Below are 57,671 nucleotides of genomic sequence, written 5' to 3'. Positions count from 1 at the left end.
CCGGCGGATCATCTCAGCTCACAACTGCAAGCAGCAGCCTACGCCTTCATCGCCCCCTTCACGGCTTCCGCCGTGATCGGCAGCGCCCGGACGCGGGCGCCGGAGGCGTTGAAGATGGCGTTGCCGATGGCAGGCGCCACGACCGTCACCGCGGGCTCGCCGACACCAGTGGCCTTCTCGCCATTGGCGATCACGGCGACCGCGACCTCCGGCATCTGGCTCATGCGCAAGGGCCTGTAGCTATCGAAATTGGTCTGCTCGATGCCACCGTCCTTCAGCGTCGCCTTCTCGTGCATCGCAAGTGACAGGCCCCACAGTGCCGCGCCCTCGACCTGGGCGCGGATGTTGTCGGGATGCACCTGCGTGCCGACGTCGGTTGCGACCGTGAGCTTCTTCACGGTCACCTCACCCGAGGGGGCCACCGCAACATGCGCGACGCAAGCGGTCCAGCTTGCGGTCGCACGTTCCTGCGACGACACGCAGGCGACGCCCATGCCTTCACCCTTCGGCAGCTTCTTGGTGCCGTAGCCGGCGAGGCCCATCGCGGCGAGCAGCGTGTTGCGCAGCCGCTGCGCGCCGCCGTCGTTCTTGCCGGCGCCGTCGAGCAGCGAGATGCGGAATTGCGCCGGATCCTTGCCGGTCGCCGCCGCGATCTCGTCGATCATGCTTTCGACCGCCCAGAAGGTCCAACCCGGCGCCACCGAGCGGAGCTGGCCCGACGGGGTGGCGTTGTGCGCCATCTCGTTCTTGATCGCGCGCACGTTATGGTTCGGCACCGTGTAGAAGAAGTCCGAACCGTTCACCGTGAACGCGTCGAGCGGGCCCTTCTTGTCGACCGAGGGCGACAGGAAGTCGGGGATGCCCCAGCGCTGGGTCGGCCAAGCCGAGACCACGTCGTGGCTGAGCGCGACGAGCTTGCCGTCGCCGTCCACGCCGGCCTTTACTTTTTGGTAGGTGAGCGGACGCGAGAAATCCATCGTCATGTCGTTCTCGCGCGTGTAGATCACCTTCACCGGCTTGCCCACGGCCTTCGCCGCCTGCACCGCCGGCACCATCATGTCGGCGTCGAGCCTGCGGCCGAAGCCGCCGCCGAGCCACATCTGGTGCATCACCACGAACTTCGGATCGATCCCGGCAGCGCCCGCCGCAATCGCGCCGGAGCGCGTCGCGAACTGGTTTCCGGAATAGATGTGCAGGATGTCGCCCTTGAACTCCGCGGTGGCGTTCATCGGCTCCATCGGCGCGTGGATGTTGATGCTGGTGGTGTATTCCGCCTCCAGCACCTTGGCCGCCGAGCCCAGCGCGGCTGACACGTCGCCGTCCTTGACGAAGAACTGACCGGAATCGTCGAGCCCCTGAAGCCGCTTGGCTTCGTCAAGCAACGACTGGCTCGACAGCTTCGCATTCGGCCCGCCGTCGTAGGCGATCTTCAGCGCCGCCGCGGCCTTCTTGGCGTTGGCGTAGGTGCTCGCGACCGCGACCACCCAGCCCGTTGTCGTCTGGGTCTTGTCGTCGAGGGTGACGGCCTTGATGAAGCCCGGCACCTTCTTTGCGTCGCTGTCGTCGACCGATTTCACCGTGGCGCCGTAGCGCACCGGCGGGGTGACCACCGCGCCATAGGCCATACCCGGAATCATCACGTCGATGCCGTATTTGGCTGTGCCGTTGGTCTTGGAGGGGATGTCGATCTGCGGCACCGACACGCCGATCATGGTGTATTGATCAGGCGTCTTCAGCTTGATCGCCTTCAGCTCGTCGGGCGTGAAGGTCTTCGTTGCCTTGCCGCTCTTGACGATGTCGGCGAAGCTCATCGACTTCTTGGACTTCGGATGCGTGACCATGGAGTCGCGCACGACCAGCTCGTCCTTGAAGTAGGGCGGCAGGCCCATGGCGGCGGCAGCGCCTTCTGTCAGCGCCATGCGCCCGGCGGCACCCGCCCGGCTCATCGCTTCGAAGTTCATCATGGTCGACCAGCTGCCGCCGGTGATCTGCGCACCGAGGACCGGATCGTTGAACTTCGGATCGTTGGAGGCGAGGTTGACCCGCATGTCGCTCCATTTCGCGCCCAGCTCTTCGCAGACGATCTGCGCCATAGTGGAGGCGATGTGTTGGCCCATGTCGGCCTTGCCGCAGGTCACGGTGACGAGACCCTCCGGCGAGATCGAGTACCAGACGCTCGGCTCGAAATTGGCGGGCGCCGCAGCGAGCGCTTCACCGATGCCTGGCACGCCGGCATAGCCGAGCACGAGGCCGGTTGCGGCCGTGCCGACCAGGAAGGAGCGGCGGCTGAAATCAGTGGTCTCAGGTGTGACGTTCTTCACGTGCTTGTTCATGTGGGCCTCCGCTCGTTGCCGGCGGCGGATGCGGTGCGCATCTCGGTGGCGGCGCGCATGATCGCCTTCTGGATCCGCGAATAGGTCATGCAACGGCAGAGATTGCCGTCCATATGCGCCACGACCTCTTCCTTGGTCGGATTGGAATTCTTCGCCAGCAGCGAAGCCGCCTGCATGATCTGCCCCGACTGGCAGTAACCGCATTGCGGCACCTGCTCGGCGATCCATGCCTTCTGCAAGGGATGATCGCCCTTGGCGGAAAGACCTTCGATGGTGGTGATCTTCTTGCCGGCGACATCGCCGACCATGGTCTGGCACGAGCGTACGGCTTCGCCGTTGACGTGCACGGTGCAGGCACCGCACAGGCCGGCACCGCAGCCGAATTTCGTGCCGGTCATCTGCAATTGTTCGCGGATGGCCCAAAGGAGCGGCGTGTCGTTCGCCGCATCCACGGACATACTCCGCCCGTTGATCGTGAGCGTTGGCATAGGCGTCTTCCCCTGCCGGTGCATGAAGCCGCTTACGGCGGCGACTTGAGTGACGGACGCCCACCGGGCTGGCCTCCGCCTTGTGCGCAAGAATGATCGTGTTCGCGCACAGAGGCAAATGCAATTTGGAACCGATCGAGACAAACTCGGAAATCACGTGTTGTGCGTTGCGACAACGGCGCTGACGTTAGCGACTGGACACAACAAGATGGCGCGGCGAGGAATGCATCCATCGCAATCGCGACGGTTTCCTCCGAGTAACCGCACAGGCTAGGATGTGAGGTCAGCCAACGCTGACCTCGCGGCGACAGTTCTCGACAATAGAAAGAAGAGGCGGAAGCAATGCCAAGGATCGATCGGGACGGCGTCGGCATCTACTACGAGATTCATGGCGATGGGCCGCTGCTGTTGCTCACCCATGGCTATTCCTCGACCTCGGCGATGTGGAATGGGCAGATCGACGCGCTGGCGAAAGACCACAAGCTCGTGCTGTGGGACATGCGCGGTCACGGCCAGTCCGACTATCCCGATGATCCCAAAGCCTACAGCGAAGCGCTCACGGTCGGCGACATGGCGGCGATCCTCGATGCCGTCGGCGCCGAGCGCGCCATCATCGGCGGGCTGTCGCTCGGCGGCTACATGTCGCTCGCGTTCTATCGCGCCCATCCCGCACGTACGCGCGCACTGCTGATCATCGACACCGGGCCCGGCTTCAAAAAAGACGACGCACGCGAGGCCTGGAATGCGCGGGCGCTCGCCACTGCCGACAAGCTCGACCAGGAAGGTCTCGCTGTGCTGAAGGCGGCGACCCGCGAGCGCGCCACCGCCAGTCACCGCAACGCCAAGGGGCTGGCGCTCGCCGCGCGCGGTATGCTGACCCAGCGCGATGCCGCGGTGATGGAGCTGCTGCCTGATATAAAGGTGCCGTCGCTGATCGTGGTCGGCGCCGACGACACGCCGTTCCTGGCGGCGTCGGATTACATGGCGGCCAAGATCCCCGGCGCACAAAAGGTCGTGATCCCCGCGGCCGGACACGCCGTCAACATCGACCAGCCCAAGGCTTTTGTTGACGCCGTGGTGCCTTTCCTGAAGAACTTGCCGGCATAGGCGGCGAGACGAGGATTCACGACCATGAAGCGGGCAATCTTGGCTGCGGGCGCGGCGCTTCTCTCAATGGCGGCGTCGGCGCAGGCGGAGCCGTTCGGCACGGTGCCGTTGCGCCGTCCCTTCGTCGACACCTTGTCGAACAACATGCCCCTGGCGTTCGGGATGGACGCGGACCAAACCGCGCATGCGCTCGGCCAGCCCCTGCAATACGTCAAGGGACGGCCCGGCAACGAGATCTATCTCGCTCTTCGCGATCTCGGTGGCAGCGGACTGGTGCCGTCCCGTCACCGCCTGTTCCTGCAATTCCGTCATGGACGGCTGGCAGGATGGAAAGAGGACTACGGCGACAACTGGATGTGGGAGTGACTGATAACTGCGAACCCCGCATCAACGATCAACCAAAAAGGACAACCCGCGTGGGACAAGACATCAAACTGACGGCGTCGGACAATTTCCAGCTTGGCGCCTATCGCGCCGATCCGACCAGCGCGCCGAAGGGCGCGGTGGTGGTGATCCAGGAGATTTTTGGCGTCAATCATCACATCCGCTCGGTCTGCGACCGCCTCGCGGGCGAAGGCTATGTCGCGATCGCGCCGTCGATCTTCGACCGGACGTCGCCAGGCTTCCAGTCGGGCTATACGCCCGATGAGATCGCGGAGGCGCGCAAGTTCGTCGCCAATCCGGATTGGGCAGCGATGCTGCGAGACACGCAAGCCGCGATCGATGCGGTGAAGGGCGTCGGTCCGGTCGGCATCATCGGCTTTTGCCTCGGCGGCAGCGTTGCCTTTGTCGCGGCGACGCGACTGACGGGCCTGAAGGCCGCGATCGGCTATTACGGCGGCGCCGTCGTGCGCTTTGCCGACGAGACGCCGAAGGTGCCGACGCAATTGCATTTCGGCGAGAAGGATGCTGGCATTCCGCTCACCGACGTCGAGACCGTCAAGGCAAAGCGGCCTGACGTCGAGGTCTTCATCTATCCCGGCGCCCAGCACGGCTTCCATTGCGACGAGCGGCCGAGCTACGACAAGGCCAGCTCCGAGATCGCCTGGCCACGCAGCATGGCGTTTTTGGCGAAGCATCTGACAAAGTAGCGCGCGTAACTCTCTCCTCCGTCATTCCGGGATGCGCCGCGAAGCGGTGCAGGCCCGGAATGACGAGAGGAGAGAGCGGAAATCGGGTGGCTGCACCACGCCGCCCGGCGATAGAGCTGGCTGATCAAGCCAGGTCACGCCGGGAGAGCGTCATGCAACAGGCCAACACCAATATCGTCATTCGCAACCCGTTCGGCACCATGGATGTGCCTGCGCCCGGCGACGCTGAAGTCATGCACTACGCGATATCAGTTGCGCTTGCCGGCGATGCCGCGGACGTCAACGCGGCGCAATGGGCCTCCATTCCCGCACCTTCCGATCCACTCGAAGGCGCCTGGGCGAGCCGCTGGAACGGCGGTGCTGACCCAACCATATCGGGCGATACGCCGGAGCTTTGGAAACAGGGGCGCGCGGAGGTGCGCGTCGTGCGCGAGCGGATCTATCTGCGGTTCGATTGGGACAATGGCCGACGGCACGGGCTGATCGATGCTATCAGCGAGAGCGGCAATGGGCTGATCGGGAAATACATCAACCTGACCAATCCCGCGATCGTCAGGCCATGGATCGGGCTGGTGGTTGACACCAACAGGATCGACGGATGCTTTCCGAACGGGCGGCTTGATTTCAGGCGGTGAACGACGCGAGGCGCGCGACTAGAACCAGCGCTCGCCGACGAACACGGTGTCGCCGGGGCTGACGGGCGTGCCGAGCGGCACGACGGCGCGCATGGCGCCGCCGGCTTCGGTGTGGGTCACGGTGACCATGTCGCGCTTGGCGCGCGGCGAGAAGCCGCCGGCGATCGCGACCGCGCTCTCGACCGTCATGTTGGGCACGTAAGGATATTGGCCGGGGGCTGCGACTTCGCCGAGGATGAAGAACGGGCGGTAGGACTCGATCTCCACGGCGACAGACGGTTCGCGGATAAAGCCGTTGCGCAGGCGCGCAGCGATCTCTCCGGCAAGGCCCGCCGGGGTGCGGCCACGCGCCGGCACCGATCCGATCAGCGGCATGGTGATGGAGCCACCGGCATCGATGGCGTAACTGTTGGTGAGACCTTCCTGGCCGTAGACCACGACACGCAGCTTGTCGCCGGCATCGAGATGATACGAAGCGTCGTAGCGGACGGGGGCGGCCACCATCGGCGCGGCATAGGCGACCGGAACGGGCGCGGGACCCGAGGCAAAGGAATTGGTGAGCGCATCGATGGCGCCACCGCCATTGGCGACGACGACCGGCGGCGGCGCGCTGTAGGGCTGGCCATAGGCCATGGTGTCGAGATCGGGGCGGGGCTGCACATAAGCGACGGGACCTGTGGTCTGCATGCAGCCGCCCAGGGTCAGCGCGGCGGACGCTGCCATGATCGACCATCGAAACGCGCGCAGAACCCGCACCGGACCATCCCTACAACCGAGACAGCTCCAGTCTTGCACCCGTTATGGTTAACAAAGGGTTGAGGGGGGCCTCGGCGCCAGCCGCTTGGTGTCATTCCGGGGCGACGCGTCAGCGTCGAACCCGGAATCTCGCGCTGCAATTTCTGGATTCCGGGTTCGCGCTGGCGCGCGCCCCCGGAATGACGGGTGGATGCCTTACGCGCTCACACCAACACCGATCGGGCACGACACGCCGGTGCCGCCCAGGCCGCAATAGCCGGCGGGGTTCTTCGCCAGATATTGCTGATGATAGTCCTCGGCAAAATAGAACGCGCCGGCAGGCCCGATCTCGGTGGTGATGGCGCCGAGACCCTTGGCCTTGAGCGCCTTCTGATAGAGCGCCTTCGACTCGTCTGCGGCCTTCTTCTGCGCATCGGAGGAGGTATAGATCGCACTCCGATATTGTGTGCCGACATCGTTGCCCTGGCGCATGCCCTGCGTCGGGTTGTGGTTCTCCCAGAACGTCTTCAGCAGCTTCTCGTAGGAGATCTTCTCGGGATCGAACACGACCAGCACCACTTCGGTGTGGCCGGTGCGGCCAGAGCAGGTCTCTTCATAAGTCGGGTTCGGCGTGTGACCGCCTGCATAGCCGACGGCAGTGGTGTAGATGCCCTCGCCAAGCTCCCAGAATTTCCGCTCGGCGCCCCAGAAGCAGCCGAGCCCGAATACGGCTTGCTCGAGGCCCGCAGGATAGGGCGGCTTCAACTTGCTGCCGTTGACGAAATGGATGCTCGCGGTGGGGATCGGTTGCGCACGACCGGGCAGCGCGTCAGCTGCATCAGGCAATGCGGTGGACTTGCGCATGAACAGCATGATGGATCTCCGAGAAACGAGCTGGCGCGCGCCTGAGCTCGTTGCTCTGGCGGCGGGCTCGCGATCAGGTGGGAATATAGGTCTCTACGCAGGAAGCGGCAGTCTTGTTACGCCGCCGCTCGCTGCTCAGTCCCGGCGGGAATTGAAGCTCAATCCCGGGTATAGCCGATCAGCGGCTTGCGCGGGCGGAACAGGATCATCAGCAAAATGCCGAGCAGGCCGAGGACGGCGAAAACCGGCTGGTCCAGCACCAGGCGGATCACCGAGGTCCACAGCCAGGGCGCCTTGGCCTCGACCCAGGCCCGGAAGGCGGACTGGCTGGCCTGGTTGATGTCATTCCAGAACTGGCCGAACCGGGTGAAACGGAGGGTCTGGTCGGCCACCCAGCGGGCACCGTCATAGACCATGAAGAAGAATCCGCCGGCCAGCAGCAGCAAGCCAATCAGTCGGAAAAAGCCGCGGATCATGCCCCACCCAATATGGTCACCCGATCGGACGACCCCTATAAACGCCGTCAGCCAATAGCCAAGAGACGGCAGAAATTCAACCTCATCAGGGCGTTACGGCCCTACTTGGCGGCACCTCGGGCCCGCTTTTCCAGCCCCTAAAGCGTTGACGGTGCCAAAGACCCCCTCTATAAGGGCGCCAACTGGCGGCGGGCGCAATCCTGCCGCCGCTGTTCTTTGAGCAGTTGCAGGCTCTTTTGGGGCCTCAGAGATGGCCGCAAGGCTCATCGCTCATGTTCCGGGAACGGCCCAGCAACCGAACACCCTAAATCCGAGCGTCGATTCCGCGGTCAAGCTGCCGGCGCTACCCGACCAAGACGCGACCGGTACCCGCAAAGGACATTGAGACCATGGCCAACACTACCTCCGCCAAGAAAGCGACGCGCAAGATCGCCCGCCGCACCGCCGTCAACAAGTCGCGCCGCACCCAGATGCGCGGCGCCGTGCGTAACGTCGAAGAAGCCATCAAGACCGGCGACCGCGCCGCCGCCGCCAAGGCGCTGGCCGCTGCCGAGCCCGCGCTGATGCGCGCCGCCCAGCGCAACATCATTCACAAGAACAACGCCAGCCGCAAAGTCTCGCGCCTCACCGCGCAGATCGCCAAGCTCGCCAAGTAAGTTCGAGACGCTAGCTCGCGACGTCGGTTTGTCGCGCGAAGCCGATCGCTTCGTTCGATCTGTTGAAGCCAACATCGCAAGCCTCAATCAGCCCGGCTTTCACGCCGGGCTTTTTGTTGGCCGCCACAATTCACGCTTGCGGTCTCTTCACGCTTGCAGTCTTTGACGCGCGCCATCTTCCGTTGGAAGAGTCTCGTCGTCTTCGCTATGCTGTGTCCGTAGTTTTACCTGCCGTTGTTTTTGCAACAGCTGAAACCTTGGTTTGCGCTGCGGTGCGGTGCGAAAAACCACTGCGGCGCGGGCCTAAGTTGAATTCGCGCGAAGCAAAGTTCTGCACACCGTAGTTTCACCGGAACCTGTTTTCTGCTCGGGTTACCCTGTGAAACGAGACTCAAAAAACGGTGTCTCGCTAATCACTTATCGACATAGCGGCGACAAGCATTTGGAAAATTCGCTCGCACGTCGCGTGCGTGACGATTTTGTAAAAATTTTTTAGCGGTGGCGGAGTCGTTGTCACATGACACGCGCGATTTTCGAATCTGTGCACGAATCCAAAAACTTGGTCTCAAGGCTGTGAACAACTCGTGCGCGGCGTTAACGCTGGTCAAGTTTTTTGATGCCTCAAGTGTGAATCAATTTCGTTGCGAGTCTTTCCGCTTAGTGTATTCCTTAAGTCGTTCGCGGCGCCCACGATCTTGAGACCAGCGCGGTTTAAGAAACGGGGCGAGCGTGCAAATCGGCGGCGGTGTGCACGTAGGCGACGCTTCAACAAGCGATAGTCGGATCAAAACCCATAGCAATATGGGAACGGTAGCTCTTTGTCTTGACGTCTCCAAGCGAGATCTTCGCGATCACGCTCGCACCAAGCGCATGTGCAAGATACATGTGAGAGACATCTTGAGACTACCCCGATACGCATGATGGCGTGGCCGAGCGGACGACACGAGCAGACGGGCAGGACATCCGCGACTTGAGTACAGCGCGGAGGTTCTTTTACGCAGGACCTTGCCGTGAGCAATCACGGCAGGACGGGGAGGTATCATGTCCTACGGATTCAACGCGGTATTGACTTTAGCTTCATCCTCCAACGATGCCGTTTCCAATCCGTCCTGTGCGCAGCCCCCCTGTGACGGGGCGTCGAGTACGCGCTGACCTCGCGAACCCTCCATCTCCGACATCGCTGATCTGACCGCGGCGCTATCCGCCGAACGGTCGAGCTGTGCCCAAAAGATGGACTCGCTCGAGGTCGCGCCGTGCATGGCAGGAACTCTGCATGGCGCCCACCACGCAACCTTATCTCTCAAGAAAAGTTTTCAAATGATGACGACATCGGAACAGGATCGCTGGTCACGCGTGAAGAGCAGGTTGCGCTCGAACGTCGGCGAGGACATCTATACGAGCTGGTTTGCGCGCATGGATCTTGAAGGCGTGCAGGACGAGAGCGTGCGGCTCTCGGTCCCGACGCGCTTCCTGAAGAGCTGGATCCAGGCCCATTATGCCGAGCGCGTGCTGTCGTGCTGGCAGGCGGAGATGCCGGAAGTGCATCGCATCGATCTCACCGTCCGTTCCGCTGTGCGCCCCGTGGTGCAGCCGAAGGAAGCGCCTGCGCCGGTCGAAGCCCGCCGCACCCCTGCGCCGGAGCTGCGCTCGACCGCGACCGCGCCGGTTTCCGCCAACCATGACGCGCTCGGCGGCTCGCCGCTCGATCCGCGCCTGACCTTTGCGAGCTTCGTCGTCGGCCGCTCCAACACGCTGGCCCATGCCGCCGCGCGTCAGGTCGCAGAAGGCCGCCGCGGCGACCCTGTGATGTTCAACCCGCTCTACATCCATGCCGGCGTCGGCCTCGGCAAGACGCATCTGCTCCAGGCTGTGACCTGGGCGGGCAATTCGGGCAATGAGCGCAAGGTGCTCTATCTCACCGCCGAGAAATTCATGTACGGCTTCGTCGCCGCGCTGAAGACGCAGACGGCGCTGGCCTTCAAGGAAGCGCTGCGCGGCATCGACGTGCTCGTCATCGACGATCTCCAGTTCCTGCAGGGCAAGTCGACGCAGGCCGAGTTCTGTCACACGCTGAACGCGCTGATCGATGCCGGCCGTCAGGTCGTGATCGCGGCCGACCGTCCGCCGTCCGATCTGGAAAGCCTGGACGATCGCGTCCGCTCGCGCCTCGCCGGCGGTCTCGTGGTCGAAATGGGCTCGCTTGGTGAGGAGCTGCGGCACGGCATTCTCAAGTCGCGCGTCGCAGCTGCCCGCACCCATCATGCGACTTTCGATGTACCGGAAGAGGTGCTGCATTATCTGGCGCGCGCCATCACCCACAACGGCCGCGACCTCGAGGGCGCGATCAACCGGCTTCTTGCTCACTCGAAACTCAACAACCAGCCGGTGACGCTGGAGATGGCCGAGCGCGAGGTGCGCGACCTGATTCGCCCCTCGGAGCCGAAGCGGATCAAGATCGAGGACATCCAGCGCGTGGTGGCACGGCAGTATAATGTCAGCCGCTCCGACCTGCTGTCTTCGCGCCGGACCGCCAATGTGGTGCGTCCGCGCCAGGTGGCGATGTACCTCGCCAAGACGCTGACCCTGCGCTCCCTGCCCGAGATCGGACGCCGCTTCGGTGGCCGCGACCACACCACGGTGCTGCACGCCGTGCGCAAGATCGAGGCTCTGGTGTCCAAGGACAATGCGCTGTCCGAGGAGGTCGAGTCGCTCAAGCGCCAGCTGCAGGAATAAACGCCCAAGGAATAAACGCCTAAAGCTTTCCTCCCGCCACCTCCCGCCGACCCGGGCATGCCCGGGCGGCGGGTTTCGTTTGCCCGGACGGCCGCCTTCATTTCTGCCTGTAAATGTCGGGGAACTGCTCCCCAATCCCTTGAAACGGATGGCTTTCCGCGCCACCTTGCGCGACCCTGACGGCTTTGGTCATATCGGCTGAACGGTCCGGCTTTCAGGGATCTTCGGTGCCGTGGTGCGCGTCCTGCCGCCCGGCTTCTCCAACGCTTTAGTTTTCTCGGGGATCGGGCGAGTAGTGCAATGAAGGTTACGGTCGAACGCGCGCAACTCCTGAAATCGCTGGGCCATGTCCACCGCGTGGTCGAGCGCCGCAACACGATTCCGATCCTGGGCAACGTGCTGGTGCGCGCCGAGAACGCGAAATTGTCGCTGAAGGCGACCGACCTCGACCTCGAGGTGACCGAGACGCTGCCGGCGGAAACCGCGACCGCCGGCTCGACCACCGTGCCGGCGCACATGTTCTACGACATCGTGCGCAAGCTGCCCGACGGCTCGCAGATCGTGCTGGAGGCCGACGGCGACCGCGCGGTGCTGGCGATCCGCGCCGGCCGCTCGCGCTTCACGCTGCAAACCCTCCCCGAGAATGACTTCCCGGACCTTGCCGCCGGCGACCTCTCGCATTCGTTCAATCTCGCCGCCAAGGACGTCAAGCGGCTGATCGACCGCACACAGTTCGCGATCTCGACCGAGGAGACGCGCTATTATCTCAACGGCATCTATCTGCATGCCGCCGGCACCGCGAAGGCCGCCACCTTGCGCGGCGTTGCCACTGACGGCCACCGCCTCGCCCAGCTCGACTTGGTGCAGCCCAAGGGCGCCGAGGGCATGCCGGGCGTGATTGTGCCGCGCAAGACCGTCGGCGAGGTGCAGCGCCTGATCGAGGACACCGAGGCCGAGATGACGATCGAGCTGTCGCAGGCCAAGATCCGCTTCACCATCGGCAACGTCGTGCTGACCTCGAAACTGATCGACGGCACCTTCCCCGACTACGGCCGCGTCATCCCGCAGGGCAACGACAAGGAGCTCGTGGTCGACAAGAAGGACTTTGAGAACGCGGTCGACCGTGTCTCGACGATCTCCAGCGAGCGCGGCCGCGCGGTGAAATTGTCGCTATCGCCCGGCAAGCTGGTGCTGTCGGTGACCAATCCGGATTCGGGGAGCGCCACCGAAGAGCTCGAGGTCGAATACGCCTCCGACGCGCTCGATATCGGCTTCAACTCCCGCTACCTGCTCGACATCGCCGCCCAGATCGAAGGCGACGTCGCAGTGCTCCGCCTCGCCGACCCCGGCTCGCCGACGCTGGTGCAGGACAAGGACGACAAGAGCGCGCTGTACGTGCTGATGCCGATGCGGGTGTGAGGCCTACCTTCACGCCACACATTGACTACATTCGTCATGGCCGGGCCAAAGCGCGAAGCGCGTCTTCGCGAGATGTCCCGGCCATCCACGTCTTGAGAGCCTGAGAACGTGGGTGACGGCAATGACGAGCTAACATGACCCCCTCCCGCATCCATCGCCTGACGCTGACGCATTTTCGGAACTATCGGGCGGCGGGGCTCGAGACGGCGGCTGACATGGTGGCGCTGGTCGGGCCAAACGGGGCGGGCAAGACCAATTGCATCGAGGCGATCTCATTCCTGTCGCCCGGACGCGGCCTGCGACGCGCCACGCTGGAGGATGTCGCCGACAACCAGGGCGACGGCTCCTGGGCGGTGTCCGCGCAGGTCGAGGGCGCATTGGGGCTGGCTACGCTCGGCACCGGTATTGACCCGCCGCGTGCAGATGCCGCGGTGAACCGGCGCGTCCGCATCGACCGCGAGCCGGTGAATTCGGCGGCCGCCTTCGGCGATCATATCCGCATGGTCTGGCTGACGCCGGCGATGGACGGGCTGTTCATGGGCGCGGCGTCCGAGCGGCGGCGCTTCTTCGACCGCCTGGTGCTGGCGATCGACAGCGAGCATTCCAGCCGCATCAACGCGCTGGAACGCTCGCTGCGTTCGCGCAACCGCCTGCTCGAGACGCGCAATTACGACGACCATTGGTGTGACGCGATCGAGCGCGAGACCGCCGAGCTTGCGGTCGCGGTCGCCGCAACGCGCGGCCAGACCGCGGCACGCCTCACCGGCATGCTGAACACGCGCGCACAGCAATCGGCGTTTCCCTCCGCTCAAATCGCGCTCGACGGCTGGATGGAGAACGCGCTGCTGACCGAAACGGCGACCTCGGTCGAGGACCGCTACCGCCAGATCCTGCGCGACAACCGCCCGCGCGACGCCATCGCCGGCCGCACCACCGACGGCCCGCATTTGACCGATCTGCAGGTCATCTACGCACCGAAGAGCATGCCGGCGCGCGATGCCTCCACCGGCGAACAGAAGGCGCTGCTGATCGGCCTCGTGCTGGCGCATGCGACGCTGGTGGCCGAGATGACCGCCATCGTGCCGCTGCTGCTGCTCGACGAGGTCGTCGCCCATCTCGATCCCAACAGGCGCGCCGCACTGTTCGACGAGCTGCGCAAGCTCGGCGCGCAGGTCTGGCTGACCGGCGCGGACCCGGCCGCGTTTGCCGAGATCGGCGCGGGCGGCGAAGTCTTTGACGTCGAGAGCGGACGCGTTTCCGCCCGGCGCTAGCCCGTTTTGTTGAACCCGGCTTATTCGGATCGCGACTAGGACTGTGAGGCCGCGCAGGCGGTGTCGCAGCCGTTGCAATCGCGCGATCGACACGCGCGATATCCCTGGAGAGAAAGACCATGACGACGGTAAGGCGCGGGACGAAAGTCCCGGCACGATGGCGGCTGTTCGTGTGCGGCCTCGCTCTGCTCGCAAGCGGCGTGGCCGCGGCAAGCGCGAGCGGATGGACGCCGCATCTGCCGCTTCTGTTCTCGTCCGCGCTCACGCCGGATCCCGACGCCGTGCTGCCCGCGCCGACCCGGGCCAGCTATCGCGAGATCGGCACCACGAAAATGCTTGGCATCGACGCGCCGCTGCGGACCAGGCTCACGGCACGCATTCCCGCCGAGCTCGGCGACGTGCTCGCCTTCTACCGCACCGAGCTCGGCAAGCTGGGCTGGAAGGAGCAGCACGATGGCGCGGTCATCGCCAGCGATCACGTCCGGCTCACCTACAGGACGGCGCTGGGGCCGGCGGCGCTGGCGCTCGACCGCAAGGGCGCGAGCACCTCGGTCAACCTGGTGCAGCGAAACAAGGAGGCCGCGACCATGGCGCATGTGATGCCGAGGCCCGGCCGCGCGGCGCTGATGTTCACCAATCTCGGCGACAAGGAAGCCGTGGTGACGCTCGACAACCACATCGTCATGCTTCCTGCCCGCGCCGGCAAGGAACGTCCCGAGGCGCCGTTGTTCAACATGCCGCCGGGCAAATACGCCTACGCCTTGAAGATCGACGGCGGAGCGGACCGCGACACGACGATCGAGCTCGCGGCCGGCGATGCCTGGGAGGTCACGGTCGGCCCAGAAGGCGACCTGTGGTCGCCGCTCCAGCTCTATTGAGCTCGGCGCCGCCGGATACCGCTGTTGAACCTGTCAGGTTCCCGCCGCGACTAGCTGACTGGGCCGCGCCAATTCTCGCGAAATCCAGGAGCTTTGCCGATGTCGATGATCAAACGCGGGACGCGAGCCCCGGCACGTGGGCTGCTGCTGGCCTGCAGCCTTCTGCTGATGGCGAGCGCCGCACGCGCCGCGCAATTCGACGCCGGCTATATCGACCCTCACACGGTGCCGATGCTGCCCGGCGCAATCGAGGACACCTCGCGTCCCGACCCTTCCCGGGTGCAATATGTCGTGCCGACCGTGGTCGCGGTGACATCGGCTGCCGTGAAGAAGATGCTCATCACCGAGGGCTGGGTGCCCTATGTCCGCCCGCTCGACGAGACCAACACCAGCCTCGCTTTCAAGAAGGGAGGCCAGGGACTGTCCGTTTCCTTCACGCAGGGGCTCGGCCGACCCGACCAATCCGCAGTCACCTACTCCCCGAACCGCATCTATTCGAACGTCCCCTTCCCCGAGGGCGCTGTCGATCTCGTGTTCGACGAGACCCGACCCTATCTCGGCTGCATCGCGCCGGCCACGCTCGAGGCCGCACAGGCTTTCTACGCGAAGGAAATGGCTGCGATCGGCTGGCGCAAGCTGACGCCCGAGACGGCTGGAAGCTGGCCGAATGCGGACCTGAGCGCATCAGTCCCGAACGGCGTGCGCGCGTACTACGACCATCCCGATGGCGACTCGACGCAGTTCTACAAGCAGAAGCCGGTGATGCTGACCCTGACCCGCCGTGACGACGGACGCACCAATGTCGACATCAGGATCGCACCGTTCGCGCTGCCCACCGATCTCGAGGCCGGCGATACGGCCGGCCTACCGGAGCCGAAGCCATACAAATCGTCCTCGGGCCGAGGCAACGCCCGAACATCAACGCGCGAACTGATCGTTGCAGCCCTTGCCGACCTGCCCGCCGTAGAAGCCTTCTACCATCGCGAATTTGCAGCGCGGGGCTGGACGGAAGAGGGAAATGCACCTCTTGCGCCAGGCGACGAGGTCGCGCTGAAATTCTCCTCGCCGGAGGAAAACGGCGTGCTGCATCTCGGCCGCAAATACGATTTCACGATGGTTCATCTGACCGCGCAGGTGAAGGAGAGCGTGCTCGCCGCCCGCGCCAAGGCGAAGAAGGACGCAGACGACCAATTCATGAGGGATGCCGAGGCGATGACGAAGCAGGTCCTCGCCGACGACGCTATCAGGCGCAAGGCGCAGGCCGCCACGCTGTCGGATGCGCCGTTGCAGGCGCTCGCAGGCAGCAACACGCCGCTGCCGGTGCCCGAGAACGCGCAGGAGGTGGAGTTCGGCGACGGCCGGCTCGAATTCAACTCGACCTCGAGTGTGAAGGCGCTGGCCGCGTTCTACCGCGCCTCAATGAAGCCCGCTGGCTGGAAGGAGCAGCCCTCCGTCATCAACCAGCCCAACATGGCGGTGCTGGAATTTTCCAAGGCCGGCAAGTCGATCTCAATGACCTTGATGCAGATGGGCCCGAAGGTGAATGTCAGCGCCAACGGATCCGGCCTGAGAATGGCTGCCGCCAAGCCTGCCGCCACCAGCCAAGCGGCGAGCAACGATTCCGCAGGCGCGCCAGCCAAAGCCTCCGCCCCGCTGGAAGCAGATCCGGACTCTGCGCTGCCGGTGCCGAAGCAGCACACATCGACCTCGCTTGGCACGGCAAAACTGCCGGGCATCGAGGTGCCGTTCCGCCGCGAGCTCGAGGCCAGCGTTCCGGCAGAGCTCGGCGATGTGCTCGTCTTCTATCGCAGCGAGCTGAAAAAGCTCGGCTGGCAGGAGAAGCCGGAAGGCGCGATCACGACCGCCGATCGTGTCCAGCTCGCCTTCGCCTCGCCGCAGGGGCCGGCGACGTTGAAGCTCGGCCGCGCCAACGGCGAGACCTCGGTCAACCTCGTGCAGAAGAACCCGGATGCCGCGACCAAGGCGGACATCATGCCGAGGCCAGGTCAGGCCAAGCTGCTGCTTGGCAATATGGGTAACCAGGAAGCCGTGCTCACCATCAACAAGCAGACCGTCAAGGTCGCGGCCGGCGCCGGTGGCCCTCAATCGCCGAAAGGGCCGATGCTCGATCTGCCGCCGGGCAAGTATCAATACGCGCTGAAGGTCGCAGGGCAGCCCGGCTGGAACGCCACGATCGAACTCGTCGCCGGCGATGCCTGGGGCCTGATGGTGGGCCCGACCGGCGAGGTGCTGCCGCTGCAGATGTATTGATCCCGCCGCCTTCGCCTGTAACGGCCGGGTTGAACCCGTCAGGTTCGTGGGGCGACTAGTTGTCTGGAGACGGCGGCGACTATGTCGCAGCCGCGCCGGCGCGAAAATCACAACCGCAACGTCCCTGGAGAGTGGGCATGACGAGGTTGAGGCGCGGGACGAAGGTCCCGGCACCATGGCGGCTGTTGCTGTGCGGCCTTATTCTGCTTGCCAGCTGCTCGCGGGAGCCGCTGACCGCAGCAGATGCGCACGCCGACATGCCCGTGCCGACGCGAGCCAGTCACTCAAGTTTCAGCACCACGCACGCGTCCGGCATCGAAGTCCCGCTCCGGATCGAAGTGAAAGCCCAGGTGCCCGCGGAGCTCAGCGACGTGCTCGCCTTCTACCGCGCAGAGCTCGGAAAGCGCGGCTGGCAGGAAAAACCTGGTGGCACGATGGTCGCCGCCGATCGCGCCCTGCTCGTCTTCGCCTCCCCGAAGGGGCCGGGCATGCTGACGCTCGACCGCGCCAAGGGCGAAACCACGGTTGACCTGGTGCAGCGGAATACAGAGACCGCGGCCAAGGCCAACTTCCTGCCGATATCTGGACAAGCGCGGCTGATATTCGGCTATCTCAGGCCAAACGTGGCTTCGCTTGTCATCAACGATCAAACCATTGAGATCGCTGGTGGCGAAAATCATCCACAAGCGCTGGATCTGCTGCCGGGCACGTATCCCTACGAGCTGCGCGCGTTTGGCCTTCTGCTGCGCGCCGATACCGTCACCCTGGCGGCAGGCGAGACCTGGGACCTCAGCGACGACAAGAAGCCGTCCCAGATCTACTGAACCCCTGGCCTGTTCCAGGGCACCACGACACCGCGGAACGAGCGTCTGCATCCCCGCAAAATCCACGCCTTTGAGGCTCGAAAACAGCCCCTCGAATCGGGCTTTTCGAGCCCCCCGGAATCGGCCTTCGCACGCCTTGAAATCAGGCCCAAAAATCCTATCTGATCAAAGGGTTGCCGGGAGATACTTTGCGCTAGGCGCAAACCCTCTTTCATGGCACAAATAGCTCCTTAATCAGCGCCTTTTGCGCGGCTGATTCGGGCGACATCTCGAAGGCCTCTCATGACAGAACCTGCTCGGCAGCAAGCTGCCGAAAACGAGCCCTCCACCGCGAGCGAATACGGCGCGGAATCGATCCGCGTGCTCAAGGGGCTCGATGCCGTTCGCAAGCGCCCCGGCATGTATATCGGCGACACCGATGACGGCTCGGGCCTGCACCACATGGTCTACGAAGTCGTCGACAACGCGATCGACGAAGCGCTGGCGGGCCACGCCACGCGCGTCGACGTCGTGCTCAATGCCGACAATTCCGTCACCGTGCGCGACGACGGCCGCGGCATTCCCGTCGACATCCACAAGGGTGAAGGCATCTCGGCGGCCGAGGTCATCATGACCCAGCTGCACGCCGGCGGTAAGTTCGACCAGAATTCCTACAAGGTCTCCGGCGGTCTGCACGGCGTCGGCGTCTCCGTCGTCAACGCGCTGTCGAGCAAGCTGGGCTTGCGCATCTGGCGCGACGACAAGGAACACTACATCGAGTTCGCCCATGGCGATGCGGTCGCACCGCTCAAGGTGGTCGGCGATGCGCCGGGCAAGCGCGGCACCGAGGTCACGTTCCTGGCCTCGGGCGAGACCTTCAAGAACATCGAGTATGATTTCGCGACGCTCGAGCACCGCCTGCGCGAGCTCGCCTTCCTCAATTCCGGCGTCAACATCGCACTGTCAGACATGCGTCACGCAGTCGAGAAGCGCGAGGAGATGTACTATTCCGGCGGTGTCGAGGAGTTCGTCAAATATCTCGACCGCAACAAGAAGGCCCTGGTGCCGGCGCCGATCATGGTGCGTGCAGAAGCCAACGGCATCGGCGTCGAGGCCGCTTTGTGGTGGAACGACAGCTACCATGAGAACGTGCTGTGCTTCACCAACAACATCCCGCAGCGTGACGGCGGCACCCATCTGGCCGGTTTCCGCGGCGCGCTGACGCGTCAGGTCAACGGCTATGCCGAGGCCAATGCGAAGAAGGAAAAGATCGCGCTGACCGGCGACGACTGCCGCGAAGGCCTCACCGCCGTGCTGTCGGTGAAGGTGCCGGACCCGAAGTTTTCGTCGCAGACCAAGGACAAGCTGGTGTCCTCGGAAGTGCGCCCCGTGGTCGAGAACGTCCTCAACGAGGCGCTCCAGGCCTGGTTCGAGGAGCACCCGTCCGAGGCCAAGATGATCGTCGGCAAGGTGATCCAGGCCGCCGCCGCCCGCGAAGCCGCGCGCAAGGCGCGCGAGCTGACGCGCAAGAGCCCGCTCTCGGTGTCCTCGCTGCCCGGCAAGCTCGCCGACTGCCAGGAAAAGGATCCGGCCAAATCAGAACTCTTCATCGTCGAGGGTGACTCGGCAGGCGGCAGCGCCAAGCAGGGCCGCAACCGCGAATTCCAGGCCGTGCTGCCGCTGCGCGGCAAGATCCTCAACGTCGAGCGCGTCCGTCCCGACAAGATGCTGGGCAGCGAGCAGATCGGCACGCTGATCACCGCGCTCGGAACGAGCATCGGCGACGAGTTCTCGGTCGAGAAGCTGCGCTATCACAAGATCATCGTGATGACGGACGCCGACGTCGACGGCGCTCACATCCGTACGCTGCTACTGACCTTCTTCTATCGCCAGATGCGCGACATCATCGACGGCGGCTATCTCTACATCGCCCAGCCGCCGCTCTATAAGGTTTCACGCGGCAAGTCCGAGCAGTACCTGAAGGACGAGCGGGCGCTGGAAGACTATCTGATCGACACAGGTCTCGATGATTGCGTGTTCGTCCCCGGTGCCGGCGGCGACCGCACCGGCCGCGACCTGCGTTCGCTGGTCGATGACGCCCGCGTGGTTCGCAGCATTCTGCGCAACCTGCACAGCCGCTACAACCGCAAGGTGATCGAGCAGGCCGCGATCACCGGCGTGCTGAACAAGGCGATTTACGGCGATCCCGAGAAGGCTGCCGCGGCGGCGCAATACATCGCCGGCCGCCTCGACAATCAGTCCGAAGAGGTCGAACGCGGCTGGCTCGGCCAATACGTGGAAGGCCATGGTTTCCAGTTCGAGCGCACGGTGCGCGGCGTCAAGGAAGCCGCCTTCATCGACGACGCTTTCTTGGGGTCGGCCGAGGCCCGCAAGCTCGACGAATACACCGTGAAGCTCCAGGACGTTTATGCCCGCCCCGGCAGGCTGCGGCGCAAGGACATCGAGCACATGGTCTACGGTCCGGTCGACCTGTTCGAAGCGGTCACCGACGCCGGCCGCAAGGGCGTCACGCTGCAGCGCTACAAAGGTCTGGGCGAGATGAACCCAGAGCAGCTCTGGGAAACGACGCTGGATGTCAATGCGCGCTCGCTGCTGCAGGTGAAGGTCAAGGAGGTCGACGAGGCCGACGACATCTTCACCAAGCTGATGGGCGACGTGGTCGAGCCGCGCCGCGACTTCATCCAGGAACATTCGCTCAGCGCGACGATCGATATCTGAGGCTTTGTCGCCTGTGACGCTCGGTGTGAGCTCCGGGCACAGATCACCTCTCCCGTAGGGAAAGGAGCGCATCGACAGATGCGATCCGGGTGAGGGATTCTGGCGTCACTGGATGCCGCGCTCCCTCACCCGGATTCTCAGGCGGGCAATTACGCGCCAAAGCAATCCGACCTCTCCCCGTTGGGGAGAGGTGAAGCAAGCCCCCGCCCCCTGAACCTCGCCCCCGCCAATCGCGACAAAATGGCGTAGGTCCATCGGACGACTGCGGCGTTGCCGACGCGAATTTCACTCAGCACGCGGGACGAGAGCGCCGGAGCCGCAGTGAGAGCCGGCGCGATGGCTTGAAGGCAAATCCTGGAAGAGGTTCGAACGAATGTTGCCGACGTTAGCTGGACAGAGCCGAATGTACGTGCAGCAGGTCTTCGAAATGGCCGAACTCTTCGGTTTCGAAACCCGCAACAAGTACCGCATTCGCGATGAAAATGGCCGCGATCTCCTCTATGCGGCCGAACAGCAAAAGGGACTTCTCGGCTTCCTGGGGCGGCAGGCATTCGGGCATTGGCGTTCCTTCGAGGTGCATTTTTTCGACAGCGCGCGACAGCCAGTCATGCGCGGGATCCATCCTTTCCGCTGGTTCTTTCAGTGCCTGGAGCTGCGTTCGCGCGACGGCCGCCTCATGGGAACCATCGAGCGTCAGTTTTCGATTCTCACCAAGAGCTTCCACGTGCACGATGCGCAGGGCAGAGTGGTGCTCGAAGTCAGCTCGCCATTCTGGCGCGTCTGGACCTTTCCATTCATGCGCGGCGGGCAGGAGCGAGCGCGGGTTGCGAAAAAATGGTCTGGCCTCGGCTCGGAACTGTTCACCGATCGCGACAATTTCCTGGTGGAATATCTGGAACGCAGTCTGACAGAAGATGAGCGAGCGCTGGTTCTCGCAGCTGCGATCTACATCGATCTCATGTATTTCGAAGTCAAAGGCGAGGGCGGCGTGATCAATTTGCTCCGCAGTTGACGCGGCCGCCTCAAGCTCAGGTCCTCATCCTGAGGAGCCCGCGACGGCGGGCGTCTCGAAGGATGGCCGCGGGGAAAGCCGGGCCTTTCATGGTCCGAGACGCGCGTTCCGCGCTCCTCACCATGAGGGGCGAATAACGAATTCGGAGCTGGCCTGCACAATTGCTACCGCGCTCAATTCCCTATAGTTTCCGCCTCCAAAGCAGCCCGCCCCACCGCAACAGGACGGAGAGATCCACGTGGCGCCCATTCAGTATATCGTCGAGGGCGGTCACCGGCTCTCGGGCTCGATCGAGCCGGCCGGCAACAAGAATTCGGCGCTGCCGATCATCGCCGCCGCCCTGCTCACCGAGCATCCGGTGACGCTGGAGAACGTGCCGCGGATCCGCGACACCGAGACGCTGGTCGAGCTGGTCCGCTCGGTCGGCGCATCCGCGGAATGGACCGAGCGCAACACGCTTCACATCCATGCCAAGAGCATCCGCGCCGCCGATCTCGATCCCGAGCTCTGCGTCCGCATCCGCGCCTCGATCCTGCTGGCAGGCCCCCTGCTCGCGCGCTGCGGCGAGGTGATGCTGCCGCCGCCGGGCGGCGACGTCATCGGCCGGCGGCGGCTCGACACCCATGTGCTGGCGCTGGAGCAGCTCGGGGCCAAAGTCACCGCGACCGACCGGCTGGAATTCCGCTGCCCCAAGCTCACCGGCGCCGACGTGTTCCTGGACGAGCCGAGCGTGACCGCGACCGAGAACGCGCTGGTTGCCGCCGTCGCGGCTGACGGCGTCACCTATTTGCGCAACGCGGCCTCCGAGCCGCATGTGCAGGATCTCGCCAATTTCCTGGTCGCGCTCGGTGCGAAGATCGAGGGCATCGGCACCAACACCATGGTGATCCATGGTCCGGCGACGCTGGGTTCTGCGACTTATCGGATCCAGCCGGACCATATCGAGGTCGGCTCGCTGATCGGGCTTGCCGCCGTGACGCGCTCGCCGCTGCGGATCGTGCGTGCGGGTGTCGAGCATCTGCGCTCGATCCGCATGGGCTTTGAGCGGCTCGGCATCGTCTGTCGCGTCGAGGGCGACGACCTGATCGTGCCGTCGAACCAGACGCTGAAGATCCAGGACGATTTCGGCGGCCACGTGCCGAAGCTGGAAGACCAGCCCTGGCCGGCCTTCCCGGCCGATTTGATGTCGATCGCGATCGTCACCGCCACGCAATGCGAAGGCGTGATCCTGATGTTCGAGAAGATGTTCGAGTCCAGGATGTTCTTCGTCGACAAGCTGATCGGGATGGGTGCGCGCATCGTGCTGTGCGATCCGCATCGCGCGATCATCGCCGGCCCCAGCCGGCTGCACGGCGCGACGCTGAGCTCGCCCGACATCCGCGCCGGCATGGCGATGCTGCTCGCCGCCATCTGTGGCGAGGGTACCTCCACCATCAACAACGCCGACCAGATCGAGCGCGGCTATGAGCGCATCGACGAGCGGCTGAACGCGCTGGGCGCGAAGATCCGGCGCGTGCCGGAGCGGAAGGGGTGAGTCTTCACCTGGGTGTGGGAGAGCTCTCCCCGACAACAGTATCGTAGGGTGGGCAAAGCGCAGCGTGCCCACCATCTCTTTTGAAGTCATTGATAGGTCGTGGGCACGGCGCAAGTGCGCCTTTGCCCACCCTACGATTCCGAGCTAGCGGATCGAGTCCCTCACCGGAGCCATGTTTTCGACGTGCGGCTGTGCTATTGACGCGGCCATGCTCGACACCGTCCAACCACAACAGCCGCCGCAAACAGGCGTGCAAAGCCATCTCACGCAGGAATTCGTCGAGACGCTGCGGCTCGCTGTGCCGATGATGCTGACGCAGCTCGGGCAGATCGCGATGATCACGAGCGATCTCGCGCTGATCGGGCGGCTCGGCGAAGATTCGGTCGCGGCTGCGGCACTTGCGCACACCGTCTATTTCGTCAGCTTCACCTTCGGGCTCGGCCTGATGGCCGCGGTGTCGCCGCTGGCAGCCCAGGCGTTCGGGGCCGGCGACGTCAGGCGCGTCCGCCTCTCCTTGCGCGTCGGCCTGTGGGTCGCGCTGCTGATCTCGCTGCCAATGATGGCTTCGCCGCTGTATGGCGAGCACATCCTGATCGCGCTCGGACAGGCGCCGCATTCGGCCGCGCTTGCGCAGCGCTATCTGAATGGCCTTGCCTGGGGCATCGCGCCCGCGCTCGGCTTCATCGCGATCCGCAGCATGATGAGTGCGGTGAACCGGCCGCAGCCGCCGCTATGGATTACGCTGGCGGCGATCCCTGCGAATTTCGCGCTGGTCTATTGCCTGATCCATGGCCTGTTCGGCTTGCCGGAGCTCGGCCTGTTCGGCGCGGGGCTTGGGACCACGCTGGTCAATCTCGGCACCTTTATCGCCGCGCTTGCCGTTGCGGCATGGCGCAAGCCGTTCGCCGACTACCATCCGCTCACGCGTCTCTGGCGGATCGACTGGCCGTTGATGCGCCAGCTGATCGCGATCGGCGCACCGATCTCGTTCTCGCTGTTGCTGGAATACGGTCTGTTCTCTTCGGCTGCGCTGTTGATGGGCCTGATCTCGACCACCGCGCTCGCCGCGCACCAGATCGCGCTCCAGGTCACCGCCGTGCTGTTCATGGTCCCGCTCGGCATCGGCATGGCCGCGACGGTGCGGGTCGGTCACGCTTTCGGCCGCGACGATCCGGCCGGCGTGCGTCGCGCGGGCCTCGTTGCCGCGGTGCTCGGGATTGCTTTTGTCTCGGCCCTGACCGTCGCCATTATCCTTGGGCGCTATGAGCTGGGGCGACTGTTCTTCGGCAGCGGTGCGGCCAGCGCGCCCACGATCGAGCTCACCGCGACACTGCTGCTGGTCGGTGCGACCTTCTTCATCGCCGATGCGCTCCAGACCATCATGGGCGGCGCCCTGCGCGGCATCAATGACACCAGGATGACGCTGGTGTTCGCGGCCATCGGCTATTGGTGCGTCGGCTTTCCGATCGCCTGGATGCTCGCCTTCCACGCCGATCTCGGCGCGGTCGGGGTCTGGACCGGGCTGTCGGTCGGATCGTTCGTCTATGCCGGACTCTTGATCTTGCGATTCCGGATGCTGACGCGCAAAATCGCGGGATGACAGGATCCGTTCGCGAAATCACCCCCGAGGTCGATGCCGGCGCCTTGCTCTCAGGCGCCCAGTTCATCGATGCCTTTCGTGTCGAGGTCGGCGCGAGGCCATTGAGCGCCCGCGAGGCCTGCACAAGAATGGTGGTGCACGGGCCGCGCTGGGTCGATGTGCTGACCCGCTTGCGCAACATCCTGGTGAAACCCCTTGGACTGAAGACGTCGGGCGAGGGCGCTCCGGCTCCGCACGGCATGATCGGCCTGTTTCCCGTGCTGAGCGAAACGCCGGAGCGTCTGATCGCCGGCTTTGACGACTACCATCTCGATTTCCGCGTCGTGGTCGACGTCGCCGGCGATGCGGCGGACCGGCAGGTGACGTTGACCACCCTGGTGCGGACCAACAACCTGCTCGGGCGCACCTACCTCGCGCTGATCGTACCGTTCCACAAGCTCGTGGCCCGCGGCATGATGGGAGACATCGCGGAGCCGGCGCGATGACGCTGTCCGTCGATCTGTTCTTTTCCTTTCGCAGCCCGTTCAGCTATCTGGCGCTGCCGAAGACGCTAAAGCTGGTCGAAGAGTACGACCTCGCGGTGAACCTGCGGCCGGTCTATCCGATCGCGGTGCGCATACCCGGCTTCTTCAAGAAGGCCAGCCCGAACTTCATCCGCTATGTGGTGCTGGACAGCACGCGCGTGGCGCAGCACGAGGGCATTCCGTTTCGCTTTCCGCGGCCCGACCCGGTCGTGCAGGACAAGACGACGTTCGATGTCGCGGCCGAGCAGCCCTACATCCACCGGCTGACCCGGTTAGGTGCGATGGCGCAGCTCGAAGGCCGGGCACTCGCGTTCACGGATGCGATCGCGCGCGTGCTGTGGGATGGCTCGGTCGCGGGCTGGAACGAGGGCGATCACCTCGCGCGCGCCGCGGAGAAGGCCGGGTTCGATCTCGCCGCGATGGATGCGGCGATCAGCGCCGATCCCGATCGCTACGAGCAGGTGATCACGGAGAATGAAAAGGATCACGCTGCGTCAGGCCATTGGGGCGTGCCGACCTTCGTGTTCGAGAACGAGCCGTTCTTCGGGCAGGACCGCATCGACCTGCTGCTCTGGCGCTTGCAGAGCAAGGGGCTCGCGAAGAGGTAACTCACTCCGCGACCTTCACCGGCCCATCGACTGCCGCCTCCGACCATTCGCCGACGACGCGGTCGAGGTCGCAGAGATTCTGGTGCATCTGCTCCAGCGAGAAGCCGAGCGCAAAGAAGCGCTCGGCGGTGTCGCTCGCATGGCCGCGGATCAATCCGTCCTGGCGCACCGCCGCCACCGCCTCGGAATAATGCGCAAGCGCGACGTGAACCGGGTGGATCGGCGGCGCGCCGGCACCCTCGCGCAGGGCTTCGGCTGCCGACTTCAGGAAGCGCAGGATCGCCGTGCTCACCTCTGCCAGGGGACCTGCAAGCCTCACCTGCACCTCGGCCGGCAGCGGCACCACGGTGGCGCGGCCGATCATCACGACGTCGTGGCGCAGCCGCAGGATCGTGCGCAACAAGGGGCCGGTGTCCGGACCGCTCGACAGCCGCGCCGAACGCTCGCGCTCGGCCTCGGCGCCGATGGTGTTCATACCGACCATGGCGGTGCCGATGCCGTCCTGAATCCGATGCAGCGCATCGTTGTCGCGGCCGCGCGTGAGGCCGGCGAGCAGTTCGTTGAAGGCCTCCGCAATCAGCTCCAGCAGTTTCGCCGCACTGGCGCGAATCTGCCGCACCGCGCGCGAGGGCAGCACCAGGAAGGAGACGAGCAGTCCCGTCACCGCGCCGACCGAAACCTCGCAGACGCGGTCGATCGCCGAAGCCATGGGATCGGCATGATGCATCGACGGCAGCACCAGCACGATCACCGCCGTCACCGTCGCGGAGCTCAGATTCGGATAGAGCGCTGCGAGAAAGGAAAGCGGCGCCACGGCCAGCATCAGCAAGCCCAGCAGGCCGAGTTCACTGGAATACGGAATCAGGATGGCGATCGCGCCGCCATAGATCGCGCCGCCGATGGTGCCGAGCATGTAGTCGCGCGTCGCCTTCAGCGAGCGGCCGACGCTCATCTGGGTCACGATGATCGACGTCAGCACGGCCCAGAGCGGCAACAACAGATGCAGCGCGGTGGCGAGCGCATAGGCGCCGGTGGCCGCGACGGTGACCCGGACCGCCAGCCCCAATTGCGTCCTGCGCGACCAGACGCGGTCGAACAGCTCTCTTGCTGAAATCATCATCTGAAGTCCCGGTCCGATCCCATCGCGCCAGCCAAAAGCATAGCTGATGCCCGCAGCCCCAAGGCCGCTTGAAAGGCAAAATCAGCCCGCCTAACTTGCCGGCCAAAACGAGGAAACACGATGGCCCACGAAACCGCAACGCTCGCCGCCTATGTCGCCAAGCTGAAATTCGCCGATATTCCGGCGGAGGTGCTGGATCGCGCCAAGGTGCTGACGCTGGACTTTCTGGGCAGCGCCATCCGGGCGCGGCGCGAGGCCGAATCCACCCCGTCGCTGCTGAAGATGCTGGAAGCGCTGTCGCTCGACACCAAGGGCGATTCCACCGTGTTCGGCGACAGCAAGACCTGGACCCCGGCCGTGGCGGCGCTGCTGAACGGCGCCCTCGGTCATTCCCTCGATTTCGACGATACGCATGCGGATTCCTCGCTGCATCCGAGCGCGCCGGTGGTTCCGGCCGCCTTTGCCGTCGGCGAGATGGTCGGTGCCTCGGGGCGCGACGTGCTGACCGCGATCGTCGCGGGCTACGAAGTCTGCTGCAGGCTCGGAAACGCGCTCGACCCGACCTCGCATTATGCGCGCGGCTTCCACCCGACCGCGACCGCCGGCACCTATGGCGCGGCAGCTGCGGCGGCGAAACTGTTCGGGCTCTCCGAGCAACAGATCATCGCCGCCTTCGGCGTCGCCGGCAGCCAGGCCGCGGGCTCGCTGCAATTCTTGATGAACGGCGCCTGGAACAAGCGCTACCAGGTCGGCGCCGCCGCGATGAACGGCGTGATCGCCGCGACGCTGGCGCGCAACGATTTCGTCGGCGCGACGGAATCGGTCGAAGGCAAGCACGGCCTGCTCGCCGGCTACACCGACGATGCGCATCCCGACAAGGCGGTCGCCGGGCTCGGCAGGACCTACGAGACCATGAAGATCGGCGTGAAACCCTATCCGAGCTGCCGCTACACTCATGCCGCGATCGACGCGCTGATCGCGATGCGGCGCGAGCACAATCTGACGCCCGACCAGGTCAAGCGCGTCGAGATCGGCCTGCATCGCAACGGCATCACACTGACCGGCGATGCCGCCACCAAACGGCATCCGACCTCGATCGTCGGCGGCCAATTCTCGATGTTCTTCACCGGCGCGCTCGCGCTTGATCAAGGCTCGTTCGGCTGGGACGACTACGCCAGGCTGGGCGATGCCGCGATCGACGCACTCGCCGACAAGTTCGACGTGGTGCAGGATGACCGGTTAGAGGTCGGCCGCACCCATCCCTTCGGCGCCCGCGTCAGCATCACGACTGAAGATGGCGTGCATGAGCGGCTCTATGCCGATCCGTCCGGCGAGCCGAATTCATTCCCGGATGCACAGGCGATGCAGCAGAAGTTTCTGACGCTGGCGCGGCCCGTGCTCAATGCACGGGCCGACAAGTTCGCCGATGCGATCATGACGCTGGAGCGGTTCGATCGCGTGGCGACGGCGACGGAGCTGGGACGGCAGTAGCGGCCTAATTCGCGCCCGCCAACTTCCCCTGCTCGCGCGTGACAGCCACGACATCGCGCACGAGATCGAACACGCCATCCACTTCAGGCGGCCAATTCTGCGAGCGGCCCATTCGCACGATCACCAGACGTTCCGATGGAATGATGATCGCGTACTGCCCGATCGTGCCCTTGGCGAAGAAGGCATCGCGCGGCCAGCCGTGCTTGATGCGAAAATTTGCGCCAAAGCTGTCGCCCTGGTTGGTCCAGAAGCCCGCGCCGATGCCGACCCAGGCATTTGGCGTGGCGGACGCCGAGTAGTTCACCCAGCCCTCCGGCAGGATACGCTTGCCGCCGACGACGCCGTCATCGAGATAAAGCTGGCCGAACCGCGCCCAGTCGCGCGCGGACGCCATCATCTCGCCGGAGCCCTCGATCGTGCCCGAAGCGTCGAGCTGCAGCGTGACGTGATGCATGCCGAGCGGCGCGAACAATTCGTGGCGCGCGAAGGCGAGCGCATCGGCGGGCTTGCCGCCGGCGGCGTTGCGGATCAACTGCGCGAGGATGAGGTAGTTGCCGTCGTGATAGTTCCACGCCGTCCCCGGCGCTGTCGCGAGCGGCGCGCGCTCGGCAAAGCTCGCCATATCGTCCTCGGCATATTTCATGGTGTTGACCGGTTCGAGCACGGAGCCAAGCTTGGCCTCCAACGAGCTTCCGAGCGCAATGCCCGCGGTGTGACGCAACAGCTGATCGACGGTGATGGCATGGCGCGGATCGTCAGGACTTTGCCAGGCGGCGACAGGCGCGGGCCCGTCAAGCTTCAACTTGCCCTGGCGCACGAGTATGCCCGTCAGCGCCGACATCACCGACTTGGTCATGGAGAAGCCGAGCAGCTGCGTCTCCGGCCCGATACCGTCGGCGTAGCGCTCGGCGACGATGCGGCCGGCCTTCATGACGACGATCGCGCGGGTGCGGCGATAAGGCGGCTGTGCGGGTTCAGTGAAGGCGCGGTCGAGCGCGGCTGCCAGGCCCTCGCTTTGCGGGGCGACAAGTCCCGGACCGGCGATCTCGGGCAGCAAGGCAGGCTGCTTGTCGTTGGACGGCAATGCGACATTGGCAATCCCCTGCCCGTGCTCGAGTGTGCAGCCGAGCCCCTCGCGATAGACAGCATGGCTGCGGCCGATGCCGAACAGGGACACCGTGACATCCTTGCGCGTGCGATCGACCTGAAGATCCATCGCCCAGGTCAGCAGGTCCGTGCCCGGCATCGCGCCGGTGGTGTCCGTGAGGTCGCGCCTGACATCGAGGCCGGAGACGAAAAACTCCGAACAGAGCGTGTGGGCGATGAAGCCGGTGGCAACCTTCGGCACATCGCGGGCCCGCGCCGCGCCGAGCGCGAGGCCGGCACAGGCAATGGCAGTGGTGAGGAGGAGGATCTTGCGGCGGCGGGTCACGGGCTTTCTCCGGCTATGGGGCGAATGCGGAGAGCAGGCCGGATGCGGGCGAACCACGCTCGCCGGATTTGGAAATCGGCCTCGCCGAAACTGATCGGGGCTGATTGATTTCGGAATTCTTATGTAAATTCAAAGGCTTGAAATCTAGGCCACGTCGGCCTTGAGCCGCCGGTACTCCGTCGGTGTCACGCCGGTCACCGACTTGAAGGCGCGGTTGAACGGGCCGAGGGACTGGAAGCCGGCGTCCATCGCGATGGTGATGACGGGAACCTCGGCCTGGGTGGGATCGGCCAGCGCCGCCTTGGCTTCCTCGATGCGGTGGTTGTTCAGGAACACATTGAAGTTGCGATAGCCGAGCCGTTGGTTGATCAGCCGGCGCAGCCGGTATTCCGGGATCTTCAGCCGGCCCGCCAGCACGCCGATGGTGATGTTCTCCTGGCGATAGATCCGCTCGTCCGCCATCAGCCGCATCAGGGCGTCGATGAGCTTTTGATCGGCGGCGTCATCGGCCGCAGGCTGACTGAAAACAATTGGCGGCGCCGCCTCCACTGCTGCCGGAAACAGATCCGCCCCGTCAACGCGCATCATGGCATAGACGATCGCAGCGACGGTGCAGGTCAGCGCGCCGGCATTGATGGTTTCGGCGACAGCACCGACGTGGTCGCCGGCGGCGGCAATCTGGAGCACCGCGTTCAGCCCGCCATAGAGCGCGATCGCGCAGACGATGAAGACGCGAACGCGGCGGCGGCGTTCGACCAGGTCGGCCGGCCAGGAGGCGATCATCTGCCCGACCGCAAGCGCGATGAAACCGAGCACGATCAGATTGACCATCGTCACCGAGAACCGCACATGGCCGCTGGGTGCAATCCAGACGCAGCCCGCGAAGCTGTAGGCCATCACCAGCGCCCAGATCAAACCGTGCCACCAGCGCAGGCGAAACTCGTCGTCGAACAGGGCACGCGTGAACAACCAGAACACCACGATGGTGCCGGTCGACAACGCGATCAGCGGTGCGTGCCAGAGCGGAACCCGCGACGTGACGTCCAGCGAATAGCTCACCGCATGCGCGACCGAGCCGAGCACAAAGGCCGCACCAAGGCGGGCAGCCAGCACATTGCGATAATCATGCAGCAGCGACGCCGCCAGCATCAGCAGCAGCGCGACGCTGGCGGCGCGAAAGGCGAGGTCGAGGGTGGCAAGGGTCATTGGACGCTGCGATCAGTCGCGGTTGCGGTCGGTCGAACATCGTTTGTTGGGCGCCTTTTTTCAAGGACCATCCGCGCACCACTGCTGGAGCGGCATCCACCGCTGTCATCGCCCGGCTCAAGCCGGGGCATGACAGCAGAGGATGTGGAGCTATTGCCCGCGAAGTCCGACGCAGGCTTTGTCGCGACGGCTATACGAAATTCTGCTACGATTAAGCGCAAGAAAGTCAAAAGGAGCCCGTCATGAGCTGGATGCCTGATAACGATCCCGTGCTCGGCGATCCCAAAACATGCGATGCGCTCGATCTCGTCATCGTGCCGCGCACCCGCGATCTCGGCGACGGATTCGAGGTGCGGCGGGCGCTGCCGCATGGCAAGCGGCAGATGGTCGGGCCCTTCATCTTCTTCGATCATTTCGGCCCCGTGCAGTTCGTCTCCGGCAAGGGCATGGACGTGCGGCCGCATCCGCATATCGGCCTTGCCACCGTGACCTATCTGTTCGACGGCTCCATCATGCATCGCGACAGCGAAGGCAATGTGCAGGAGATCGCGCCCGGCGCAATGAATCTCATGACCGCCGGGCGCGGCATCGCCCATTCCGAGCGCACGCCGGATGTGCAGCGCGCCTCGGGGCAGAAGATGCTCGGCCTGCAAAGCTGGATCGCGCTGCCTGAAGGCTCCGAGGAGATCGAGCCCTCGTTCCAGCATTATGCGGCGGGCGATCTGCCGATGATCTCCGAGCGCGATTTTACCGCGCGGGTGATCGCCGGATCCGCCTTCGGCATCGCCTCGCCGGTGAAGATGGTCTCGCCCTGGTTCTACACCGAGGTCACGGCCACCGCCGGCGCGACAGTACCGCTCGACCCCGATCACGAGGAGCGCGCGATCTATGTCGTCGACGGCGAGGTCGAGATCGCCAATGAGCGCTATGAAGGGCCCCGGCTGCTGATCTTCCGCCCCGGCGACCGCATCACAGTGAAGGCGCTCAAGGCGACGCGAATGATGTTTCTCGGCGGCGATGCATTGGAAGGCCCGCGCCACATCTGGTGGAATTTCGTCTCGTCCAGCAAGGAGCGGATCGAGCAGGCCAAGCAGGACTGGAAAACCGGTCGCTTCGCCGCAGTTCCGCAGGAACATGAGTTCATTCCGCTACCGGAATAGGCTAATCCGGTGCCCGGCCGCACCATCAGGCGCGGCCGGACTTATTTCCTGAAGGCCAAATCTACGAAAGCCTTGCGATGACCACCATGCTCTCCAGCGACCTGCCCCTGACCAAGATCGGCCGTGGCAAGGTGCGCGATATCTACGCCGTCGACGACGACCGCCTGCTGCTCCTCACCACCGACCGCATCAGCGCCTTCGACGTCGTGATGGGCGAGACCATCCCGATGAAGGGCGCGGTGCTGACCCAGATCAGCGCGTACTGGTTCAACAAGCTCGAAGGCATCGTGCCGCATCATATGATCAGCGCCGACACCGACGAGATCATCGCGGCCGTACCGGCGTTGAAGCCGCATCGTGCCGAGATCCTCGGCCGCGCCATGCTGTCCCGCCGCACTACCGTGTTTCCGATCGAATGCGTGATCCGCGGCTATCTCTCCGGCTCGGCCTGGAAGGAATATGCGGCGAGCGGCACGCTGGCGGGCGAGAAGCTGAAACCCGGCCTCGTCGAGAGCGAGAAGCTCGAGCCTTCAATCTTCAGCCCCGCGACCAAGGCCGAGACCGGTCATGACGAGAACATCACCATCGCGAAGATGCGCGAGGTCGTCGGCGACGAGGTGGCCTACACGCTCGAAAGCATGACGCGCGCGATCTACACGCTCGGCGAGGAGCTGGCGCGCGAGCAGGGCATCATCATCGCCGATACCAAGTTCGAGTTCGGCCGCGACAAGAACGGCCGCATCATCCTGATCGACGAAGTCATGACGCCGGACTCATCGCGCTTCTGGGCGGTCGATGCCTACAAGCCCGGCCAGTCGCAGGCGAGTTTCGACAAGCAGCCCTTGCGCGATTATCTCGACGCCGAGCGCCGCGCCGGCCGCTGGAACGGCGACGCCCCGCCGCCACCACTGCCGGCGAGTGTGGTGGATGCAACGAGCAAGCGGTACCTGGAAGCATATCGGCGGGTGACGGGCAAAGAGCTGAAGATTTAGCTCGGCTATATACTCTCGCTCCGTCATTGCGAGGAGCTCTTGCGGCGAAGCAATCCAGACTGTCTCCGTGGAAAGTTTCTGGATTGCTTCGCTTCCGCCTACGCTCTTCGAGCTACGGCGGACAAGTCGCTCGCAATGACGTGGAGGGACTAATACGAGCCCTCACACCCCCGCCATCATCACGTATTTGATCTCGACATATTCTTCCATGCCGTGCCGTGAGCCTTCGCGGCCGAGGCCGCTTTCCTTGACGCCACCGAAGGGCGCGACCTCTGTCGTGATCAGGCCGGTGTTGACGCCCACCATGCCCGACTCCAGCGCTTCGGCGACGCGCCAAACGCGACCGATATCGCGGGAGTAGAAGTACGAGGCGAGGCCGAACGGCGAGGCGTTGCACATCGCGATGACGTCGGCTTCGTCCTTGAAGCGGATCACCGGCGCGAGCGGACCAAAAGTCTCCTCCTGGGAGACCAGCGAGTCCGGCTTCACATCAGCGAGCACCGTCGGCTCGAAGAAGGAGCGTCCGAGCTCGCTGCGCTTGCCGCCGGTGACGATTTTGGCGCCGCGCTTGACGGCATCCGCGATGTGACGCTCGACCTTGTCGACCGCCTTCATGTTGATCAGCGGGCCTTGCGTGACTCCACTCTCGGTGCCGTCGCCGATCTTCATCGCCGCGACCTTCGCCGACAGCTTCTTGACGAACTCGTCGTAGATCTTGTCCTGGGCGTAGAGGCGATTGGCGCAGACGCAGGTCTGGCCCATGTTGCGGTATTTCGAGACGATCGCGCCTTCAACCGCCGCGTCGATGTCGGCGTCGTCGAACACCACGAACGGCGCGTTGCCGCCGAGCTCGAGGCCGAGCCGCTTCACGCCGACCGAGGCCTGCTGGTAGAGGATCTTGCCGACGGCGGTCGAGCCGGTGAAGCCGACGAAGCGCACCGCTGGATGCTCGCACAACACCTTGCCGATCGGCGGCGCATCACCAGTGATGATGTTGAGCACGCCCTTGGGGATGCCGGCCTTCTCGGCGAGCACGGCCAGCGCGAGGGCCGAAAGCGGCGTCTCGTTGGCGGGCTTGAGGACCACGGTACAGCCCGCGGCCAGCGCCGGCGAGACCTTTCGCGTGATCATCGAGTTGGGGAAGTTCCACGGGGTGATGGCACCGCAGACGCCGATCGGCTGCTTGATCGCGAGCAGCCGCGCATCCGGCCGCTGCGTCGGAATGGTCTCGCCATAGACGCGGCGGGCTTCTTCCGCAAAGAACTCGATATAGGCGGCGCCGATATCGACCTCGCCAAGCGCTTCCGACAGCGGCTTGCCCTGTTCGGAGGTCAGGATCAGCGCGAGGTCCTCGCGGTTGGCGATGATCAGCTCGAACCATTTGCGCAAAATGTTGGAGCGCTGCTTGGCGGTGTGCTTGGCCCAGGCTGGAAACGCGCGCTGCGCGGCTTCGACCGCTTTAGTGGTATCATCAGCGCCGAGCTGCGGGACCTTTGCAATCTCGACACCGGTCGCGGGATTGTTCACGGCAAAAACCGGCGTGCCGACCCAGGCGCCGTCGATGTAGCAGGCCTCCTTCAGCAGCGACGGGTCCTTCAACCGGTCACGCAGGGTGGCGGTGGCGAGCTGGGCGCGTGCAGCGGCGGTCGGGGTCATGGCGTTACTCCTCGGACGATCATTTGGGGCGATCGGATCGGCGGGAATATAGGGACATCAGGCGCACAATGCACCGTCCCGCAACGCACATCTGCCGGGAGCTAAACTCGGAGCGGGATGTTACGCCGCGCCGCTCATATAGGTCTCGCGCCGGCCGATCATGCGTTCGGCCGCGGCCTTGGCGCTGGCCTTCGAGGAGGTCGCGCAGGTCCGGTATTCGAGATCGGGCGCATCGGAGGTATCGCGGCGGCCGAACCAGGACTTTGAGCCGACCGGCAGCAGCGCCAGCGCCTGGGCCAGATTGTCGACCGCGCCGAACGAATAGAGCGCGCCCGATCCGGCGATCCGCACCTCGTAAATGCCGGGCGAGATCGGCGCTTCCAGATTGTCGCCGCGTCCGGGACGGGGATAGCGCTTCCATTCGCTCCAGGTCGAAATCATTTTAAAGTCCCCTCGCGACCGATGGCGGTCGCCAATTTGTATCAAGTACCAACGTCAGCCGCCGATCGGGCCACGAGCTGAACGCCGCAACGCACAAAATGTTTCAAGTGCTTCAAACACCGGAAACATACTGCCTGAGCCTATCCAAGGTCACGGCCGGTTGCGGCCATCCACCGCAGATTGTGAAGAAGTGTTGCAGATCAGTCGTCCCGCGCGGAGCGCAGAGCGTCAAGTCACGACATCGCGACCACAGGGTGCATATCGCCACGCTTGCCGCGCGCGCCTTGTGGGAGGACAATCCGAACACTTCCAACAATAATCAAACCGGAGGAAACGCTGATGCAAAGCAAAGCCCAGATCGACGAGATTCTGCGCAAGATGAGCGATGCCAAGGACATTCCCGGCGTTGTTGCGATCGCCGCCAGCGGCAGCGACATTCTTTATCAGGGCGCGTTCGGCAAGCGCGACCTGTCCAAGCCCGATGCGATGACAGCAGATAGCGTGTTCTGGATCGCCTCGATGACGAAGGCGGTGACATCAGCGGGCGCGATGCAGCTGGTCGAGCAAGGCAAGCTGTCGCTCGATGCGCCGATGGGATCGCTGCTGCCCGACCTCGCCAACCCGCAAGTGCTGGAAGGCTTTGACACCAAGGGCGAGCCAAAACTGCGGCCGGCGAAGCGTGCGATCACGCTGCGCCAGCTCATGACCCACACCGCAGGCTTCTGCTACGATATGTGGAACGGCGAATTCGCGCGCTATATGGAAAAGACCGGCACGCCGGGAATCATCACCTGTCAGAACGCCGCGCTGAAGACACCTGTGATGACCGATCCCGGCACACGCTGGGAATACGGCACCAACATCGATTTCGTCGGCAAGGCGGTGGAAGCCGTCAGCGGCAAGCGGCTCGATGCTTATCTGCGCGACAATCTGTTTGCGCCGCTCGGCATGAGCGACACCGGCTTCAAGATCAGCGACGGCATGCGCAAGCGCCTCGTCGGCATGCACGCCCGCGGCGAGGACGGCCAGCTTGCCGCGATGCCGTTCGAGCTCGAGCAGAATCCGGAATTCCACATGGGTGGCGGCGGCCTCTATTCGACCGCGGCCGACTACATCAAGTTCACCCAGATGATCCTGAACAAGGGCCGCGGCAACGGCAATCAGGTGCTGAAACCCGAGACGGTCGCCATGATGGGACAGAACCAGATGGGCGATCTCAACATGACCAAGATGACGACGGCAGCACCGCCCTACACCAACGACGTCGATCTCTATCCGGATCAGGCGAAGAAATGGGGCCTCAGCTTCATGATCAACACCGCCAAGACCGCTGAGGGACGCAGCGCCGGCAGCCTCGCCTGGGCGGGCCTCGCCAACACCTACTACTGGATCGACCCGGCGCGCGACGTCACCGGCGTGATCCTGATGCAGCTGCTGCCGTTCGCGGATGCGAAATGCCTGCAGGCCTTCGCCGGCTTCGAGCGCGGCGTCTATGCCGGTCTCGATGCCGGAAGCGGGCAAAAGGCCGCGTAACCCCTTAGTATGAGGCGCGCGGCGTCGCGCGCCTCATCAGCAACGGATAACCTCGTGCCCAAACGCCAACGGCTTCAGGGCACGAGGCAATGATTTCGAGGAGACGACCTTGGCGAACGATCTTGCAGGCAAAGCCGACAGCTATGTGTGCGGCATCTCGGACGCGCCGCTGCTCGGCGACACCATCGGCCGCAGCCTCGACCACGCGGTGCGGCGCTGGGGCGGCCGCGAGGCGCTGGTCTCACCGAGCCACGGCGTGCGATGGACCTGGAAAGATTTCGCCGAACGGGTCGATGCGCTCGCCGCAGGCTTTCTCGCGCTTGGCCTCGAGCGCGGTGAGCGGATCGGCATCTGGTCGCTGAACCGACCGGAATGGACGCTGACCCAGTTCGCCGCCGCCAAGGCCGGCCTGATCCTGGTGACGATCAATCCCGCCTATCGATTGAGCGAACTTGAATTCGCCCTGCAGAAGGTCGGCTGCGCTGCGATCGTCACCGCGACGGCGTTCAAGACCAGCCAATACATGGAGATGCTCAACACGCTGCTGCCGGAGCTGGCGAGCGCAGCGCCGGGGAAGCTCCAGGCAGCGCGGCTGCCGGCGCTGCGGATCGTGATCCAGATTGGCGGCCCTTCAGCATCGGGGACCATCCCGTTCGAGGACGTCGCCCGCATGGGCGGGCCTGCGCATCGCGAGCAGCTTGCTGCTCTCGGCGCCGCGCTTCAGTTCGACGATCCCGTCAATATCCAGTTCACCAGCGGCACCACGGGCTCGCCCAAGGGCGTGACGTTGACCCACCACAATATTCTCAACAACGGCTATTTCACGGGGCGCGCGATGCGGCTGACGGAAGCGGATCGCATCTGCATTCCCGTCCCGCTCTACCACTGCTTCGGCATGGTGATGGGCAACCTCGCCTCCGTCACACTGGGTGCGACCATGGTCTATCCTGGCGAGGGGTTTGATCCGCTGGCGACGTTGCGCGCGATCGAGCAGGAGAAATGCACGACGCTCTACGGCGTGCCGACCATGTTCATCGCGGAGCTCGATCATCCTGAATTCAAGAATTTCAATCTGAAATCGTTGCGCACCGGCATCATGGCCGGCGCGCCCTGCCCGATTGAGGTGATGAAGCGCGTCAACACCGAGATGAACATGCGCGAGGTCACAATCGCCTATGGCATGACCGAGACCAGTCCGGTCAGCTTCCAGAGCGCGACGGACGACCCGCTGGAGCGGCGCGTTTCCACCGTCGGGCGGATTCATCCGCATGTCGAGGTGAAGGTCGTCGATCTCGAAGGCAAGATCGTCAAGCGCGGCGAGCGTGGCGAGCTCTGCACCCGCGGCTACAGCGTCATGCTGGGCTATTGGGAGGAGAAGGAAAAGACCGGCGACGTGCTCGATGCCACCGGCTGGATGCATACCGGCGACCTCGCCACCATCGACGACGAGGGCTATTGCAACATCGTCGGGCGCATCAAGGATCTGGTGATCCGCGGCGGCGAGAACCTCTATCCGCGCGAGATCGAGGAATTCTTGTACCGCCATCCCAAGATCCAGGACGTGCAGATCTTTGGCGTCGCCGATACGCGCTATGGCGAAGAGCTCTGCGCCTGGATCCGCGTGAGATCAGGCGAAACGCTGACCGCCGAAGAAGTCCGCGGCTTCTGCGACGGCCAGATCGCCCACAACAAGATCCCGCGCTACGTCGAGTTCGTCGACGAATTCCCGATGACCGTGACCGGCAAGATCCAGAAATTCGTGATGCGGGATGCCGTGGAGCAGCGACTGGGGCTAAAGGCGGCGAAGACGGCGTGAGGTGGGCGCACCGCCGTTGCCACATCGTCATTGCGAGGAGCTCTTGCGACGAAGCAATCCAGACTGCCTCCGCGGAACGACTGGATTGCTTCGCTTCGCTCGCAATGACGGGGAGAGAGACGACGACTAAACCGTCAGCCCGCGCTGCTGGGCCAGCTCCTTCAGCGACACTTGCGGACGCGCGCCGATGTGCTGGATCACTTCGGCGGCCGCAAGCGCGCCGAGCTCACCGCACTGCTTGTGCGACAGATCGCGCGAGAGACCATAGAGGAAACCGGCGGCGAACAGATCGCCGGCGCCGGTGGTATCGACCAGTTGCGTGATCGGCGAGGCAGGCGCGGCGACAGCGTCGGTCGGCGTCACCACCACGCAGCCCTTCTCGCTGCGGGTGACCACGCCGAGCTTGACGTCGCTGCGCAGCAGCTTCAGCGCTGTGTCGAAGTCGGAGGTCTCGTAGAGCGAGTGCAATTCGGATTCGTTGGCGAACACGATGTCGGCGGTGCCGTTACGCATCAGCCCCAGGAATTCGTCGCGATAGCGGCCCACGCAGAAGGAGTCCGACAGCGTCAGCGCCACCTTGCGGCCGGCCTCGTGGGCGATCTTGGAGGCCTTGAGGAAGGCCTCCTTGGCGCCCGGCGGGTCCCAGAGATAGCCTTCGAGATAAACGATCTTGGCGGCGGCGATCTCGGCCGGATCGATGTCGGCCGGCGACAGATCCTGCGCCGCGCCGAGATAGGTGTTCATGGTGCGCTCGCCGTCGCCCGTCACCAGGATGTAGGAGCAGCCGGTGGCGGGACCGTCCTTCGCGGGCGGTGTGTTGAAAGCAACGCCGGCGGCGCGGATGTCGTGGACATAGAGCTTGCCGATCTGGTCGTCCTTGACCTTGCCGACGTAAGCGGCGCGCGCGCCCAGGCTGCCGATGCCGACAATGGTGTTGGCGGCAGACCCCCCCGAGACTTCCGTCGCCGGGCCCATGTCATTGTAAATGGCGGCGGCCCGTGCCTCGTCAATCAGCGACATGCTGCCCTTGGTCATGCCGTGCTTCGCGAGAAAACCCTCATCGGTTCGGACCAGCACGTCGAACAACGCATTGCCGATGCCGAGAACGTCATATTTCACGTCAGCCATTCACTTTGATCCTGTTTGCCGGATTGCGGAGTTGCGGAAAATCCGCTTCCTGTCGGTCTGAAAATGTAGCTGGCGGCCTATCACGTTCGGCCGGGCCCGAGCAAGCAACGGTATTATAACAACCGATGATCCGCTCCTTCCTGACCGTCTCCACGGGAACACTGGCCTCGCGGCTGCTGGGCTTTGCGCGCGATTCCCTGATCGCGGCGCTGCTCGGTACCGGCACTGTCGCGGATGCGTTTCTGGCCGCCTTCCAGCTCGTCAACGTGGTGCGGCGGCTGCTCAGCGAAGGGGCACTCAATGCCGCCCTGATCCCGGCCTGGCTGCGCGTCCGTGAGCGCGATGGCGAGGAAGCGGCGTCGGCCTTTGCGGGGCGGGTGCTCGGCACGGTGAGCGCATCCCTGATCGTGATCTCGATCGGCATTGCGCTCATGATGCCGCTGATCATCATGATCATCACACCGGGTTTCGTCGGCAGCCCCACGCTCGACCTCGCCGTCGAGAATGCGCGGCTGATGCTGCCTTATCTCGCCTTTGCGGGCCCGGTTACAGTGCTGATGGGTCTATTGAACGCGCAGGGGCGATTTGCACTCACGGCGTTCTCGCCCCTGCTGTTCAACATCGCGCTGATTGCCGCCATCGCCGTGCTGCTGCTTTGGCACGCCGATGCGGCTCTTTCTGCATGGATGCTGGCTGCCACCGTCGGCATCGCCGGCCTGCTGCAACTGGTGATGCTGGGCTCGCAGCGAAGCGCGCGCCTGGCGACGCCGTTGCGTGCAAGCTTCGACAAGGAGATGCGCGGATTCTTCGCCAAGGCCATTCCCGGCATGATCGCAAGCTCTGGCCCGCAATGGCTGATGGTATCAGGCGCGATCATCGCCTCCACGACGCCATCGGCCGTGTCCTGGCTCTATTTTGCCAACCGCCTGATCGAGCTGCCGCTCGGCATTGTCGGCGTCGCCATGGGCACGGTGCTGGTGCCGGAATTGACCCGTGCGGTCGGCAGCGGCGATCGCGACGCGGTGGCGCATGCCGAATCGCGCGCGCTGGAGCTGGCGACCGGGCTCGCGCTGCCGGCCACGCTTGGCCTTGCCATTCTGGCAGAACCAATCGTGCGGCTGCTGTTCGAACATGGCGCCTTCGGCGCGGAGGACAGCACCGCAACGGCACACGCGTTGATGTGGCTGGCGCTGGGCCTGCCGGCGCATGTGCTCATCAAGGCGCTGTCGCCGGCCTTTTTCGCACGCAGCGACACGATGACGCCGCTGCTGGCGACGGCCAAGGGCCTTGTGGTCGCAATTGCCCTCGCCGTCCTGCTCGGGCATTTCTTCGGCGCAAGCGGAATCGCCGCCAGCATCGCGGCCGGCGCCTGGAGCAGCGCCGTCTCGCTGCTCCGGAAAGGCGCCAGCGAATTCGGCTTCTCGGTGGACACATCAGCCCGCAAGCGGCTGCCGCGGATCGTGCTTGCCGCGACCGCCATGGGCGCCCTGCTCTGGCTGACCACAAGTCTGATGCCGGCTGAGGCCCATGGCCTCATTCGCTTTATTGTGCTGGGCCTTCAGATTGCGGCCGGGATCGCCGTCTACGGCCTGCTCCTGCAAATCCTCGGCGCGACCTCCTGGCGCGAGGCGGCCGCCGCCTTGAAGCGGCCCGGCTGAATAGGTCCCGCTGCGAAATGCCCTTGACGAGGCAGCCCCGCTGTTGGAAACGACGGCCGACCACCTAAGAGAAGGCGTGCCATGCCATTCGTTGAACGGGTTTTTTCGGGCGTCCAGCCGACGGGCAATCTGCACCTCGGCAATTACCTCGGCGCGATCGTCAACTTCGTGAAGATGCAGGAAACGCACAACTGCATCTATTGCGTCGTCGACATGCACGCGATCACCCAAGGCCTGGATGTCTGGGGCGGGCCGGTCGAGCTCGCGCGCAACACCCGCGAGGTGACCGCGGCGTTCATCGCCGCCGGCATCGATCCGAAGAAGCACATCGTGTTCAACCAGAGCCAGGTCTCCGGCCATGCCGAGCTTGCCTGGATCTTCAACTGCGTCGCGCGCATGGGCTGGCTCGGCCGCATGACCCAGTTCAAGGAGAAGGCCGGCAAGGACCGCGAGAACGCCTCGGTCGGGCTGTTCGACTATCCCGTGTTGATGGCCGCCGACATCCTGCTCTACCGCGCCACCCATGTTCCCGTGGGCGAGGACCAGAAGCAGCATCTCGAGCTCTCGCGCGACATCGCGCAGAAGTTCAACAATGATTTCGGCGATTCCATTCGCGCCCAGGGCACCAATGACGGCCTGTTCTTCCCGCTGCCGGAACCCTTCATCACCGGCCCGGCGACGCGCGTGATGAGCTTGCGCGACGGTACCAAGAAGATGTCGAAGTCGGATGCGTCGGACAATTCGCGCATCAACCTGACCGACGACGCCGACACTATCGCGCAGAAGATCCGCAAGGCGAAGACCGACCCGGAGCCGTTGCCGAGTGAGGAGAAGGGCCTGGAAGCGCGCCCCGAGGCGGACAATCTCGTCGGCATTTTCGCGGCCCTCTCCGATCGCTCCAAGGCCGACGTGCTCCGCGAGTTCGGCGGGGGGCAGTTCTCCAGCTTCAAGAACGCGCTTGCCGAGCTGTGCGTCAGCAAGCTCGCACCGATCGCCGGCGAGATGAAGCGCCTGGTTGCGGACCCCGGCCACATCGACACCATCCTGAACGATGGTTCCGACCGGGCTCGCGCCATCGCCGACGAGACCATGAAGCTCTCCAAGGACATCGTCGGCTTCATCCGCCGACGCTGACACTGGCTTACCCTCCCCCCTCCAGGGCAGGGCAAGCTGGCACCTAACCCGTTGATATGGCGGCGGAACTCCCTCACCGCCCCTTGATCGTGCGTTCTCCGTCGCCATCTGCTAGGGAAGAGGCCACGCGCCGGCCTTGAACCGGCGACGTCTGGAGAAAACCATGTTCATTCAAACCGAAGCCACCCCCAATCCCGCCACGCTGAAGTTCATTCCCGGCCGCGTCGTTTCCGACGGCAACCCGATGGAGTTTGCGAGCCGCGAAGCCGCAACCCGTTCGCCGCTCGCGGAAAAGCTGTTCGAAGTGCCCGGCGTTACCGGCGTGTTCTACGGATCGGATTTCATCACCGTCACCAAGGCGAACGGTGAATGGCAACAGCTCAAGCCTGCGATCCTGGGTGCCATCATGGAGCACTACATGTCCGGCGCGCCGCTGCTCGCCGACGGCGCGGCTGCGAGCGATGTCGATCTCGACGACGAGGACGAGTTCTTCGACGAGGCCGACGCCGAGACGGTCGACATGATCAAGGATTTGATCGAGACGCGGGTGCGGCCGGCGGTCGCCAATGACGGCGGCGACATCACCTTCCGCGGTTTCAAGGACGGGATCGTCTATCTCAACATGAAGGGCGCCTGCTCGGGCTGCCCGTCATCGACCGCAACGCTCCAGCACGGCATCCAGAATTTGCTGAAGCACTTCGTGCCTGACGTGGTCGAAGTCCGGCCGATGTGACGACGACGTCGTCATTCCGGGGCGGTCCGTAGGACCGAACCCGGAATCTCGAGTTTCCGGGTCTGGTGCTAACGCACCATCCCGGAATGACGGCTCTTGTAACCGGTGGGCGGATGGTGAGTAGCGAATGGCGAATGGCATTCCGATCGGATAGACTGCCCACCATTCGCCACCTACCATTCGCTTTTTCATGCTGATCCTTGCCATCGATACCGCGCTGGAGGCGTGCGCGGCCGCCGTGCTCGATACCGACGCCGGCGAGCTCCTTGCGCAGGAGCAATTGCTCATGAAGCGCGGCCACGCCGAGGCGCTGATGCCGATGATCGCGCGCGTCATGCAATCGGCCGGTCTCGCGTTCACGGCGCTCGACCGCATCGCTGTGACGGTCGGTCCCGGCAGCTTCACCGGCCTGCGCGTCGGCATTTCGGCGGCGCGCGGTCTTGCGCTCGCAGCCAAACGGCCGGCCGTCGGGCTGACGACCTTGTCCGCCTACGCGGCCCCCATCGTTGGCCGGAGCGGTTCGGCGCCGGTGATCTCGGCGATCGATGCGCGGCACGACCACGTCTATTTCCAGATCGTCGCCGGCGACGGCAGTCAGCTGGTGCAGCCAGGCATCGCCCCCATCGACGAGGCGATCGCAGCTTCGCAGTTCGGCGCGCCGCATCTGGTCGGCAATGCTGCCGGGATTCTTGCCGAGCGCTGGCCGAAGGATGTGCCACAACCTGTTACTGTCGACGCACTGCCCGCACCCGACATCAGCTGGGTCGCTTGGCTCGGCGCCGCGGCCAATCCCGACACCAATCCGGCGCGGCCATTCTATTTAAAGGCGCCCGATGCAAAGCCGGCCGCATTGCCGCCGCTCGCACACGCCGCAAGCTCATCATGAGCTGGTTTTCGGATTGGTGGCGCGGCGGCACGGCCGCCGTCGAGCCGGCGTCGGCGCGCGACGCGGCACGGCTGGCGCAGCTTCACGGCACTTCCTTCGCACATGGCTGGGGCGAGAGCGAGTTCGAGACCATGCTCAGCGAGCGCAACACGCTCGTCCACCGCTTGCGCCTCGGCCGCAAAATCATCGGCTTCGCGGTGTCGCGGATCGGCGCGGACGAGGCCGAGATCCTCTCGGTCGCGGTCGATCCGTCCTACCGCGGCCGCGGCCTCTCCCGCGCGCTGCTGATGACCCATCTCGGTCACCTCGCAGGGCGTGGCGTGCGCACAATCTTTCTGGAGGTCGAGGAGAACAACCAGCCCGCACGACGGCTCTATGACCGGGCCGGATTCGTGGTGGTCGGACGCCGCGAACGCTACTATAAGCAGGCCAACGGGGAACAATTGAACGCACTTCTGATGCGACGTGACTTGTCGTAACATTGATGGCAGAAAGCGCCCCGTCAGGCGGATACGATATGACCGGACTCAAACCTTCTTCGGCATCCAAGACAACCGGCATCGAGGCGCGCTGTGCCGCCACCGGCATGCGCATGACCGAGCAGCGCCGCGTGATCGCGCGCGTCCTTGCGGAAGCGGTCGATCACCCCGACGTCGAGGAATTGTACCGGCGCTGTGTCGCCGTCGACGACAAGATTTCGATCTCGACCGTCTATCGCACCGTCAAGCTGTTCGAGGATGCCGGCATCATCGAGCGCCACGATTTCCGCGAGGGCCGCGCGCGCTACGAGACGATGCGCGACAGCCATCACGACCATCTCATCAACCTGCGCGACGGCAAAGTGATCGAGTTCACCTCCGAAGAGATCGAGAAGCTGCAGGCGGAGATCGCCCGCAAGCTCGGCTACAAGCTGGTCGATCACAGGCTCGAGCTCTATTGCGTCCCGCTCGACGACGACAAACCGACGTCCTAGGTCTCGTGCCAATAGATCTCATCATTTTCGATTGCGACGGCGTCCTCGTGGACAGCGAGTTGATCTCCTGTCGCGCGCATGCGGATGTGCTGACCCGGCACGGCTATCCGATCACGTCGGAGCAGGTGTCCGCACGCTTCCTCGGCCGCTCGACAAAACAGGCCAATCTCGAGATCGAAAGTGAGCTCGGCCGCAAGCTGCCCGAGGCCTATCACGGCGATCTCCAGGACGAGCTGTTTCGCGCCTTCGAAGCCGACCTCGAAGCGATCCGCGGCATCCACGACGTCCTCGATGTCGTGACGCAACGTGTCTGCGTTGCCTCGAGCGGTACGCATCCGCGCATGCAAGTGAGTCTCGGAAGCACGGGACTCTATGAACGCTTCGCGCCGAATATCTTCTCGTCCTCGCAGGTGGCGAACGGCAAGCCGGCACCGGACCTGTTCCTGTTCGCAGCCAAGCAGATGGGCGTGCCGCCGGAGCGCTGCATCGTGATCGAGGACAGCCTTGCCGGCATTGCCGGCGCGCGAGCGGCCGGGATGAAAGTGTTCGGCTTTTACGGTGGCAGCCATTGCGCCGACGGCCATGCCGAGACCCTGCGCCAGGCCGGCGCCGACCTGACCTTTGCCGACATGCATCAATTACCGGAGCTGGTCCGGCGGGTCGCGGCTGACGCCCTGGCGGGCTAAATCCGGCGCCAAAACTCGCGATTCCGCACGTCACCGCCCGGAATGGCTCCTTTCGTCCCTCAATCGCTGGATTTTCGGCCCCTCAGCCTATATCTGAGGGCCGTCCTCCACCGCCATTTTCGGGTTCCATGACGCCGCCGCGCAAGCTGCACATCAAATCATATGGCTGCCAGATGAACGTCTACGATGCCCAGCGCATGGTGGACACGCTGGCTCCGGAAGGATTCGTGGAGACTGAGAGCGCCGAGGACGCGGACCTCGTCATCCTCAACACCTGCCACATCCGCGAGAAGGCCTCTGAAAAGGTCTATTCCGAGCTCGGCCGACTGCGCGTCGCCAAGGACGAGGCCGCGCGCGAGGGTCGCGCCATGCAGATCGCCGTTGCAGGCTGCGTCGCGCAGGCCGAAGGCGAGGAGATCGTGCGCCGCGCGCCAACGGTCGACGTCGTGGTGGGACCGCAGAGCTATCATCATCTGCCCGAGTTGTTGAAGCGCGCCGGCAACGAAGGCCGCGCGATCGAGACCGAGTTTCCCGCCGCCGACAAGTTCGGCTTCCTGGCCCAGCCCAAGCCCGACGCGATCCGCGCACGCGGCATTTCGGCCTTTGTCACGGTGCAGGAAGGCTGCGACAAGTTCTGCACCTTCTGCGTCGTGCCCTATACGCGCGGCTCGGAAGTCTCGCGCCCCGTGGCGAAGATTGTCGACGACGTGAAGCGGCTCGCCGACAATGGCGTGCGCGAGCTGACGCTGATCGGACAGAACGTCAACGCCTATCATGGCGAGGGACCGGACGGGAAAACCTGGGGTCTTGGCCGATTGCTCGAACATTTGGCGACCGTTCCAGGCATCGCCCGGCTGCGCTATTCGACCAGCCATCCCCGCGATGTCGATGACAGTTTGATTGCAGCCCATCGCGATCTCGATGCCTTGATGCCGTTCGTGCATCTGCCGGTGCAGTCGGGCTCGGACCGGATTCTCGCCGCCATGAACCGGAAACATACCGCCGATGATTATCGACGAGTCATCGACCGTTTCCGCGCCGCGCGCCAAGACATTGCTTTTTCATCAGATTTTATCGTCGGCTTCCCCGGCGAGAGCGAGCAAGATTTTCTCGCCACCCTCGCGCTTGTCACGCAAATCGGCTACGCTGCGGCGTATTCGTTCAAATACTCCGCCCGGCCGGGAACGCCGGCCGCGGATATGCAGGAGACGGTGTCCCCCGCCGAGATGGACCAGCGATTGGAGCGGCTCCAGGAATTGATCGACAGCCAGCAATCGGCCTTCAACAAGGCTGCGGTTGGCTCAACGGTCGACGTGCTGTTCGAACGTCCGGCGCGCAAGGACGGCCAGATCGTCGGCCGCACCGCCTTCCTCCAGCCCGCGCATGTGATGGCCTCGCCTGACATCATCGGACAAATCCTGCCGGTCAGGATCGACAGCCTCGAGCGCTACAGCTTCCTCGGCGAGCTCGCCACGCCACGCAATGTGCGCGCGCCCGCTTTATCATCCATCGCCAGTGGAGCCTGAACCCTTGCCAAAAAGCGCATCGGATTCGTCTTCTATCGCTCCCAGCCGCAAATTTGACCGCGACATGCAAGTTCCGCCCGAGACCCAGGTCGTCATCGACTTCGACGACAACCGCGCCGCATCCGCGCTCGTCGGCCCCTACGGCCAGAACCTGGCGCAGATCGAGCGCCGGCTCGGCGTCGTCGTGGACTCCAAGGGCAACCACATCACCATTGGCGGCACGCGCGACGGCTGCGATGCGGCGCGCCGCGTACTGGAGACGCTCTATGCCCACGCGGTGAAGGGGCAGGACGTCGACCAGGGCGAAGTCGAAGGCGCAATCCGTGCGGTCATCGCGCAAGGCTCCCTGTTCGAGTTCGACGCCAAGTCGGCCAAGTCGACCTTCGACAGCATCAATTTGCGCAAGCGCCCGGTGCGCGCGCGCACGGCTGCGCAGGACTCCTACATCCGCGCGCTGAAGCGCCATGAACTGGTGTTCGGCATCGGCCCCGCCGGCACGGGCAAGACCTGGCTCGCGGTCGCGCATGCCGCGCAATTGTTCGAGCGCAAGGAGGTCGACAAGATCATCCTGTCGCGTCCGGCGGTCGAAGCCGGCGAGCGGCTCGGGTTCTTGCCCGGCGATCTCCGCGAGAAGGTCGATCCGTATCTGCGTCCGATCTACGACGCGCTCTATGACCTCATGGACGCGCGCATCGTCGAGCGCGCGCTGCAAACCGGTGAGATCGAGATCGCGCCGCTCGCCTTCATGCGCGGCCGCACGCTGACCAACGCCGCGATCATCCTGGACGAGGCGCAGAACACTACATCGATGCAGATGAAGATGTTCCTCACGCGTTTGGGCGAGAACAGCCGCATGATCGTCACGGGCGATCCCTCGCAGATCGATTTGCCGAACGGCCAGACCTCGGGTCTTGCCGAGGCGACGCGTCTGCTTGATGGCGTCGAAGGCATCGCGCAAGTTCATTTCAAGGCCGAGGACGTGATCCGCCACGAGCTCGTGGCACGAATCGTCGCTGCCTATGAAGGCTCGCCGCAGCGGCCGCCCGCCGGCAACAAATCCTGACGAGACAACAGCGGGACCAAGCGGGCGCGCTGACGCAGCGCCTTATCGTTCCGAACAAAGCCATGTCACATCCCAACCTTCCCATTACCGAGGTCCTCGTCGTCGCCGATTGCTGGCAGAGCGAGCCTGACGCCGAAGCGGTGATTCAGCGTGCCGTTGCGGCTGCCGCCGAATCCGTCGACGAAGACGTCGCGGACGCAGAAGTCGCCGTGATGCTGACCGATGATGCCGGCATCCGCACGCTCAACAGCAACTGGCGCGGCATGGACAAGCCGACCAATGTGCTGTCGTTTCCCGCGCTCCAGCCCGAAGGCGAGTGGAAACCGGGCGATGCGCCGCGCATGCTCGGCGACATCGCGATCGCCTTTGAGACCATGCGGCGCGAGGCGGACGAGGAACACAAGCCGTTCGAACATCATTTGAGCCATCTCGCCGTGCATGGATTCCTGCACCTGATCGGCTACGATCACGAGAACGACGGCGACGCGGAAGAAATGGAAGCGCTCGAAACCGAGATCCTGGCTCATCTCGGCATCCCCGACCCCTATGCAGACCGCGCGGGGACGCATTGAGATGCCTGATTCAGAGCCTATTCACGACAATCCGCGCAACACGACCAATCTGCCGGCCGTGGTGACGCCGGGCGAGGTCATGCGCCCGACGGCGGAAGGCTGGCTGCTGCGTGCCATTCGCACGCTGTTCGGCTGGAAGGCCGGATCGGTGCGCGACGATCTCCAGGTCGTGCTCAATGCAACGACACCCGACGACACCGGCTTCTCCGCGGTCGAGCGCACCATGCTGCGCAACATCCTCGGCCTGCACGAGCGCCGCATCGCAGACGTCATGGTGCATCGTGCCGACATCATCGCGGTGAAGCGCGACATCCCGCTTGGCGAATTGATGGACCGGTTCGAGCGCGCCGGCCATTCGCGTCTCGTCGTCTACAACGAGACGCTCGACGACCCCGTCGGCATCGTCCATATCCGCGATCTGCTCGCCTTCATGACCGCGCGGGCGCGCGTGTCGGAGGCCACCAAGACCAAGCGCAAAAAGCCGCTGCCGGCCGGGCTCGATCTGAAGGCCGTGGATCTGGCGCTGCCGCTGCAGGATGCGCGCATCATCCGCAAGCTGCTCTACGTGCCACCGTCGATGCGCGCGATCGATCTGCTGGCGCAGATGCAGGCGACGCGCATTCATCTGGCCCTCGTCGTCGACGAATATGGCGGCAGCGACGGGCTGGTTTCGCTCGAGGACATCGTCGAGCAGATCGTCGGCGAGATCGACGACGAGCACGACAGCGACGAGCCGCCGTCGATCGTACGGCTGCCCGACAACGCCTTCATCGCCGACGCCCGCGCCAGCCTCGACGACGTGCGCACCGTCATCGGCGAGGACTTCGTCACCGGCGAGGCCGGCGAGGAAGTGGAGACGCTGGGCGGCTATCTCGTCAGCTTCGTCGGGCGCCTGCCGGTGCGCGGCGAGGTGATCTCGGGTCCCGGCAATTACGAGGTCGAGGTGCTCGACGCCGATCCGCGCCGCGTCAAGCGGCTGCGCATCTCGACCCGGAAAGAACGCCCCGCACCGCGTACCCAGCGCGAGAGAAGCCGCCGCGAGGCCGCACCCGAGAGCGGCCAGCCGCCTTCCGGCGACACCCCGACCCCGCCGCCTGCCGACGGGACCGGCCCGCAGTGACCGCGTTCCAGCGCTTCAGACAGATTGCACTTGCCATCATCCTGACTTGGGGATGGAAGCGCGCACTCCTTGCCATGGCATGCGGCGCGCTCTCCGTGCTTGCGCTTGCGCCGTTTAACTTCTTTCCGGTGCTGTTCATCACCTTCCCCGTGATGGTCTGGCTGATCGACGGCGCCGGTGCCGGACGCTATGGCGGCGTCCCCGCGGCAGCGCTGACCGGCTACTGGTTCGGGCTCGGCTATTTCGTCCCCGGTCTCTACTGGATCGGCATCGCCTTCTTTGTCGACGCCGACGTGTTCGCCTGGCTGACGCCGTTCGCCGTGCTGGGATTGCCGGCCTATCTCTCCATCTTCACGGCGATCGGCTTCGCGCTGGCCCGTTTGCTCTGGACCAAGGATGCCACCCGCATTCTCGCGCTCGCCGCAAGCCTCACGATCGGCGAATGGCTGCGCGGGCACGCGCTCACGGGCTTTCCCTGGAACGCGTTCGGCTATGCGCTGTCAGAGCCGCTGGCGCTGGCGCAGACGTCATCCCTGATCGGCCAGTGGGGCATGACGTTCCTCGCGGTTGCGATCTTCGCAAGCCCCGCAGTGCTGATCGACCGCACGCGCGACCGCAGCCTGGCGTGGCGCGTGCCGGCCGCGGCGCTCGCGCTGCTGATCGTCATGGGCATGTTCGGCGCGATCCGCATGTCGCTGCATCCGACCACGATGGTTGCGGGTGCCAAGCTGCGCCTGATGCAGCCGAACCTGCAGCAGGACCTGAAATTCAACTACTCCGCCAAGGCGGAGGTGATGAAGAAATACCTGGCGTTGTCGGACCGCGCATCCGGACCACGATCGACCGGCGTGAGCGCTGCGACCATCCTGATCTGGCCGGAATCAGCCTTTCCGTTCTTCCTGACCCGCGAAGCCGATGTGATGGCGCAAATCGCCGAGCTGCTGCCCAAGGGCACGGTGCTGATCACCGGCTCGGTCCGCGCGCCCGATCTGCCGCCGGGCACGCCGATCACGCGGGCCTACAATTCGATCTATGTGATCGACCACGACGGCAGCGTGCTCGCGGTCTATGACAAGCTGCATCTGGTTCCGTTCGGCGAATATCTTCCGTACCAGAACATCATGGAGAAGCTCGGCTTCGAGCAACTGACGCGCATGCGCGGCGGCTTCATTCCCGGCACGGTGCGGCACGTACTGCCGGTGCCGAGTGCCCCGCCCGCGTTGCCGCTGATCTGCTATGAGGCGATCTTCCCCGGCGAAATCGGCACGCACGACGAGCGCCCGGGCTGGATGGTGAACCTCACCAATGACGGCTGGTTCGGCATTTCGACCGGTCCGTACCAGCATCTGGAGCAGGCGCGGATGCGCGCCATCGAGCTTGGACTGCCGCTGGTCCGCTCGGCCAATACCGGCATCTCGGCCGTGATCGATCCGGTGGGACGCACGGTGGCCAGCCTCGGCCTCGGGATCGAAGGAATTTTGGATGCAAGTCTGCCGACCGCGATCCCGCCCACGATCTATGCGAGAGTCGGTGACATCCCCGCAGCCATGCTCGTCGCACTGGCTGTGATTTTGGCGGTGCGGCGGCGCGTTGCCAAACGGCGCCCCTGATTGCCGCCGTTAGCGATTTCCGGCAGAGCGGCCGGAATCCTTTGACAACCGCAGTCCCACGGTTGACAGACTGCACGCGGGCTCCCCATTCTGCACCCGGCTGCAAAAGACAGCGGTGCATTGCTAAATTTCTCCGCAATGTTTCCCCAATCAGAGTGAAGTTTTGACGTCGCTGTCACCTGAGGCAATGGCTCATTGCGCCGACGGTGGTGTTTGGAGGGCTGAGGAAATGTCGAAAGCGCCCAACCCTGTTGACAAGTATGTCGGCAGTCGCGTGCGCATGCGCCGCATCATGTTGGGCATGAGTCAGGAAAAGCTCGGTGAAGCTTTGGGCCTGACTTTCCAGCAGATCCAGAAATACGAGAAGGGCACGAACCGGGTCGGCGCCAGCCGCATCCAGCAAATTGCAGAGATTCTGCAGGTGCCGGTGTCGTTCCTGTTCGAAGGCGGACCGAGCGGCGTAGCCGGCCCCAACGGCTTCGCCGAAGGCGCATCGCCCTCTTATGTCTCGGACTTCCTCGCGACATCAGAAGGGCTCGCCCTGACCAGGGCGTTCACCCGAATCACCGATTCGAAGCTGCGCCGTTCGATCGTCGATCTCGTCGAGCAGATCGCCGCCCGCGAAGGCCCGGACAAGCGCTGAGGCGCTTTTCATTCCGATTTGAGACTGCGCCAAATCTGGCCTATGTCGTCATTTGCGGACCGCACCTAGCGCTGCCTCCGCTCAAATGATGCGATTCGAAGGCACAGATACGTCCATGGCGAACTCCAATTCGTTCGATTCCCAAACTATCCTCGCTGGTATCCGCCGCTGGGTAGAAATCGAGACGCCGACGGAAGTACCTGAGCAGGTCAACAAGCTGACCTCGATGGTTGCCGATCATTATGGCGATCTGCCCGTCACGCTCGAGCGTGTCGCCGGCGTCGATGGCTGCGGTGATCATCTCGCGGTGCGTTCGACCTGGGGCCAGGACCGGCCCGGTATCCTGGTGCTCAGTCATCTCGACACCGTTCATCCCATGGGCTTCATCGCGCGGCTGCCGTTCAAGGTCGAAGGCGACAGCGCGTTCGGTCCTGGCATCTACGACATGAAGGGCGGCGCCTACATCGCCTATCACGCCTTTCGCGAGCTTTGCGCTGCACCCACCCGTCCGCCGCTCGGCATCACCCATCTGTTCACCTCCGACGAGGAGATCGGCAGCCCGACCTCGCGCGCCCTCATCGAGCAGGAAGGACGCAAGGCCAAATACGTGCTGGTGACGGAACCGGCGCGCGACGGCGGCAAGATCGTCACGGGACGCAAGGGCGTCGGACGCTTCCAGGTGTTCATCAAGGGCGTGCCCGCGCATGCCGGCTCGCGGCCCGAAGACGGTCGCAGCGCGGTGCGCGAGCTCGCCAACGTCATCCAGACGCTGGAGGGGATGACCGATCTGCAGCGCGGCGTCACCGTCAATGTCGGCGTGGTGCGCGGCGGCACGCGTCCCAACGTCACGCCGGAAGAGGCGTATGCCGAAGTTGATCTGCGCGTGCCGAGCGCCAACGACGCAGACGAATTCGTCGGCAAGATCCTCGGACTGACCTCGAAGACGGAAGGCGTGACCGTGACCGTCACCGGCGAGCTCAACCGTCCGCCCTACGAGAAAGGCAATGCCGGCGCCTCGCTGTACGAGCATGCCAAGACGCTCGCTGCCGAACTTGGCTTCGAGCTGATCGATACCCACACCGGCGGCGGCTCGGATGGCAATTTCACGGCGCCACACACCGGCACGCTCGACGGGCTCGGCGTCGACGGCAAGGGTGCGCACACCCATTATGAGCAGCTCTACGTCTCCTCGCTCGAGCCGCGCGCGCGCCTGCTCTATCGCCTGTACCAGACGCTGCGATGAGCGAACGCAAATCAGATCCCAATCACGCGGATGGCGAGCGCGCCTTCTTCGGACGGCGCAAGGGTCACAAGCTCAGGCAGCACCAGGCCGATCTCGTCGATCATCTGCTGCCGCATCTGTCGCTCGACATCACCGCGGAGAGACCGGCGAACGCTCACGAGATCTTCGATCCCGCGGCGGAGGATGTGCGGCTCGAGATCGGCTTCGGCGGCGGCGAGCATCTCGCCGCGGAAGCGCAGAACTTTCCGACGACCGGCTTCATCGGCTGCGAGCCTTACGTCAATGGCATGGCCAAGATCCTCGCGCAGATCGAAGCCGCCAACATCGGCAACATCCGCCTTTTCGCAGGCGATGCCGCCGAGCTGCTTGCCTGGCTGCCTGATGCCTCGCTGTCGCGGATCGATCTGATCCATCCCGATCCCTGGCCGAAGCGAAGGCACTGGAAGCGGCGCTTCGTGCAGGACAGGACCATCGCTGCAATGGCGCGCGTTCTCAAGGCAGGCGGTGAATTCCGCTTCGTCTGCGACATCGACGATTACTGCGCCTGGACGCTGTCGCATCTGTCGCGCGCGCCGGATTTCAAATGGCTCGCCGAGCGCGCCGATGACTTCCGTCAGCCCTGGGCCGGCTACACCATGACGCGCTATGGACGAAAAGCCGCGCGCGAGGGACGCAAGGCGGCGTATTTGCGATTTCGCAGAAACTAGATCGTCTGTCGGTTGCGCCAGAAATTCACGACGCGCTCGGCGGTCGACGGCATCAGGCGGGTGAAATTCATCCGCGCCTGCTCGAGATCGGCATCACCAGGCGTGCGATGCGGACCGTACCACATCAGGATCAGCGCGCGCACCGTCGGCCAGCCCAAATTCAGCACGCGGCCGACGACCAGAATCGGATCGTAACGGTCGCCCGAGATCAAGCGATCGAGCACCGACAGCCTGACGCCTGACATGGCCGAGAGCGTGGCGACCGATTCCTCGTATTTATGTGCCTTGGCGAAACCGAGCAGCGCGCTCTCGCCGAGATGGCCGCCGCGATGCAGACCGAGCACGGTGCGTTGCGCGGCGGAGAAGTCGCGCCGCGGCCCCGGCGGCAGCGAGGCTTCCTCGATCGCGGCTATCGCGCGCTTGATCTCGACCTGACGCGCCGGATTGACCACAGTGGACAGGCGGCGCCTGATGACATCGAGCGTGCCGTCCAGAAGCTCCTTGAGATGCTCGCCCGAGAGATCCTCGCGCTGGCCGATCTTGAGCGTCAGCACGCCGTCCTGGCTCGCGCGCTTGATCAGCTCCGAATAGCCGCCCGGCGAGAAATGCGCGCCGGCATTGCCCGCGGCGCGGCGCACCACGTCGCGATCGCCGCGCTCGACCATCACGTCGGTGATCTCGGTCGACAAAGTCGACCGCTCCGTCATCGCCAGCAGATGGCCCTGGCCTTTCAGCCGCGCGATCTCGAGGAGAGCGGCTTCATCGAGCACGGGCGAGCGACGCAGCACAGGGGCCGCGACCATGATCTCGTTTTCGCGGGCAAGCTGGCCGACCAGATGAGGCGGCGCATTGTCCAACCGCGAGAAGCGCTCGGCGAGATCGACCCGCGCGGCAAGCTCGGCATGCGGGACGAGATCGATCAGGAGATTGTCGAAGAGGTCGACGAGCTCGGGACGAAGATTTGAAGCGTCCTGGAAAAAGAGCGCGGCAATGGCGCTCGCGATCTCGCCACGACGCCGGGGATCGCCGCGTTTGACGATATCGTCCAGTCCGGGAATGAGCGACGTGGCAACGGTCATGAAACGCAACTCGAATCTGGCACGCCGTGGGCGCGCCATGGCTCAAGCCGCTCCACAATCGGGGAATTTAGACCCCCTTCGTGAAAGAAGCGTTGCTCCCCGGGGCGCCTGTCGGCGCTCCCGGGGGGGCGCCGGCCAGAGGCGCAAAAAGCCCGCATCCGCCTGCGATGGGCCTTGTCCGGGCCGGAGGAAAGGGCTATATCACCGCCAATTCATCTTCTCATACGATCCGCGTAGTGAGAGTGGGCCCGAAAGGACCCGCTCTTTTTTATTACCTGAACGCGGCTCGGCGGAAGATTGCGGCCCGACGCTGTCGGGAAAGTTCCGAAGCGGGCTTTGACCTCTTAGCCAAGCGTTAACCATCGAGCGCCTTGACCCCTGATATGACCGAACCGACCACTGGTTCCACCGACGCCGAGTTGCTGGCCGAGCCGAGGCTCGTGGTCGAGCCGGGCGTGGCAGCACGAGTGTCCGCGGTCGCAGGTCCCGTGCTCGAGGGCATGGGCTACCGCTTGGTGCGGATCCGCATTTCGGGCGACGCCGGCTGCACCGTGCAGATCATGGCCGAGCGGCCCGATGGTTCGATGCAGCTCGAGGATTGCGAGGCGATCTCGCGGGCGCTATCGCCCGTGCTCGATGTCGCCGATCCCATCGACCGCGCCTATCGGCTGGAGATTTCCTCGCCGGGGATCGACCGTCCGCTGGTGCGCCGCTCCGATTTCGAGCGCTATTCCGGCCACCTGGTGAAGGTCGAGATGGCCGTCGCCCATGAAGGCCGCAAGCGGTTCCGTGGCACGCTCGGTGCCGTCGAAGGCGACCGCGTACACCTGCATCGCGACGACGCCAAGACCAGCGACGATGCCGACGTGCTGCTGACGATGGAAGATATCGGCGAGGCGCGGCTGGTGCTGACCGATGAGCTGATCGCCGAATCGATGCGCCGCGGCAAGGCCGAGGAGCGCCAGATGCGCAGGAATCTCGGCATCGAGCCGCCGCAGGCGCCGCACGCTGAGATCAGCGCGAAAACCACCAAGAACACCAAGCCGCAAAAGCAAAAGAAGCCGGCACCGACCAATACGAAGAAACATCGCCTTGCCGCCGAACGTGCGCGGCGTGGCGAGATCGAGCCTGACGAAGGAGACTAGCCATGGCAGTCAGCGCCAATCGACTTGAATTGCTCCAGATCGCAGACGCCGTCGCCCGTGAGAAATCGATCGACCGCGGCATCGTCATCGCGGCGATGGAAGATGCCATCGCCAAGGCCGCGCGCGCCCGTTACGGCAGCGAGACTGACGTTCACGCCGAGATCGACCCGAAGAAGGGCGAGCTGCGGCTGTCGCGCCACATGCTGGTGGTCGACAAGGTCGAAAACCATTCCAACCAGATTTCGCTGATCGACGCGCAGCGCGCCAATCCGGGCGCCCAGGTCGGCGACACCATCGCAGACACGCTGCCGCCGCTGGAATATGGCCGCATCGCCGCGCAGTCAGCCAAGCAGGTGATCGTGCAGAAGGTGCGCGAAGCCGAGCGCGACCGGCAATATCAGGAATTCAAGGACCGCATCGGCGACATCGTCAACGGCGTCGTCAAGCGCGTCGAATATGGCAGCGTGATCGTCGATCTCGGCCGCGGCGAAGCCATCATCCGCCGCGACGAGATGCTGCCGCGTGAAGTGTTCCGCAACGGCGACCGCGTCCGCGCCTACATCTTCGACGTCCGTCGCGAAACCCGCGGTCCGCAGATCTTCCTGTCCCGCACCCATCCGCAGTTCATGGCGAAGCTGTTCGCGCAGGAAGTGCCGGAAATCTATGACGGCATCGTCGAGATCAAGGCGGTGGCCCGCGATCCGGGCTCGCGCGCGAAAATCGGCGTGATTTCCCGCGATTCCTCGGTCGATCCGGTCGGCGCCTGCGTCGGTATGCGCGGCTCGCGCGTGCAGGCGGTGGTGAACGAATTGCAGGGCGAGAAGATCGACATCATTCCGTGGTCGCCCGACATCGCGACCTTCGTAGTCAACGCGCTGGCGCCGGCCGAAGTGTCCAAGGTCGTCATCGACGAAGACCGCGAGCGCATCGAGGTCGTGGTCCCCGACACCAACAACCAGCTCTCGCTGGCGATCGGCCGCCGCGGCCAGAACGTGCGCCTCGCCTCGCAGCTCACCGGCTGGGACATCGACATCCTGACCGAGCAGGAGGAATCGGAGCGCCGCCAGGCCGACTTCGAGAACTCCACCCGCGTCTTCATGGAATCGCTCAATGTCGACGAGGTGGTCGGCCAGCTGCTGGC

The 57,671-nt window shown here is 64.5% G+C and carries 51 protein-coding genes (1 of these 51 running past the window's edge); 39 read left to right on the top strand and 12 right to left on the bottom strand.

Translation table 11 applies throughout. The annotated features are described in order from the left end of the window. Nucleotides 1–38: 38 nt before the first annotated feature. Together XI06_RS38860 and XI06_RS38855 are read right to left on the bottom strand one after the other, a co-directional pair. Nucleotides 39–2,333: a xanthine dehydrogenase family protein molybdopterin-binding subunit gene (locus XI06_RS38860; RefSeq protein WP_271607740.1), complete on the bottom strand. Its 2,295-nt coding sequence runs from the start codon at nt 2,331–2,333 to the stop codon at nt 39–41. Further along, nucleotides 2,330–2,821: a (2Fe-2S)-binding protein gene (locus tag XI06_RS38855; RefSeq protein ID WP_057754010.1), complete on the bottom strand. Its 492-nt coding sequence runs from the start codon at nt 2,819–2,821 to the stop codon at nt 2,330–2,332. The genes XI06_RS38860 and XI06_RS38855 overlap by 4 nt, the downstream gene beginning before the upstream one ends. Before the next feature lie 342 nt (nt 2,822–3,163). On the opposite strand from XI06_RS38855, the gene XI06_RS38850 reads away from it, so the two are divergent. The 4 genes from XI06_RS38850 to XI06_RS38835 all read left to right on the top strand — a co-directional run bounded on the left by XI06_RS38850 (nt 3,164) and on the right by XI06_RS38835 (nt 5,654). Continuing rightward, complete coding sequence (locus XI06_RS38850) at nt 3,164–3,928, top strand: alpha/beta fold hydrolase (protein ID WP_271607739.1); 765 nt, start codon at nt 3,164–3,166, stop codon at nt 3,926–3,928. A 24-nt stretch (nt 3,929–3,952) separates the two neighbouring features. Next, entirely contained in the window at nt 3,953–4,294 is a 342-nt protein-coding gene (locus XI06_RS38845) for a hypothetical protein (protein ID WP_237860543.1), read from the top strand. 50 nt (nt 4,295–4,344) lie between these two features. After that, nucleotides 4,345–5,019 carry a dienelactone hydrolase family protein gene (locus XI06_RS38840; protein ID WP_271607738.1) on the top strand — a complete coding sequence of 225 codons (675 nt, stop codon included), beginning with the start codon at nt 4,345–4,347 and terminating at the stop codon, nt 5,017–5,019. Between the two features lie 152 nt (nt 5,020–5,171). After that, nucleotides 5,172–5,654 carry a hypothetical protein gene (locus XI06_RS38835; RefSeq protein WP_271607737.1) on the top strand — a complete coding sequence of 161 codons (483 nt, stop codon included), beginning with the start codon at nt 5,172–5,174 and terminating at the stop codon, nt 5,652–5,654. A gap of 18 nt (nt 5,655–5,672) precedes the next feature. On the opposite strand, the gene XI06_RS38830 is transcribed toward XI06_RS38835, so the two are convergent. The 3 genes from XI06_RS38830 to XI06_RS38820 all read right to left on the bottom strand — a co-directional run bounded on the left by XI06_RS38830 (nt 5,673) and on the right by XI06_RS38820 (nt 7,729). After that, entirely contained in the window at nt 5,673–6,377 is a 705-nt protein-coding gene (locus tag XI06_RS38830) for a polysaccharide biosynthesis/export family protein (RefSeq protein ID WP_237860549.1), read from the bottom strand. Between the two features lie 228 nt (nt 6,378–6,605). After that, the gene (gene msrA, locus XI06_RS38825; RefSeq protein WP_271607736.1) at nt 6,606–7,262 is read right to left on the bottom strand and encodes a peptide-methionine (S)-S-oxide reductase MsrA; all 657 of its coding nucleotides are present in this window, start codon (nt 7,260–7,262) and stop codon (nt 6,606–6,608) included. Between the two features lie 149 nt (nt 7,263–7,411). After that, entirely contained in the window at nt 7,412–7,729 is a 318-nt protein-coding gene (locus XI06_RS38820; protein WP_271607735.1) for a hypothetical protein, read from the bottom strand. Nucleotides 7,730–8,118: 389 nt separating this feature from the next. On the opposite strand from XI06_RS38820, the gene rpsT reads away from it, so the two are divergent. The 13 genes from rpsT to XI06_RS38755 all read left to right on the top strand — a co-directional run bounded on the left by rpsT (nt 8,119) and on the right by XI06_RS38755 (nt 25,777). Then, nucleotides 8,119–8,385 (top strand): 30S ribosomal protein S20, encoded by a 267-nt coding sequence (gene rpsT, locus XI06_RS38815; RefSeq protein ID WP_092289289.1) that lies wholly within the window; start codon nt 8,119–8,121, stop codon nt 8,383–8,385. Between the two features lie 1,320 nt (nt 8,386–9,705). Continuing rightward, a complete protein-coding gene (gene dnaA / locus XI06_RS38810; RefSeq protein ID WP_237861308.1) occupies nt 9,706–11,118 on the top strand; it encodes a chromosomal replication initiator protein DnaA in 1,413 nt (470 codons plus the stop codon). 300 nt (nt 11,119–11,418) lie between these two features. Next, nucleotides 11,419–12,537, top strand: a complete 1,119-nt coding sequence (gene dnaN / locus XI06_RS38805) for a DNA polymerase III subunit beta (RefSeq protein WP_128963055.1) — start codon at nt 11,419–11,421, stop codon at nt 12,535–12,537. 134 nt (nt 12,538–12,671) lie between these two features. Continuing rightward, nucleotides 12,672–13,808 carry a DNA replication/repair protein RecF gene (recF, locus tag XI06_RS38800; RefSeq protein ID WP_271607734.1) on the top strand — a complete coding sequence of 379 codons (1,137 nt, stop codon included), beginning with the start codon at nt 12,672–12,674 and terminating at the stop codon, nt 13,806–13,808. 119 nt (nt 13,809–13,927) lie between these two features. Next, nucleotides 13,928–14,686: a hypothetical protein gene (locus tag XI06_RS38795; protein WP_271607733.1), complete on the top strand. Its 759-nt coding sequence runs from the start codon at nt 13,928–13,930 to the stop codon at nt 14,684–14,686. A gap of 99 nt (nt 14,687–14,785) precedes the next feature. Beyond that, nucleotides 14,786–16,957: a hypothetical protein gene (locus tag XI06_RS38790; RefSeq protein WP_237860558.1), complete on the top strand. Its 2,172-nt coding sequence runs from the start codon at nt 14,786–14,788 to the stop codon at nt 16,955–16,957. A 257-nt stretch (nt 16,958–17,214) separates the two neighbouring features. Next, on the top strand, nt 17,215–17,781 hold the full coding sequence (locus XI06_RS38785; RefSeq protein WP_271607732.1) for a hypothetical protein: 567 nt from the start codon (nt 17,215–17,217) through the stop codon (nt 17,779–17,781). Between the two features lie 282 nt (nt 17,782–18,063). Further along, the gene (gene gyrB / locus XI06_RS38780) at nt 18,064–20,499 is read left to right on the top strand and encodes a DNA topoisomerase (ATP-hydrolyzing) subunit B (protein ID WP_237860560.1); all 2,436 of its coding nucleotides are present in this window, start codon (nt 18,064–18,066) and stop codon (nt 20,497–20,499) included. Nucleotides 20,500–20,872: 373 nt separating this feature from the next. Then, a complete protein-coding gene (locus XI06_RS38775) occupies nt 20,873–21,511 on the top strand; it encodes a phospholipid scramblase-related protein (protein WP_271607731.1) in 639 nt (212 codons plus the stop codon). Nucleotides 21,512–21,749: 238 nt separating this feature from the next. Further along, entirely contained in the window at nt 21,750–23,045 is a 1,296-nt protein-coding gene (murA, locus tag XI06_RS38770) for a UDP-N-acetylglucosamine 1-carboxyvinyltransferase (RefSeq protein ID WP_237860564.1), read from the top strand. A gap of 208 nt (nt 23,046–23,253) precedes the next feature. Further along, nucleotides 23,254–24,645, top strand: a complete 1,392-nt coding sequence (locus XI06_RS38765; protein WP_271607730.1) for an MATE family efflux transporter — start codon at nt 23,254–23,256, stop codon at nt 24,643–24,645. Further along, nucleotides 24,642–25,130: a DUF2867 domain-containing protein gene (locus XI06_RS38760; RefSeq protein WP_271607729.1), complete on the top strand. Its 489-nt coding sequence runs from the start codon at nt 24,642–24,644 to the stop codon at nt 25,128–25,130. The genes XI06_RS38765 and XI06_RS38760 overlap by 4 nt, the downstream gene beginning before the upstream one ends. Further along, complete coding sequence (locus XI06_RS38755; protein ID WP_237871799.1) at nt 25,127–25,777, top strand: 2-hydroxychromene-2-carboxylate isomerase; 651 nt, start codon at nt 25,127–25,129, stop codon at nt 25,775–25,777. Before XI06_RS38760 ends, XI06_RS38755 begins: the two co-directional genes overlap by 4 nt. A gap of 1 nt (nt 25,778) precedes the next feature. Here the strand turns inward: XI06_RS38755 and XI06_RS38750 are convergent, their stop codons facing one another. Then, on the bottom strand, nt 25,779–26,894 hold the full coding sequence (locus tag XI06_RS38750; RefSeq protein ID WP_237871961.1) for an FUSC family protein: 1,116 nt from the start codon (nt 26,892–26,894) through the stop codon (nt 25,779–25,781). Nucleotides 26,895–27,017: 123 nt separating this feature from the next. Between XI06_RS38750 and XI06_RS38745 the strand changes: the two genes are divergently transcribed. Next, on the top strand, nt 27,018–28,388 hold the full coding sequence (locus XI06_RS38745; protein WP_237860574.1) for an MmgE/PrpD family protein: 1,371 nt from the start codon (nt 27,018–27,020) through the stop codon (nt 28,386–28,388). Between the two features lie 4 nt (nt 28,389–28,392). On the opposite strand, the gene XI06_RS38740 is transcribed toward XI06_RS38745, so the two are convergent. Both XI06_RS38740 and XI06_RS38735 read right to left on the bottom strand, forming a co-directional pair. Continuing rightward, entirely contained in the window at nt 28,393–29,820 is a 1,428-nt protein-coding gene (locus tag XI06_RS38740) for a serine hydrolase domain-containing protein (protein WP_271607728.1), read from the bottom strand. Nucleotides 29,821–29,964: 144 nt separating this feature from the next. Further along, nucleotides 29,965–31,026, bottom strand: coding sequence for an AraC family transcriptional regulator (locus XI06_RS38735; protein ID WP_271607727.1), 1,062 nt, complete (start codon nt 31,024–31,026; stop codon nt 29,965–29,967). A 242-nt stretch (nt 31,027–31,268) separates the two neighbouring features. On the opposite strand from XI06_RS38735, the gene XI06_RS38730 reads away from it, so the two are divergent. Continuing rightward, complete coding sequence (locus XI06_RS38730; RefSeq protein WP_237860582.1) at nt 31,269–32,186, top strand: pirin family protein; 918 nt, start codon at nt 31,269–31,271, stop codon at nt 32,184–32,186. Between the two features lie 77 nt (nt 32,187–32,263). Then, nucleotides 32,264–33,178, top strand: coding sequence for a phosphoribosylaminoimidazolesuccinocarboxamide synthase (locus tag XI06_RS38725; RefSeq protein WP_271607726.1), 915 nt, complete (start codon nt 32,264–32,266; stop codon nt 33,176–33,178). A 162-nt stretch (nt 33,179–33,340) separates the two neighbouring features. Here XI06_RS38725 and XI06_RS38720 read toward each other — a convergent pair whose 3' ends face one another. Together XI06_RS38720 and XI06_RS38715 are read right to left on the bottom strand one after the other, a co-directional pair. Continuing rightward, nucleotides 33,341–34,834 (bottom strand): NAD-dependent succinate-semialdehyde dehydrogenase, encoded by a 1,494-nt coding sequence (locus tag XI06_RS38720; protein WP_237860587.1) that lies wholly within the window; start codon nt 34,832–34,834, stop codon nt 33,341–33,343. A gap of 120 nt (nt 34,835–34,954) precedes the next feature. Further along, nucleotides 34,955–35,275 carry a hypothetical protein gene (locus XI06_RS38715; protein WP_128948714.1) on the bottom strand — a complete coding sequence of 107 codons (321 nt, stop codon included), beginning with the start codon at nt 35,273–35,275 and terminating at the stop codon, nt 34,955–34,957. Between the two features lie 339 nt (nt 35,276–35,614). Here XI06_RS38715 and XI06_RS38710 point away from each other — a divergent pair, with 339 nt between their 5' ends. After that, on the top strand, nt 35,615–36,808 hold the full coding sequence (locus XI06_RS38710) for a serine hydrolase domain-containing protein (protein WP_271607725.1): 1,194 nt from the start codon (nt 35,615–35,617) through the stop codon (nt 36,806–36,808). A 109-nt stretch (nt 36,809–36,917) separates the two neighbouring features. Continuing rightward, nucleotides 36,918–38,624 (top strand): AMP-binding protein, encoded by a 1,707-nt coding sequence (locus XI06_RS38705; protein ID WP_271607724.1) that lies wholly within the window; start codon nt 36,918–36,920, stop codon nt 38,622–38,624. A 126-nt stretch (nt 38,625–38,750) separates the two neighbouring features. On the opposite strand, the gene XI06_RS38700 is transcribed toward XI06_RS38705, so the two are convergent. Beyond that, nucleotides 38,751–39,752, bottom strand: a complete 1,002-nt coding sequence (locus XI06_RS38700) for an adenosine kinase (RefSeq protein ID WP_237860592.1) — start codon at nt 39,750–39,752, stop codon at nt 38,751–38,753. A 125-nt stretch (nt 39,753–39,877) separates the two neighbouring features. Between XI06_RS38700 and murJ the strand changes: the two genes are divergently transcribed. The 15 genes from murJ (at nt 39,878) to trmB (ending at nt 54,306) form a co-directional block, all read left to right on the top strand. Next, nucleotides 39,878–41,410: a murein biosynthesis integral membrane protein MurJ gene (gene murJ / locus XI06_RS38695; protein WP_271607723.1), complete on the top strand. Its 1,533-nt coding sequence runs from the start codon at nt 39,878–39,880 to the stop codon at nt 41,408–41,410. 81 nt (nt 41,411–41,491) lie between these two features. After that, nucleotides 41,492–42,544 carry a tryptophan--tRNA ligase gene (gene trpS / locus XI06_RS38690; RefSeq protein ID WP_271607722.1) on the top strand — a complete coding sequence of 351 codons (1,053 nt, stop codon included), beginning with the start codon at nt 41,492–41,494 and terminating at the stop codon, nt 42,542–42,544. A gap of 163 nt (nt 42,545–42,707) precedes the next feature. Beyond that, nucleotides 42,708–43,277 carry a NifU family protein gene (locus tag XI06_RS38685; protein WP_237860598.1) on the top strand — a complete coding sequence of 190 codons (570 nt, stop codon included), beginning with the start codon at nt 42,708–42,710 and terminating at the stop codon, nt 43,275–43,277. A 190-nt stretch (nt 43,278–43,467) separates the two neighbouring features. Then, nucleotides 43,468–44,163: a tRNA (adenosine(37)-N6)-threonylcarbamoyltransferase complex dimerization subunit type 1 TsaB gene (gene tsaB / locus XI06_RS38680; RefSeq protein ID WP_271607721.1), complete on the top strand. Its 696-nt coding sequence runs from the start codon at nt 43,468–43,470 to the stop codon at nt 44,161–44,163. Beyond that, nucleotides 44,160–44,642 (top strand): ribosomal protein S18-alanine N-acetyltransferase, encoded by a 483-nt coding sequence (gene rimI, locus XI06_RS38675; protein WP_442869492.1) that lies wholly within the window; start codon nt 44,160–44,162, stop codon nt 44,640–44,642. Before tsaB ends, rimI begins: the two co-directional genes overlap by 4 nt. Nucleotides 44,643–44,680: 38 nt before the next feature. Continuing rightward, on the top strand, nt 44,681–45,136 hold the full coding sequence (locus XI06_RS38670) for a Fur family transcriptional regulator (protein WP_237860604.1): 456 nt from the start codon (nt 44,681–44,683) through the stop codon (nt 45,134–45,136). 5 nt (nt 45,137–45,141) lie between these two features. Further along, nucleotides 45,142–45,822: an HAD family hydrolase gene (locus XI06_RS38665; RefSeq protein WP_237860605.1), complete on the top strand. Its 681-nt coding sequence runs from the start codon at nt 45,142–45,144 to the stop codon at nt 45,820–45,822. Between the two features lie 128 nt (nt 45,823–45,950). Further along, nucleotides 45,951–47,348, top strand: coding sequence for a tRNA (N6-isopentenyl adenosine(37)-C2)-methylthiotransferase MiaB (gene miaB, locus XI06_RS38660; RefSeq protein WP_237860607.1), 1,398 nt, complete (start codon nt 45,951–45,953; stop codon nt 47,346–47,348). A gap of 64 nt (nt 47,349–47,412) precedes the next feature. Further along, complete coding sequence (locus XI06_RS38655; protein ID WP_092289320.1) at nt 47,413–48,411, top strand: PhoH family protein; 999 nt, start codon at nt 47,413–47,415, stop codon at nt 48,409–48,411. A gap of 62 nt (nt 48,412–48,473) precedes the next feature. Beyond that, complete coding sequence (ybeY, locus tag XI06_RS38650) at nt 48,474–48,983, top strand: rRNA maturation RNase YbeY (RefSeq protein WP_271607720.1); 510 nt, start codon at nt 48,474–48,476, stop codon at nt 48,981–48,983. Nucleotide 48,984: 1 nt separating this feature from the next. Next, nucleotides 48,985–50,103, top strand: a complete 1,119-nt coding sequence (locus XI06_RS38645) for a hemolysin family protein (protein ID WP_237860611.1) — start codon at nt 48,985–48,987, stop codon at nt 50,101–50,103. Then, nucleotides 50,100–51,713 carry an apolipoprotein N-acyltransferase gene (gene lnt / locus XI06_RS38640; protein WP_237871813.1) on the top strand — a complete coding sequence of 538 codons (1,614 nt, stop codon included), beginning with the start codon at nt 50,100–50,102 and terminating at the stop codon, nt 51,711–51,713. The genes XI06_RS38645 and lnt overlap by 4 nt, the downstream gene beginning before the upstream one ends. Nucleotides 51,714–51,942: 229 nt before the next feature. Then, a complete protein-coding gene (locus tag XI06_RS38635) occupies nt 51,943–52,356 on the top strand; it encodes a helix-turn-helix domain-containing protein (RefSeq protein ID WP_148773487.1) in 414 nt (137 codons plus the stop codon). 85 nt (nt 52,357–52,441) lie between these two features. Next, nucleotides 52,442–53,599 (top strand): M20 family metallopeptidase, encoded by a 1,158-nt coding sequence (locus XI06_RS38630; RefSeq protein ID WP_237860617.1) that lies wholly within the window; start codon nt 52,442–52,444, stop codon nt 53,597–53,599. Next, the gene (gene trmB / locus XI06_RS38625) at nt 53,596–54,306 is read left to right on the top strand and encodes a tRNA (guanosine(46)-N7)-methyltransferase TrmB (RefSeq protein ID WP_237860620.1); all 711 of its coding nucleotides are present in this window, start codon (nt 53,596–53,598) and stop codon (nt 54,304–54,306) included. Before XI06_RS38630 ends, trmB begins: the two co-directional genes overlap by 4 nt. Here the strand turns inward: trmB and XI06_RS38620 are convergent. After that, a complete protein-coding gene (locus XI06_RS38620) occupies nt 54,303–55,385 on the bottom strand; it encodes a DUF2336 domain-containing protein (RefSeq protein WP_271607719.1) in 1,083 nt (360 codons plus the stop codon). The two genes, trmB and XI06_RS38620, sit on opposite strands and share 4 nt — an antisense overlap. A gap of 383 nt (nt 55,386–55,768) precedes the next feature. On the opposite strand from XI06_RS38620, the gene rimP reads away from it, so the two are divergent. Continuing rightward, nucleotides 55,769–56,530 (top strand): ribosome maturation factor RimP, encoded by a 762-nt coding sequence (gene rimP / locus XI06_RS38615; protein WP_237871814.1) that lies wholly within the window; start codon nt 55,769–55,771, stop codon nt 56,528–56,530. Nucleotides 56,531–56,532: 2 nt separating this feature from the next. Then, nucleotides 56,533–57,671 carry the 5' portion of a transcription termination factor NusA gene (gene nusA / locus XI06_RS38610; protein ID WP_128948735.1) on the top strand. It continues 472 nt past the right edge of the window, so only the first 1,139 of its 1,611 coding nucleotides appear in the window; the start codon lies at nt 56,533–56,535; its stop codon lies off the right edge, out of view.

The organism is Bradyrhizobium sp. CCBAU 11434 (assembly GCF_028128895.1).
Taxonomy (GTDB): domain Bacteria; phylum Pseudomonadota; class Alphaproteobacteria; order Rhizobiales; family Xanthobacteraceae; genus Bradyrhizobium; species Bradyrhizobium zhengyangense.
The sequence above is the reverse complement of the archived record's forward strand: the minus strand, read 5'-3'. Positions and strand labels throughout refer to the sequence as shown.

Bases quoted from the DNA above. Each gene is read 5' to 3' on its own strand.
- trpS (WP_271607722.1), top strand. From the start codon at position 41,492: ATGCCATTCGTTGAACGGGTTTTTTCGGGCGTCCAGCCGACGGGCAAT.
- XI06_RS38730 (WP_237860582.1), top strand. From the start codon at position 31,269: ATGAGCTGGATGCCTGATAACGATCCCGTGCTCGGCGATCCCAAAACA.
- XI06_RS38820 (WP_271607735.1), bottom strand. From the start codon at position 7,729: ATGATCCGCGGCTTTTTCCGACTGATTGGCTTGCTGCTGCTGGCCGGC.
- XI06_RS38850 (WP_271607739.1), top strand. From the start codon at position 3,164: ATGCCAAGGATCGATCGGGACGGCGTCGGCATCTACTACGAGATTCAT.
- XI06_RS38855 (WP_057754010.1), bottom strand. From the start codon at position 2,821: ATGCCAACGCTCACGATCAACGGGCGGAGTATGTCCGTGGATGCGGCG.
- XI06_RS38620 (WP_271607719.1), bottom strand. From the start codon at position 55,385: ATGACCGTTGCCACGTCGCTCATTCCCGGACTGGACGATATCGTCAAA.
- XI06_RS38720 (WP_237860587.1), bottom strand. From the start codon at position 34,834: ATGACCCCGACCGCCGCTGCACGCGCCCAGCTCGCCACCGCCACCCTG.
- XI06_RS38635 (WP_148773487.1), top strand. From the start codon at position 51,943: ATGTCGAAAGCGCCCAACCCTGTTGACAAGTATGTCGGCAGTCGCGTG.
- XI06_RS38670 (WP_237860604.1), top strand. From the start codon at position 44,681: ATGACCGGACTCAAACCTTCTTCGGCATCCAAGACAACCGGCATCGAG.
- XI06_RS38765 (WP_271607730.1), top strand. From the start codon at position 23,254: ATGCTCGACACCGTCCAACCACAACAGCCGCCGCAAACAGGCGTGCAA.
- XI06_RS38860 (WP_271607740.1), bottom strand. From the start codon at position 2,333: ATGAACAAGCACGTGAAGAACGTCACACCTGAGACCACTGATTTCAGC.
- dnaN (WP_128963055.1), top strand. From the start codon at position 11,419: ATGAAGGTTACGGTCGAACGCGCGCAACTCCTGAAATCGCTGGGCCAT.
- XI06_RS38830 (WP_237860549.1), bottom strand. From the start codon at position 6,377: ATGGCAGCGTCCGCCGCGCTGACCCTGGGCGGCTGCATGCAGACCACA.
- XI06_RS38745 (WP_237860574.1), top strand. From the start codon at position 27,018: ATGGCCCACGAAACCGCAACGCTCGCCGCCTATGTCGCCAAGCTGAAA.
- XI06_RS38710 (WP_271607725.1), top strand. From the start codon at position 35,615: ATGCAAAGCAAAGCCCAGATCGACGAGATTCTGCGCAAGATGAGCGAT.
- gyrB (WP_237860560.1), top strand. From the start codon at position 18,064: ATGACAGAACCTGCTCGGCAGCAAGCTGCCGAAAACGAGCCCTCCACC.
- XI06_RS38735 (WP_271607727.1), bottom strand. From the start codon at position 31,026: ATGACCCTTGCCACCCTCGACCTCGCCTTTCGCGCCGCCAGCGTCGCG.
- miaB (WP_237860607.1), top strand. From the start codon at position 45,951: ATGACGCCGCCGCGCAAGCTGCACATCAAATCATATGGCTGCCAGATG.
- tsaB (WP_271607721.1), top strand. From the start codon at position 43,468: ATGCTGATCCTTGCCATCGATACCGCGCTGGAGGCGTGCGCGGCCGCC.
- dnaA (WP_237861308.1), top strand. From the start codon at position 9,706: ATGACGACATCGGAACAGGATCGCTGGTCACGCGTGAAGAGCAGGTTG.
- XI06_RS38795 (WP_271607733.1), top strand. From the start codon at position 13,928: ATGACGACGGTAAGGCGCGGGACGAAAGTCCCGGCACGATGGCGGCTG.
- rimI (WP_442869492.1), top strand. From the start codon at position 44,160: ATGAGCTGGTTTTCGGATTGGTGGCGCGGCGGCACGGCCGCCGTCGAG.
- XI06_RS38630 (WP_237860617.1), top strand. From the start codon at position 52,442: ATGATGCGATTCGAAGGCACAGATACGTCCATGGCGAACTCCAATTCG.
- XI06_RS38755 (WP_237871799.1), top strand. From the start codon at position 25,127: ATGACGCTGTCCGTCGATCTGTTCTTTTCCTTTCGCAGCCCGTTCAGC.
- XI06_RS38685 (WP_237860598.1), top strand. From the start codon at position 42,708: ATGTTCATTCAAACCGAAGCCACCCCCAATCCCGCCACGCTGAAGTTC.
- XI06_RS38845 (WP_237860543.1), top strand. From the start codon at position 3,953: ATGAAGCGGGCAATCTTGGCTGCGGGCGCGGCGCTTCTCTCAATGGCG.
- XI06_RS38775 (WP_271607731.1), top strand. From the start codon at position 20,873: ATGTTGCCGACGTTAGCTGGACAGAGCCGAATGTACGTGCAGCAGGTC.
- rimP (WP_237871814.1), top strand. From the start codon at position 55,769: ATGACCGAACCGACCACTGGTTCCACCGACGCCGAGTTGCTGGCCGAG.
- rpsT (WP_092289289.1), top strand. From the start codon at position 8,119: ATGGCCAACACTACCTCCGCCAAGAAAGCGACGCGCAAGATCGCCCGC.
- XI06_RS38750 (WP_237871961.1), bottom strand. From the start codon at position 26,894: ATGATTTCAGCAAGAGAGCTGTTCGACCGCGTCTGGTCGCGCAGGACG.
- ybeY (WP_271607720.1), top strand. From the start codon at position 48,474: ATGTCACATCCCAACCTTCCCATTACCGAGGTCCTCGTCGTCGCCGAT.
- XI06_RS38835 (WP_271607737.1), top strand. From the start codon at position 5,172: ATGCAACAGGCCAACACCAATATCGTCATTCGCAACCCGTTCGGCACC.
- XI06_RS38715 (WP_128948714.1), bottom strand. From the start codon at position 35,275: ATGATTTCGACCTGGAGCGAATGGAAGCGCTATCCCCGTCCCGGACGC.
- XI06_RS38645 (WP_237860611.1), top strand. From the start codon at position 48,985: ATGCCTGATTCAGAGCCTATTCACGACAATCCGCGCAACACGACCAAT.
- recF (WP_271607734.1), top strand. From the start codon at position 12,672: ATGACCCCCTCCCGCATCCATCGCCTGACGCTGACGCATTTTCGGAAC.
- XI06_RS38725 (WP_271607726.1), top strand. From the start codon at position 32,264: ATGACCACCATGCTCTCCAGCGACCTGCCCCTGACCAAGATCGGCCGT.
- XI06_RS38785 (WP_271607732.1), top strand. From the start codon at position 17,215: ATGCCCGTGCCGACGCGAGCCAGTCACTCAAGTTTCAGCACCACGCAC.
- trmB (WP_237860620.1), top strand. From the start codon at position 53,596: ATGAGCGAACGCAAATCAGATCCCAATCACGCGGATGGCGAGCGCGCC.
- XI06_RS38790 (WP_237860558.1), top strand. From the start codon at position 14,786: ATGTCGATGATCAAACGCGGGACGCGAGCCCCGGCACGTGGGCTGCTG.
- XI06_RS38760 (WP_271607729.1), top strand. From the start codon at position 24,642: ATGACAGGATCCGTTCGCGAAATCACCCCCGAGGTCGATGCCGGCGCC.
- XI06_RS38655 (WP_092289320.1), top strand. From the start codon at position 47,413: ATGCAAGTTCCGCCCGAGACCCAGGTCGTCATCGACTTCGACGACAAC.
- XI06_RS38700 (WP_237860592.1), bottom strand. From the start codon at position 39,752: ATGGCTGACGTGAAATATGACGTTCTCGGCATCGGCAATGCGTTGTTC.
- murJ (WP_271607723.1), top strand. From the start codon at position 39,878: ATGATCCGCTCCTTCCTGACCGTCTCCACGGGAACACTGGCCTCGCGG.
- msrA (WP_271607736.1), bottom strand. From the start codon at position 7,262: ATGCTGTTCATGCGCAAGTCCACCGCATTGCCTGATGCAGCTGACGCG.